A 57,671-nucleotide genomic window follows, 5' to 3' on the forward strand; every position below is an offset into this window, starting at 1 on the left:
GACAAATCGATTTGCTCGACGGCACGCTGAAGTATCTCCTCCGTCTCAGCAGGGCAGGATGAAGCGGCGATGACATGTCCGATACAGTCTCGGTAATCACCTTTCCTGACGATCGGCGTCTTGGGTCCAATATAGAACTTGACCTCAGCGACTCCAGGTAGAGCAGCGGCGCGACTGTTGCCGTCGGTTCCCTCAAAGGTGCCATCGCAATCAGGAACAAGAAACCGCGCAGTCGCAGTCTGCAAATGCCTTCGGCGCAAATTCCATTCGCCGCCGATTACAAGTTTAATGTGCTCTGCCACGAGATCGACACCATAAGCGAGCTGAACCAGTTCAGGACTAGGCGATCCAGGAAGACGCGGGTTGACTTCAATAATGACTGGGCCACGCTTCGTCCACCGAAGTTCAATGTTAGTTGGTCCCCAGCCAAGTCCGAGAGCTCGCAAACAACTCTGGGAAACATCAGCGATACTTTCATGCTCGTCATCAGTCAGCACGGCGGGATAGGTGCACTCACGATAGACGAAATGCGGTGGACCGCCGAAATCAAGAAGGGCGATCCCGATGATCTCGTTGCCCATTATGTCAATGGTATAGTGTGGGCCTTGTGCGAATTCTTCAACGAGTACGCGTGGGGAAGATCGCCATTTGTGCTTCCCGCCCAAAAGATGGGTCGTATGTTCGGCTAACTCATCGAGATTGCGGCACAATCGCACACCGACGCTGCCGCTGCCCAAGGCTGGCTTAAGAACTAGAGGCAGGCCGATCTCAGCGGCAAAGCTCTCGACCTCATTTCCATTCGCTGCTACCCGATAAGCTGGCACTGAAACTCCAGCCTCCGCGAGAACCTCACGTTGAGCAAATTTATCGGAACATCGTTCGATCGACTCGGGGTTCGGGCCCGGCAGATCGAAGTGCCTGCAGAGCTTGCCAATGGTCGCTGGGATTGCCTCGTCGTCGCCCGCAAAGCCGGTAATGCCGGCAATGTCGTGCGTAGCACGCAGCTGGGAACATTCCCGGATCAATACATCGAGATTGTCTGTATCCGCACAGATTGCCTTAAGCCCCGCAAGATAGTTGTACTGAGCCGGATTAGCGACCAGGGAAATTGGGTCAAGACCAAGACGCTGAGCCGCTTGGACGTGCAGCGGACCATTACCCCTATGTCCCCCAACCAGAATAAGCGCTTTTCTTGCCATGGGCTTGTGACTCCGACGTTGTGTGCTGTGCAGGATCACCGTAATTAGGCATCAGCTTTGTATCGTGCCTGACCTAGAACGTTGCGGTGAAAGTACCATCGTCAGGACTCGGCGATCGCAAAGATCCTGTAAACTTAGTTGAACGGTATGTTTCAACCACTTGGCACCAGCCGTGTGGCACACAACCTCATCGATGATGGCGGTCAGCGGAGGACTGCGGACAATTCTTCGGTTTTGTCGTGCTCGCGACACAGGCTTGTGTAGGCAAGTGCTTGTGTTGCACCGGCCAACCAGTTGAAAAACTGTCGGGAATTTTTTCTTCGCGTCGTTCGGCCAATCGGCACGAGTTTTGAAGCCTCATTATAAGACGGCAGCAGGTACCGACCGGCGCGCCGATGACAACCTGCCTCTACACGGAGAACTTTCATGAACACGCTCGAGCAGCAGACGGCACTGGATCAAGCCGCACGAAGGCGCATTAAGGATTCCCACACCCTAGACGGCGACGTCATTCGCTTGGGCCACTTCTATCGCGAATGGGCCATTTCGTACGATCTTGATGTCGGCCGTGACGGGTACTGCGGGCCAAAGATCGTAGCTGAGCTGGCTGGTGCCGTGCAGACGGCCTATTTGGCCACTGAGCGCGCTGACATCGCAATCCTCGACGCCGGCTGCGGAACGGGCCTCCTCGGCGCGGAATTGGAACGCCTCGGGTTCAGATTGATCGACGGGATCGACCTCTCCGAGGAGATGGCCGAGCGGGCCCGGCAAACCCGAGTCTACCGCCAAGTCCGAGGCGGTGTCGATCTTAACAGGCCGCTCTCGGACTACCCCAGCGCGAGCTATGATGTCTCGGTGTGCTGCGGCGCTTTCACGCATGGGCATGTTCGACCGGAGGGATTGCGCGAACTGGCTCGTGTCACGCGCCCGAACGGATTTGTCGTCGCAAGTACCCGAAAGAGTTATGTGGAGGCCGCATCCTTTGAAGATGAGGTGCGACGCCTACAGGATGTGGGCATCCTTGTTCCGACACAGCGCCTAGACAACGCCCGGTACGTCGCGGAAGAAGGCGCGCACTACTGGGTTTTCCAGGTGCTCGAAAAAGCCAGCGCCCCAAGGGAGGCGCCATGACCGCGCTGCCGCAACGTCGCTGGCGAGACTGGCAGCCCTAGGCGACAACAAAGAGTGAAGGCTAGGATTTCCCTAGCAGGAGGTTGGGGTTTAGCGAGTCTCCTCAGAAGAACTCTCGGTAGCCTATGACGCTTCGTCACGCTGCCAGGATTTCTTGGGCGACTGCAAACAGAGGTGTCGTACTCATGTCTAAAGATCTCATGGTCAGACTTGACAACAAGCTGCACGCGAAGCGCGAAAATTTTGACAAACTCCCGGTGGTTGACATTGCGCCGCTTCTCGATGGTAGCAATAAGCAGAGGGTAGCCAAAGAGATACGTTGGGCTCTGTCAAACGCTGGGTTTATGTATGTGAAGAACCACGGTATTCCGCAGTATTCTGTGGAGTCGGTTTTCGATGTGACCCGTCGCTTCTTTGATCTGCCCTTATCGCGTAAGATGATATTGCATATTAGCAACTCCGATGTGGCCCTTCGCGGATACATCGAGCCCTTCGGGGAAAACACCGATCCGTGCAAGACGAAGGACCTAAAAGAGTGCTTTGATCTCGGCCCTGAACGGCCGACCCTGGAAGGTCCGTTTTTTGGGCCCAACCAGTGGCCCTCAAGTCTGCCTGAATTCTCTGAATTGACCTACGGATACCATCAGACAATGGTCGATCTCGGGAAAAAACTATTAAAGGGCATCGCACTCAGTCTGGACCTGTCGGAAAGCTATTTCGAGGACCTCATGCGTAGCCCGATTAGCATTCAGCGCCTGCTCCACTACCCACCGCAGAGTGGCTACGTCAGCGAAGACATCATCGGAATTGGTGCCCACACCGACTACGGCAATCTGACCATCCTGTCGCAGGACGACGTGGGTGGTCTTCAGGTCATGAACCGAGACGGCGAATGGGTAGAGGGCACGCCGATCCGAGGCACATTCATAATCAACATTGGCGACCTCATTCAGCGCCTCACCAACGGCGTATACTTGGCGAACATCCACCGCGTAGTGAATATCTCTGGGCGCGAGCGTTACTCGATCCCCTTCTTCATCGACGCTGATTTCGATGCGATCATCGAACCATTGGCCTCATGTGTCACAGACGGCAACCCACTTCGCTATGGGCCGGTGATTTGCGGCGAACATAAATTCCGGCGTTTCGCAGCAAGTTACGCTCACTTGGCCAAAGCGTGATGAGGGCGGACAGCTACTTGCTCACCTAACACTGCCTGTCGGACCCCCGGAGAGCTACAAATTCATGGCAGCGAATCTTACACGCATAGAACTGAGTCGCAAAAAAGTATTGTGACAGGTGACTTTATTTCTGCTGTTGCTGGTCACCACTTTGCATATAACCGTAGACATGTAGCCCACATTGGAGCGAGGCAGATGTCGTTTAAAGGCGTTATTCCGCCCGTCACAACGCCCTTTCATGCCGATGGATCGATTGACCGTGACGGCTTCTGCGTAACGCTCGAGCACCTCGTCGCGACTGGCGTCCATGGTATCATTGTCGGTGGCACCACGGGCGAGTACTACGCCCAGTCACGAGATGAGCGTGTCGGCCTGCTAAAGCTTGCCAGGAGCATGGTGAAGGGGAAGATGCCCCTGATCGCAGGCGTCGGCGCTATTCGCACTGAAGACTGCATCGAATATGCGCTGGTTGCAAAGGACCTGAAGTGCGACGGGATCCTGATCGGGTCGCCGTACTACGCTGTGCCCACGCAGCTCGAACTGGCCAACCATGCGCTTGCGATCGACAAAGCCGCCAATCTGCCGGTGATGCTTTACAACTATCCGGGGCGCACCGGCACGATGATGGATTTCGAGTTCCTGGACCGCGTCGGTCGCAGTTCTAACTTCTGTGCCATCAAGGAATCCAGCGGCAGTATGAACCAGCTGCACGCCTTGGCTCGTGACTATCCGCATATCGACCTGTTTTGCGGCATGGACGATCAGGCGCTTGAATTCTTCGCCTGGGGCGCCAAGGGTTGGGTCTGCGGAGCTGGCAATTGCCTGCCGGCTGAGCACCTCGCGCTATACGAAGCGTGTGTTATTGAGAGGGACTTCACTAAGGGACGGCAGATCATGTCGGCCCTTCTGCCTCTGATGAGGCTGCTCGAACAGGGCGGCAAGTTCGTCCAGAGCATCAAGTTCGCGTGCGAGTTGGCTGGATTACCGGCTGGACCCGTGCGCCGGCCTATGCGGGCACTCGACGACCAACAGAAGCGGGAACTTGAGTCGACGATCCGCACCCTTAAAGCAGCCATCGCGTCGATCACTGCAAAATCCCAAAAGAGGGCTTCCGAGAATGTCATCGCTATTAACGCGTAATGAGTACCAGAACCTGGCGGACAGCTTGCCACTGCCGACCAGTGCAGTGATTGATGGTAAGGCGCGGGCAGCACAATCTGGGGATACTTTCGAGACCATCAATCCCGCCACAGGCCAGGTCATCGCGAGGATCGCTTCCTGCGGCCAGGCCGACGTCGATTTCGCTGTCGAAAAAGCGCGACTGGCGTTTGAATCAGGCGTCTGGTCGCGTGCGCATCCGAGCGAGCGCAAGCGCGTTCTGCGGCGGCTCGTGAAATTGATGAAGCGAAACGCTCATGAGCTTGCTGTGCTTGAGACGCTCGAAAGCGGCAAGCCGATCTATGACGTCGAAATCATAGACATTCCTGAGGCCCTGCATTGCCTCGAGTGGCACGCGGAAGCCACAGACAAGCTCTACGGCCAGACGTCGCCTTCTGGCGATGATGTCGTGTCGATGATCGTACGCCAGCCTTTGGGCGTGGTCGCTTGCGTTCTGCCTTGGAACTTCCCGATCCTGATGCTGGCCTGGAAGATCGGACCGGCTCTTGCGACCGGCAACTCTGTCATCGTCAAGCCGGCCGAGCAAACCAACATGTCAACATTGCGAATTGCCGAATTGGCGCATGAGGCGGGGATCCCCGCCGGCGTCCTTCAGATCGTCACCGGTCCGGGCGAGATCACCGGCAAGGCACTCGGCATGCATCCCGATATCGATATGGTCGCATTCACGGGATCAACCGACGTCGGCCGGAAGTTTCTGGAATATTCCGGCAGGTCCAATCTCAAGCGCATCGTGCTCGAATGCGGCGGGAAGAACCCTTGCATCGTTCTGGATGACGCCGAGAACCTCGATGTCGTAGCGCAGCATGTCACTCAGGCGGTCTTCTGGAATATGGGCGAGAACTGCTCGTCCAATTCGCGCCTTATCGTGCACGAGAAGATCAAGGACCGTTTGGTGGAAACAGTCCTCCACAAGCTCAAGGAATGGCCTCTGGGCGAGCCATTGGACCCAGGCAATCGGCTCGGCGCCATTGTGTCGAAGGAGCAGTTCGACCGCATTATGGGCTACATCAAGAAGGGGCGGGCGGAAGGCGCCAGGATCGTGACGGGCGGGAACGCCCACAAGCACGGCAAAGGCTATTTCATCGAGCCAACTGTATTCGATGATGTCACGCCCGAAATGGCTATCGCTCGAGAGGAGATTTTCGGGCCGGTGCTTTCGGTCATCAAGGTCACCAACGCTGATGAAGCGGTACGGGTCGCAAACGACACGCAATATGGGCTAGCAGCCTCAATCTTTACCGCCAATCTTGGCAAGGCACATCGTATCGCGCGGGACATCCGCGCTGGAACTGTGACAATCAATTGCTACGGCGAAGGGGACGTCTCGACACCCTTCGGTGGCTTCAAACTTTCGGGCTTCGGTGGACGAGACAAGTCATTGCATGCCCACGACCAATATACCGAACTCAAGACGATCTGGGCCGACATCTCCGATCCTGAGGTCTCGCGTTCGGTAGCCTAGCCGATCGCTAAGATGACCGACCACGCGGCTGTCCGCACGCCTGCGGACACGTCCCTGTCCGGCTGGTACGGTATTCTGCCGCCTCCCAAGGCACCGGAGGTGCTGCGCGGCCGTCACAAGGCAGACTGGCTCATTGTCGGAGCCGGCTTTGCTGGTCTGGCGGCCGCGCGGCGTCTGTCCCAACTGGTGCCGGACGAGCGCATTGCGGTCGTCGACGCCCAGCGCATCGGTTGGGGTGCTGCCGGGCGCAACTCCGGCTTCATGATCGATCTTCCGCACGAACTCGGCAGTGAGCACTACGGCGGAAGCCAGGACCGCGACCGCCGGCGCATCCGCCTGAACCGGGCCGCGATCGAATTCTCTGCTTCATCCGCAGACGAGTACGGTCTGCAGAAGTTCTTTGTTCGGGCCGGCAAATTTCATGGGGCGGCAACCGGCCACGGTCTCTCTGCCCTGAGCGGGTTCGAGGAGCACCTGACGGGATTAGGCGAGCCATTCGAGCGGCTCGACGCGCTGCAGCTGAAGGAAATCACCGGAACCGACTTCTTCGCCGGAGGTACCTTTACGCCGGGAACAGTAATGGCACAGCCGGCCGGCTTCATCCGCGGCCTCGCCCAAGGGTTAGCCCGCGGTATTCATATATTCGAAAATTCGCCGGTCACATCTCTGCAGACCGGCAAAATGCATACCGTGAGGACGGCCGGGGGCGAGATCACCGCGCCGCGGCTGATACTGACGGTCAACGGTCATCTTGAAAGCTTTGGCTTCTTCAGGAAACGCCTGCTGCATGTGTTCACGTACGCCAGCATGACAAGGCCGCTCTCCAGGACCGAACAGGCGCTTCTGGGCGGTGAACCGAACTGGGGCCTGATCCCGGCTGATCCGATGGGATCGACTATCCGGAGGATCGGCAACCGGATCCTCGTCCGCAACACCTTCACCTATAATCCGGATATGTCCACCAGTGAGAAGCAGATCCGTCGGATCGGCGCTGCGCACGACCGATCGTTCCAGGCGCGCTTCCCTATGCTGGGTGAAATACCGATGGAATTTCGCTGGGGAGGCCACTTGTGTCTCTCCCTCAATTCAGCGCCCGCATTCGGCGAAATTGAGGATAGGGTCTTCGTAGCCGGATGCTGCAATGGCCTTGGAACGGTGCAAGCTACCCTCTATGGGATGCTGGCTGCCGATCTTGCCGCCGGCAGCGACGAGCCGATGGTTGCAGACGCCCTGAGCGAGCCAACCCCGGTTCGGCTGTATCCAGAACCGCTGATGTCGATCGGAGTGCCGTTGAAGCTGTGGGCGATGCAGAAGCGGGCCGGCAGAGAGCTCTAGCTTTCTCGTTCTTGCGCCGCCGTTTCCCGGATCCAGCTACGGAGGCTCTGCGCGGCAGGGGACAGTGTGCGATTTTCATACCAGGTGAGATAATAGCTACCAGGGGCGGGCAACTCGAGATCCGTCAGTCTGACGAGTTTCCCTTCTTCGATCTGCGCCTTGACAAGGCGGTGCCAGCCAACAGCCACCCCTTGATCGGCTTGAGCGGCCTGGAGAGCCACGAAGAACTTGCCGAAGCGCCGACCGCGGGTCGGCCCATGCGAGACTCCCGCGCGCCGCAAGACCTCGTCCCAGCCAGCCCAGTCGGGATCCACCCAGTCAACGTGCAGCAAAGGAATGTCGGCCAATGACTCCGCTGTTGCGTCGCGATGCTTGCTTGCAAATCCAGGCCCGCATACCGGGTAGATTGTTTCATCGAAAAGGAGTTCAGCATCTTCATTCGACCACGATCCAAACCCGTAGCGGATACGCAGTTCGACTTCGGCGCGCCGGTATTCTCGAGGATTGTCCGAAATCAGGTGGTCAACGGCAATGACCTGATTTCGCGTCCAGAAGTCCGGCATCCGTGGGATCAACCACATCGACGCGAACGCATCAGAGCAGGCGAGAGTGACGTTCTTCGCCCGGTCGCCGCGCTTCACATTTCGGACGATATCTGCGGCCCGCGAAAAACCGCTGGCCAACGCGCCATAAAGGTCTTCGCCGGCGCCTGTCAGCGCCACGCCGGTTGCCAGCCGAGCGAAGAGCGGAACACCGAGCTCATCCTCGATCGCTTTGATCTGCCGGCTGACAGCCCCAGGAGTGACGTTCAGTTCGGCAGCAGCCAATTTGAATGACAGGTGCCGGGCAGACGCTTCAAAAACAGCCAAAGCAGTCAGGGACGGCAGGTCGTAATAGCGGCGAACCATCTTAAGCTCCAAATACTTCGACAATCGCGCCGCGCGACAAATATATCAAGCCACTCGGTACTTTTGGAAATCAGGTTGCGGCTGATAGTCTGCGTTACGGCCGATTATGGCCGCGATTCCAACCCAGCTGCGCCGCAGCTTAGTAAAACTGCTCGAACCATGCTTCGCGATCTGCGACGCTGCCCGATCAAAGTCCGACACCGCTGTAGCGTAGCACAATCCGTGGCGATGCCGCTGACTGACAACTCAACAATGAGGTGGAACTTTTGCAGGACTGCCCCACTAGTCTTCGGTGTCCTTTCAGAGATTATGAGCGGAACTTTTCTCAAAGGTTGACTTTAGCTGTGACTGGCAATGATAAGAAACTGCGGTGATAACAAGCGCCGCGGGATGCATAGAGCAAGCTATCTCCAGGCAGTTCGTTGAAAGGGCTTTCGTGTGGTTGCGGGCAACCTCGATCAGGCTGGTCTCGGCACGCTTGAGGCAGAACTCAATCTAACCGGACAGAATGTCTGGACCAAAGCCGGTGACCTCAGGAGCAAGGACTATTGCGAGGATTTGATCGAGTACTCCGTTCAGGCGACAGGGCGGCTCGACATGCTCGTCAACAACGCCGGAATCATCACGCGAGGAAATATTCTCACGACGACCGGCGAAGATTGGGAGCGGACGTTCGAGATTAGCGTGTGTTCCATTGTCGATACCTCCCGGAAAGCCATGGGCCACATGAAGAGACATGGCGGCGGCGCCTTTGTGAACGTCGCATGTTACGGGGACCCCATCCCGGGCCTGGGCACGCCGCGTACTGGATCAGCGAAGAAGCCGTGGCGGCGTTTTCAAAATGTCTCGGCCGCGACCAGGCAAGTAACGGGACGCGGGTCAACGCGCTGTGCCCCAGTGAAGTCAACACGCCGACGCTGCGTACCGGCTCTGTCCGGCCAAGCTACGACCCGTACACAGCCGCCGCGGAGATCAACAGCACAGTGCCTTTAGGCCGGATCGCTGAGCCGACGCACGTGGTATTCTTCCTATGTTCCGACGCCGCCCGCTCCGTCGCGGGCACGGCGGTCGAATTGAACGACGCAAAAGCTCACTATTGAGGCACCCATGGCTGACAGGCTAGCAGGCAAGATCGCAATCGTGACAGGCGGCGTACGTGGTATCGGCGCCGGTATTACACAGCGGTTCGTAGAGGAGGGGGCGAGAGTTGCCATTGTGCGTTGCCATTGTGCAGAGAAATTCGCCGCCTGACGGGTTGCTTGACGATCGAACCATCTATGTGAAGGCAGATCTCGCGAATTCCGACGACATTCGATCGGCTGTCGAAACTGTTGTCAATGCCTTGGCGGTCTGGATATCCTGGTCAATAACGCTGGTGTCATGTTCGAGAAGACGGTCGACGAGATGACAGAGGCCGACTGGGATGACATGATGGATATCAATCCCAAGGCTCCATTCCTGCTGACGAAGGCGGCGTTGCCGCACCTCCGCAAGCGGACCGGTGCAAGCGTGGTGAATATCGGGTCGATTGAAGGCCTGGCCTCCAATCCTGGCCATCCTGCATATTCCGCCTCGAAGGCCGGCATTCACGGCTTTACCGCAGCATTCGCGGTCGATCATGGGCATGAGGGCATCCGGTGCAATGCCATTGCACCGGGCTGGATCAATTCTGATCTCAGTGAAATCTACATACATAGCATGGCCGACAGCTCCCGCTTCTACAGAGAACTGCTCGCCATGCATCCGGTTGGCCGTCTTGGCGAGCCAACCGATATCGGAAATCTAGCCGTTTGGCTTGCCTCGGCAGAGAGCGCCTTCGTTCGCTCGGCGGACCGGACCGCGCTCCACGTGTCTGTAGCGGCCTCCCTCATCTCGCCTGCAGCAGTTCGAGAATACAACCGCGTGGGGGCATGGTTCTAATGCCTGTCCCCTTTACTGGAGGTCGTGACCTCTGGATGACATGACCATCGGTATCGATCAGCCGCAGCCAACTCGCTTTGATAGACTTCACGCAAGTCCAGTGGAAGTAGCAGCTCGATGGCCTCTCCCGGTTGGCGCGTTGCCACTTTTTTGGAGTTCACAAAGACGCCGAAGATTCCGAGATAATGAAATAGACTTCATTGTACCGCCAATCCTGCTCAATCAACTTTGCCTCCTTGGAAAATTCCACAATTTGTCCGAGACCCTACTGGCCATAGGCGACTCAGGAATCCCACCGAGCAGACGTTGGCCCTCAGGCTCTTCTTGATAGAGGCGCTGCCCCGCGATCACGTGAAAACCTTTCCTTCACAATCTAAAATAACTCGGCATCTTTTGACCGCCTGAAGAGTTAACTGGCTACCTGAAGCAATCTTTTAGCGGTCGTCCAAATAGTTTGAAGAGCCCAGACCACCGGGGGGGCGGCCATGCAAATGAATGAAGCTAGGACGAGTCGGCCGGCGGCGTTGAAAGTCTTGAATTTACGATTTGCGATGAGAGCCTGCACGGCGACCTGGAGCGCTAGGTCGTTCAAATAGTCGTCGGTCGCGGATTGACCATCCTCCGGAAAATACCGCCTCCTGGCGGCTTCACCGAATTCCTCTGATCGCAGTTTTGCGATGTCGCCGAAATATAGGAGGTTCGCCGATCCATCCACGGTCCGATGAAAGTGATGTAGGAATTTTGGTAGGAATGAAGTCAATGATATGACAGCCGCTACGGCCAATAGAGGAAGAACAACAAGGAATGCTGCTCGGTAGCCCATGGGCGGTTCGTCCGAGGATCGGAGTATAGTGATAATCGATCCCATCCAAACCGAGCAAAAGGTGAGCAGGGCTGCATTCTTCGTTTCTGCAAATTTCACGAGGTCCAGCATCCGCGCATGGCTGGCGGAGAGCAGTTTCTCATAACTGTCTTGCTGATCATTTCTGGCCATCGCAATCCTACGCAGCTTCATTGAGTTGCACGCCTAGAATGTTGGCGAGAGGACAGTTATCCATTGTCCCGCAGCATTTCAGCGTCGAGTTTTTGAAACTGTTGAAGAACGCCCGCTCAGCCTCACGCCAGCCATCTAACGCTAGGACGAAATCGGCGAGGACTTTACCGTGATCTGAGCAGGCGGAAATTGGGCGGTTCTCATGGCCGCATTTGCATCTTTGCCGAAGCGTCATGACGCGACGCTCCTTTCGCACGACTGAAAGCAGCCTCTTACCGTCCAAGTGCAGTCGCACTCGGCGCTCATTGTTTACCCGCTTCTCCACGGTCGAAAAACGGTCTTCCCGAAGAAAAGCTATGTACGCTTGGCCGAGGTTGGACGCATTGAATTCCGCGACCGCTTGAAGTTTCGCAGCCTCTGACCCGTGGGCCCTAGCATCGGCCTTTCCAGGCCATGAGCGTATTACCGCGGCGGCGCCTTGCCTAAGGAGAAAGAGTAGCAACTTCCGCCACCATCCAGCCGCCGCCTCATGACTGTCGATGGTATGAGGCTCGAGCTCCGCCCAAAAAAGACAGAAGCTTCCGTCGAAGTTTATGTGGCGTTCCGGGCAGAACGATGGAAGATGGTCCGGTTTCAATTCGCGAGCTTTAACCGTCTCGCCGACCCTCTTGACATCGATAAGAAATTTAGTCCCTGGGGCACCGGAAGCAAGCGGGGGCTGGACAGCAAAGATTGCGCTGTCGCCATTCTCGCGAATGAAGACGGCATGGTTCAAGTTTGCAGTCTCAGCCAATAGCCAAACGGCCGACATCGGTGTTAGCACTTCTCCCAGTAAGGTCGGAACGGCTCTTCGGCAGCTCTGGCTATTGAAGGACTCACCACCACGTAAGCGGCAGCGTGTATGGCTTTGGCCACCTTGTTTTCATCGGCAACGAGTGCTTCTAGCACCACATCATACGTGAGACCTGACTTTCGCCTCGACGTTCCGAAGAGCGTGCGCACCGATGCCGTGCCTCCGTCATATGCGGTTTGGCCGATTGCCGTCTGCTCGCCAGTGCAGCGCTTCTGTTCGTCCTCTGATCCTAAGACTGCTCGTCCTGTGGAGCAGCGAACACGATTGCCCTGCATGCCAAGTCGAGTGATGGTAGTTGGTCCATACTCAAAACCAATCGCCAATCCCAGACCGTCCGTATCTACGTTATTCGCGCGCAGCCGCTCAAGCGCTAGGTCGAAGCTGCTCCTGAAGGCACCGGCGCAAAGTGTTCCAGTCGATACCGTGTCCTCAGTGTAGGTCTGAAAGGCGGTACCCTCCATCAAATGGCCATGGATGCAGTCACCGATGAACCTGATACGACGTCCCGAGAAGTCGGAAGAAAGAACCCGATCAAGTTCTGAGCGGATGACATGGAGACAGCGAACAACGTCTTCCGGATCATCGTCGATATGGGTGTCCACATAGGCTGTGAAATTGTCGACGTCAGCGTAGACCGAAATCGTCTCCATCCGTCTTGAGTTGCCCGGGGTCAGCAAAGGGATGTCGAGATCTCGCAGGGGTGGCGTGACTCGCGTGAAGACAAAGGAGCCGATTGGATTGTTCTTGTTGTCGGCGTGCCATTCCGACACCAGGGTGTCCTTGCTCAAGCCGAGCTGCGCTGCATCCTGGCACTCGGAGATCTCTGCGTCGGTCAATGGCGTAAGCGGTATGTCCTCAGCATCGAGCTCTTCGAGGCCTATTGCAGATCGTGCCTCGTTGCTGAGATAGATTCCAACGTCATTTCCGTTCGACGCGATCTTTGCGGCCATGTTGGCAGGGCGGCCAAGGAATAGCGGTTCTCGGTTGCCGTTGCGGCCGTTGTTGACGACCAACGCACGGCCGCTGTCTATGCCAATACGAACCTGCGCTGCGGGGATGTTCTCATCATCGTCGCCCGTTTCCTGCAGGACGTCGCTGATCAACCGTGCAATCGCCACCGCTCGGTTCACGCGGTCGCCTTCCGAATCCTCGCCGTAGGGCTTGGCGACGACCGCGTGGAGGCGCTGGTTATGAAAATCGACACGCAGGGCATCCGACGCTGATAAGATTCTGTGTACGGCCCGGTAGTGAAGATTGAGAAAGCGGAGTGTCCTCTTATGGCAGGTCTCTCCTTCCGTCGCGGTGCTTTTAAGCATGTCTCGAAGGTTCAAAATGTCGGCGTAGAGGTGAACAGCATCTATTCGGTAGGCTTTGTTCGTCGGTATGGACGTCAATGACGTATCTCGCTTGTAGTCGGCGACCGTCACCGTTTCAACGTCCTTGATGCGGGCATCAATGGCATTCTTGGCGCGGTCATATTTCCAACTATTCGACAATTTTCGACTCCATTCATCTTTAGGCGCCCGGGGCGCCTCACAAGCTTCGATCAAATTCCTGTCCGTCTAGTTCGCATAGAAGCGTCGAGATTGTGCGCCGGAAGAGATGCCCTCCTTGCGTTCAATTCGCTGTTTGTTCTGACAGAGATTTTCCAAACGCCTTTGCATCTGGGAAAAGCGGTTCTTTACAAAAGCCTCAGTCACCTCTTGGACGGGGGAAACATGTCGAGGCGTACACTCGTCTCATCGAGGCCAGTTTTACTGCAAGAATTGCGTCAAACGGATACTTGGGCCGGCTGAGGAGCAACAGGGCTGTCCCAGATCCCGCATATTTCACCATGCTGCGAATCCAGCCCCAAACGTACGCAACGTTGTCGTCTAGAGTCACAATTTTGAGTCCCACCAACACCAACCAACACTTGCTAGCACGGAACCGCACAAGGTCGTTGGCGCAAAAAAGTAGTCTCACGATTGAATTTTTTTCCTCGATGCACTCGTCGAGTGTGCACCCGTGACCTGCCTTCGGCGGGAACCGGTCTTTCTTGTCGATGCGAGCTATCTGATCGGACGGCCCGACCACGGCCGCGCGTTAGTCAACAGACGCGTGAGACTTTTGCAGTAGGTCAAAACTTCGGGCTACAGCAATAGTTGAGGCCGGCTCACACGGGCCGTACCGTTATTCTGGAGGCCGGCATGACTGCTCAGCTACAACTTTCTCGTAGAGGAGGGCGGGAAGCGCGGCGGACGATCCGCATGGCGCCGAAGGTCGACATGTTGCCGACGCTGAAGCGCGGCCTGCCGGTCGTAGAGCCGATGAATGCCGAGCAGGTTGAGCGCGTTCACGAGGCTTCTCTCGCGATCCTTGAAGAAGTAGGCGTAGTGTTTCGCGATCCGATCGCAATCGAGGACTGGAAGAGAGCCGGAGCGGACGTGCGGGCGGATGACCGCGTTCACCTCGACCGCGGCCTGGTCATGGAACTTGTCAAGACCATCCCCCCCAAAGTCGAATATTTCGCTAGGGATCCGGCGAAGAATGTCGCGCTCGGCGGCAACAAATCTATCTTTGTACCTATGACCGGCGCGCCTTACATGCGCGATCTAGATGACGTCCGGCGTGGCCCGACGATCGCGGACCTTGGGACCTTTCACAAGCTAGCGCACATGATGCCGGCGTTGCATTCATCGGCGCACCACATCGTGGAGCCAATGGACATTGTTGTCGCGCATCGGCACCTGCACATCACCTATTCGTCAATGAGGCATTCCGACAAGATATTTATGGGCATGACTACTTCGCCCAAAAATGCGGAGGATGTGCTTGATATGTGCGAGATCCTGTTCGGCGAAGGCTTCCTCGACAAGCATGCAGTGACCACCGGAAACTGCAATGGCAATTCGCCGCTCGTGTGGGACCAGGTTATGCTGGGCGGCATGCGTGCTTTCTGCCGGCGCAATCAGCCCGTTCTGTGCTCGCCATTCGTTCTCGGCGGCGCTAATACGCCGGCCTCCACCGCGGCGGCGGTGGCTCAGCTCAATGCGGAGGCGCTTTCTGCACTCGCGTATACGCAGGTGGTCCGGAAGGGCTGCCCCGCGATTTATGGGCACTATCTGTCGACCGTGTCGATGCAATCGGGAGCGCCGATGGCGGGGACGCCGGAGATATCGCTCATGAACTTCATGATCGGTCAGATGGCTCGCCGCTATAATGTCCCTTGGCGTACCTCAAACCTGCTCGGCGGCGCCAAGGTCTTCGATGCGCAAGCCGGCTATGAGAGTGCGATGACGATGATGGCCGTGCTGATGTCAGGCGCAAACTACATTTGGCATTCGGCTGGCTGGAATGAAGCCGGTATGCACTGCTCGATCGCGAAGTTCGTCGTCGACGCCGAAGTCTGCTCTATGGGCTATCGCATGACCCAAGGCATCCAGTGGGACGACTTTGACGAAGCCTTGGCTGCGGTCCGCGATGTCGGGCCCGGCGGCCATTACTTTGGACATCCCCATACACAGGCGAACTTCGAGAAGGCCTTCTTTATCCCGAAACTGTTTGACAATAACTCGATCGAGCAGTGGTACGCCGATGGCTCCAAGGACATCAAGCAACGCGCGCTCGATCATGCACGCCGTCTTCTGGACGAATATGAAGAACCTAAGCTCGATGTCGCTAAGGACGAGGAATTGCGCGCGTATATCGATCGTCGCTCACGGGAAATCCCCGCCGTCGATGCCCTGAATGAAGACTTCTGACCCACGTCATGCGCATCGATCAAATCAACGTTTATACCACTCGGCTACCGGTTAAGGGCGGCGTCTACCGTATGGCGAGCGACGAGGTGGAGTCGCTGGACAGCACGCTTCTCGAGATAGTGACCGATCACGGACTCACGGGCTGGGGCGAAACCTGTCCAGTTGGGCCGCTATATCAACCGCATCATGCATTGGGCGCCCGCGCAGCGATAGCCGAAATCGCCCCGGGGCTCGTCGGTTCTGAGATAGCCTCGATCAGGCTTCTAACAAAACGCATGGACGAACGCCTCAACGGGCATGGCTATGCCAAGGCAGCGTTCGACATGGCGTTCCTGGACCTCCTCGGCCAGCAGCTAGGCGTCCCGGTCTCGACTCTCTTGGGCGGAGCGCTGACTGACCGCGTTCCAGCCTACTATTCGCTGATCGTCGGCGCACCGGATGAAACCGCTCGAATTGCCGCCGATAAGCTGAAGGCGGGCTACTTGCGCCTTCAGGTCAAGATCTCGGGGCGCTCTCTCGAAGAGGACGTGGCCACAATTCGCAAAGTTTGGGAGGCAGTCGGTTACAAAGCGCGCATCGCTGTGGATGGCAACAGAGGCCTCACTGTCGCTTCTGCAATCCATCTTGATCGGCTATGTGAGGCAATCCCGTTTGTTTTCGAACAACCTTGCAACACTATGGATGAGGTCGCCACTCTGAAGGGCAGGGTAACGCACCCTATATATCTGGACGAGAACACAGAGGATCAGAATGCCGTACTCAAGGCGATCTCCCAGGGCATCGCTGACGGCTTTGGCTTCAAGGTCACTCGCCTTGGAGGCCTCACAAAGATGACGGCCGTTCGCGACCTTTGTGCCATCCGCTCCTTGCCGCATAGCTGCGACGACGCCTGGGGTGGCGACATCATTGCGGCGGCCTGCGTCCATCTCGCCGCGACCGTAGAGCCGTGCCGCATGGAGGGTGCCTGGATCGCGCAGGAATATATCGACGGACATTTCGACGCGAAGAACCCGGTTGTTATCGAAAAGGGTCACATCGCCGTGCCGCAACTGCCAGGCCTCGGCGTCAAACCGGAAGCCGGCATGTTCGGCAAAGCATTGGTCACATACGGATCCTGATGAACGCGCCTGCCAATATCAGCGTAATAAAGTCGTGGGCCGCGCCGGCGATTTCGGCGGCCGGCCGACCGTTTGATCTAGTGGTTCTGGTGCTGCCCGGGTTCTCGCACTTGGCGCTTCACGCTTACCTCGAACCGTTCCGAATCGCCAATACGGTGTCGCCGCTGCCCCTGTTCCGGTGGGGAATCGCCGGCCTTGACGCCCGGCCTATTGAGGGCGCCAACGGCCTTTCGGTTGCTGTCGATTTCGCAATAGACGAGCTGGTATTAGGCGCGGAAGATCGCAGACCGAACCAGCTCGCTATTATGACGGGCGTGCCGGTCGAACGGCAACTGACACCTGAGCTCAACGGATTCCTGCGAACGATGGCGCGTCGCGGGGTGCCGATATCTGCCGTTGGGACAGCGACATGGCTGCTTGCTCGAACGGGCCTTCTGGCAGGCACACGCTGTACGATACACTGGTCGCGCCTCGCTGCGTTCGCCGAAGTGTTCAACCAGGCTCGTGTAAGCGATTCCTTGTTTGTCAAGGACGGCCAGTATTCAACCTGCGCAGGAGAACTGGCAGCCTTCGACCTGGCCGTGGATCTGATTGGCAGCCATGCCGGCGGGTATATTGCCCAGGAGGTCTGCCGCCACGCGACAGTTGAAGGTCAGCGCTCAGGTTCAAACCGCCAGACCGGCCCAGCGGGCCTGGCCTTTGTCGGCGTGAGCGACAAGCTCCTGATGGCAATGCGGATCATGGAAGAAAACGTGGAGTTCCCGCTCGCAATGGACGAGGTCGCGCAAAAAGCCGGAGTGTCACGGCGCCAGCTGGAACGCTTGTTCGCTTCCCATATTGGACTTCCGCCGGTGCGTCACTATCTCCGGATTCGAACAGAGCATGCAAAGCGCCTGATTGAAGGCACACGGATGCCCATCATTGACGTTGCCATGGCCTGCGGGTTCATGTCTGCTTCGCACTTCGCAAAGTGCTTCAGAATCTTCAATGGAATGTCGCCGCAGCAGTGTCGAGCGAGAGTACCGGCCTGGGTTGGTCCCGGCTTAAGATGATAGACTGGCAATTTGAACTTTACGGAACGGCGGCATCCGTATGATCTTTGAAGTCGATCTGCCCAGCAACACACAGAAGCGGCGCAACTACGTTCCAGATCACAGTGCCAGAGCGGCGAAGATGAGCGCCTGTCATTCTCTTTTTCGTGCGGAGCGACGTTGACGCAGCAACCTCTGGACTGATGATTCCTTTAGATGCCGCTGACCATGATGGCGCAGGATGACTTCTCACCACTGAGTGATGCAGGGGCGCTGTGTCGTTTCACTCCGAGAGGGCTCTCTCATTGCACAATTGCGTTTGGAGAGATGCTCAAGCGTCGCGGAGATAGCCGTCCCAAGGCCCAGCGTAGTTGCCATTGGGATCATCGGAGCGAAGATCCAGACGTTGCGCCATTCTGCAAGGACTGTCAGGCGGCCCATGCAGAGATGCGGGCAGCGGTTAAGCGGGCCGCTTTACCGGGCCTCCAGTCGGCGTGGCGCGCAGCAGACAGATGGAGAAATTGAGTCAGGACAATGACAAAGGATATGCCGCTTGTATTCGAGACATTTCTGGAAAGGCTCTCGGAGAGCGTCGACGAAACAGATCTTCGGGATGCCTTGGCCAGCGCGGCCTCAAGATTTGATCTACTCACGTTTGCCTATCTATCCCTGCCCTCACAACCTTCCGGCGAGCCCAAGTTGATCTCAAATTATCCGCATCCCTGGACAGCGCACTATCTGCGAAACCAGTATCAGAGAGTCGATCCCGTCATCATGCGTGCGCGACTTGCCGAACGTCCATTCCAATGGGAATGCGACCTTCGTGGCGTTGAGACATCGAAGGTTCAGCAAAGGCTGTTCGCTGAAGCGGCAGAGTTCGGCATCTGCTCTGGATTGACGATCCCGATTGTCGATCGCAGAGGCCGTGTTGCTGCGATGACCTTTGCAGCGCGTGAGCCGTCCGCTTTACTGCGCGTCGCCGAGCGGTATGAGCAGGCGCTCCAACTCATGGCAATGTGCTTTCACATTCATATTCGCCGCAAACTCTCTGTCAATCGAACGGTGGACGGCATTTTGCTGACACCACGTGAATATGATTGCCTGCGGTGGGCGGCGCGCGGCACGTCCGCCTTGGATACGGCCTGCATCTTGGGCATCACGGCGCGCACGGTCGCTTTTCATCTGGATAATGCCAGGAATAAGCTCGGCGTGCGCACCAAAAACCAGGCCGTAGCGCTGTTAGCCTCCTCACGATCTTCAATTCTCTAGATTAGTAAACTGCTTCGGCCTTGGTTCCTCTATGCTTTGCACAGGCCGCTTCAGTAGGTGCACTAGCCTCCGATGGCAGGCTCATTCCTGCTGTTTCCTTGCGCAACATTGCGCCAGATGGCATTGCAAGCCCGCCCGCGAATTGACGGCCGCTGGAGTTATTCAGGCGGCCAGAGTTCATCAACGGTCCCCGCGAATAGCTTTATCTTTGGCGATCGGAACAAACGACGTCGATGGCGAACCGTTCTCGATGGCGGCGAGCGGGTAAGGTTCGGTTCCTCTCGCAATGACCATGCCGCATCCCGCGCCCATGGCTATCTTTGCTGCCATTAACTTTGTTACCATGCCACCCGAACTATAGCGGGTGAGAGAATGACCCGCCATGGCCTCTATCTCGGGGGTAATGCACCGCACTTCTGTCACGAGACGAGCCAACGGATTGTCGTGCGGGTCTTCCGTGAATAGGCCATCTACGTTAGAAAGCAAAATTAAAAGGTCGGCATTTACCATCTGCGCGACCCGTGCCGCCAGCCGGTCATTGTCGCCAAAGCAGATCTCGGCCGTTGCGGTCGTGTCGTTCTCGTTGATGATGGGTACGGCCCCGATTTTGAGAAGTTGTTGAAGGGTCGACCATGCATTGTGCCGGCGATTCTGGTTCTCTATGTCTTGGCTGGTCAATAACATTTGCCCCGACGCAAAACCATGGCGCTTTAATCTCTGTTCGTAAGCAAGCATAAGTCGAACCTGACCAATTGCCGCCGCCGTTTGCTTCTCCTCAATTCGGAGAGGTCTGTCTAACCCATCGAATTGACAAGATCCAAGCGCGACAGCACCTGATGTGACGAGAATCACCTGCTGCCCGCGTGAGAAAAATCGGGCGACATCGGCTATTAGCGACTCAAGCCAAGCGCCGCGCAGCTTTCTCGTTTGTGGATCGACAAGCAGTGCAGAGCCAATCTTCACGATGATCCGGCGAGCCGAAAGCAATTGGCCCGCGCTTGTAGTTTTTTGGATTGGGTGTTGCTGCCATGGCAGGGAAGACATTTTTTCAATCTCTTGGTATCCAAACAGCCGGCTGTGCGGCCTTGCAGGATGATCAGCTTTCAACTTCTTTGTATGACCTAACACTTTGCGGGGCCGCCGAAGACTTGCTGGGGAACGTACCACTTGTCAGTGATTTCGGTCGTGAAGAGTCTTTAAATTCGTTGTAACCGGGGGTTCACGATGATTAAAAGGCGCGCATGGTGCCCTTGCTGCCGCGTTAGCTGCCAGTTGCCTTGCCAATCTATGAGTTCATTTGGTCAAATCAGACTGCTGCGGCGATCGAGCGGCGAAACTCGGGGTCTGCACGTTGCGTGCCCAGCCCAAGTCGAATAGCGCCTCGCCGTCGATTGCAATTCGGATATTCAGCGGCCCGAATCTGTTCGGCACTCTGTCCATACCCGACCATGCTACTGCGGGGAGCGAGGCTACGAGGAACTGCGGCGGTTGTCGTCGCATCATCCAGCGAGATCGCCAAGGACGCACAGGCAACTGCCAAACCCTGTTTCGCTGGAAGAGCGCTCTCGCCGCCTCGGCTTCGTCCTGCGGGCGCTCAACGGTTCGCCTGCGGGTGATTGGCGGTAGCCAGTTCGTTGCTCAAGAAGCGAACGCCTTGCCCTTTTCGTCAGCCCGGAACAGTTCCTTGTAGCCGGTCGTAATCATCCAGTTCGCCCGGTCGATATGGCTGTGAATAGCTTTGCGGGCGCGCCCCGGTTCAAGTGCCGGGTCAATACCGAGAATGAGATCGGCCATCTCCTCTACGGTAGCATTGTCGGCGCAGGCGTCGAGGATCCTCAGATAGATTTTGAAATGCTGCCTGTCATAGCTCGTGAGGCTGTCTGACCAAGGGACCTCGTCGAGCAGTGTTGAGCTTTGAGTCCTATCTGTTCCCGTTGTTCGATTCATGTCTGCCGCGAACCTCGCTTCTTGATCGCTGGATCCAAGGCAGAATATCCCAAAATGGGATAATCCGAAACGGGGATTAGTCGCTGAGCCGGTCTTCACCTGACCGGTTCACCTTAATGCCCAAATCTCTTCGATCTTCCCGCCACCAGCGGTTTCTGAGCCAGTTGATCTCACTGCGCAAGGACAAAGGACTGACGCAGGCGCAGGTGGCTGAGAAGCTTGGTCGTCCGCAATCCTTCGTGGCGAAATATGAGGGTGGAGAGCGGCGTCTCGATATCATTGAGTTTCTCGACATAACTGCGGCCCTCGACGCTGATCCGTGTGAGATTCTGTTGAGCCTGCGGACGTAGTGGGCGCCCGCGCCCATCACCGCGCGTGCCCGGGTGCCGGTGGGTAGATCCCCGCTTTTCTTGGCTCAGGGCGTCTCGACCATTCCGCTGCGCCTCCTAGCGCGTCGTTAGACTCTCGCAATTCTCTCTGTTGTGCCTTTCCCAGCAGGTGGCGCCGCATCCTTCTAGGCCCGCCGCGGCGTCCCGCAACCCTTAGCTCTCGCTTCGGGTCCTTCTACTCGTTCCGGTCCTTCGGATGCAGTGCGCCTCAGACCGCGGGCCCGTTCCTGTCGTGACTAGCCGCACCGCTTCCTGGGAGCAGCGATTGGCGAGCGGAGGACAAAACGATGAGACAGAAGCGTACCGCCAGCGAAGAGCAGGCGAGGCGGGCACCATGTCCTCAATTCCCGCTCTGCTTCGAAACGTCGGAATCGTTCCTGTCTCCGTCTTGTTGAGGCCAGTTGCGCGGGAACGGTCCCAAACCGCTGCCCAAGCGGGTGCGCCCATAGGTGGCGCAATGCTATCGGTCGTGGTCACGACCAGTCCGGGGACCCCACGGCCGGGCTACACTTAACCAGTGTCCCGCAAGGTCTCCCTTGCTGCCGCAAGCTGCCCGTTGAGCCACGCTTCGGCATGCTGCGCATCCATAATTATGCCGACCGCCTGCGTCATCACGCTTGTCTGCCTGCGAATCCACGCGCGGAGAAGGCAAGTTGCCCGGGACCACAAGGATTGCGGCGGTTATCGTCACACCCGTCCGGCGAGATCGCTGTTCGACGTGGCGAGGCTGGCATGCTGCGCAACGGCATTTCTGGGGGGCGCCGCGAGCATATGCCCTGGCCCGATCGGCGGTTGAAAGCCGCCTCCGGACTCTCTTGAAGTGTCAACAGTTGCGACGCAAGGGCGACTGCAAAAAACCCTGTTTCGCTCAAAGCGCGCTGCCGTCGCCTCCGCTTGGTCCTGCAGGCGCTTCGACGCTTGGCTTGCGGGTGCCGAAGCACTGGGCTATCCGCGCCGACTGGAAGTCCTCGCGATCATCTTCGAGCGCATTCGCGCTGTGGTGATGCGTCGATGCAGGGTGGTTACGCGACTTCGTTGCTTGAAGCGAAGCGACCGCACCGCCCATTTCGTCAACTGGCGAACAAATCCTTGTAGCCGCTCGTCACCACCCAGTTTGCACGGTCGAGATGACTGCGAAGAACGTTCCGTGCGCGCTCCGGTTCGCGTGCCGGATCAATGCCGAGGATCACATGGGCCATTTCCTCTTCAGTGGCGTTGTCGGCTGAGGCGTCCAGGAGCCTCATATAGGTTGTAAAGTGGTCCTTGTCGTAGGCTGTAATGCGGTCCGACCAGGGGACCTCGTCGGCAAACGGCGTGTTCGATTTGGGCTGTAACATCGCTAATTCTATCTCCGGCCAATGGACCCGCGAAGCCCTCTGCCTGCTAAATGTGGATTACATATTATAGTTGATAAACTCAAGCCGCCTGATCCGCTGGCTTGCGTGCATGGATATGCGCAAGTTGGTCGGACGGAATGTGCAGAGGATCAGGCAAAGGAAGCGTCTGACGCAGGAGCAGCTTGCGGAGATTTCCGGGTTCAGTCAGCAGTACATCAGCGGCTTGGAGAAAGGCCGAAGAAATCCGACAATTATCACGATCTATGAACTGGCATTGGCCCTCGGCGTCAGCCACATGGATCTGGTTCGGCCCGACAAACAGGCCTGATGCACCTGCCCTCCAAGTACCTGGCGGCCTGACGGCGCGCGCCGGGTGCTCGTGAACCCAATCCGCTTTTCTTAGGGCCCCGGCAGCCCCTGCCATTTGGCTCGCCTGGCACGGGCGCACCCTATTGGACAGTCGGCCGCTGCGGTTTTTGTCAGCCTTTCCTGGGGCGTGGGGGTTGGTCGGCATCCCCTTTTAGGCCCGCCGCGGCCTGCCGCAACCTTCGCTCTCGCTTCAGGTCCTTCTCTTCGTTACGGTCCTTCGGATGCGGTCCGCCGCTTTCAGCGGGCCTAATCGCTTTCTGCCGCCCACCCACGGGGACAGGCACGCGAGACTGGTATGGAGCGTTGCGGTTAGCGCGCGAACAGCAAAGGAACTGAAAAAACAGGCAACTGTCGCAGCATGGCTGAACCAGCCATCGTGCCGGCATCTAGGAGCCGCGTGTTCGCCTTGCGCTGACACGAAGCTCAGACATGACGTCCGGGAGACGATGCTGGCAAATGGTCTGGCTGAAGCATTCCACCCATAATACCAAAGCCCGTCCCGATCCAAAGCGCTTCTAAGCACTCCATCTCAGGCGCAAGGCCGGTTGGCCAGTGCACCTTCTTGGTCCGCCAGAAGAGAACCCCGCCCTCTCGACAATCGGCTTCATGAGGTCTCGCCCTGCAGTGTCGACCGTAAAAAAGGGCGCGCGAGGCGCCCTTCATTTAAACCGGCAGTCGGGAAGCAGACTTCACTCTGATATTCAAAAGCGGTAGGTGACACCTGCGCCTATCAGCCAGGGATCGAGCTCCGCCTTCCCCGTCAGCTTCGCGCCGGCCACCGTGACGTCGAAGTCCGGCTTCAGGAAAAGCTTCTTCACGTCGAAGTTGAGGCCCCAGTGCTGGTCCACCATGTAGTCGAATCCGACCTGCAGCGCCGTGCCGAACGTGTTCTTCACCTTGAGAGCATCAGCGCTGCCAGTGTCCTGGTTGTAGAAGATCGTGTAGTTCACGCCGGCGCCGACATAAGGCTTGAACGCGCCGAGATCGGAAAAATGGTACTGCAACGTGAGCGTCGGCGGCAGCAGCCAAACTTTGCCGATGTTGCCCAACCCTCCGATCGTCCCTTGGCCCGCGATGTTGGCATAAGTGGTACCGAGTATGATTTCGGCGGCGATGTTGTCGGTGAAGAAATACGAGATATCGAGTTCCGGCGTCACCGTGTCCGAATACGAAAGACCGGAGCCGGGAAGCGTATCAACGTAGCCCAGATCTTTCGTAACGACGCCCAACGCCCGCAGGCGGATCTGCCAAGGGATTGGCGCTTCGGTGACCGAGGCTCCCGTCTCCGCCAGGACGGTCTCTGCTTGCGCAGGCTCCGCGGCGACGGCCTGCTGTCCCACCATGATCAGGGCCACCGCCGCTGCTGTTGCCCGCGCTACGCCCATTCGCGTTCTCGCCATGAGATTCACTCCTTGATGTTCAGAAAGGATGCACTGCACTATTTCGTCTCCTGCTCGAATGAATTGTTGATGGACCTCAAATGCCCCACTTGCGTTGCAACGCGTTCCGCCGTCTCCGGAAGGTGATCGTTGAAGCCGATTGCGCTGCGGAGAAAATTGGTGCCTAGACTGATGAATGCGGCTTGCTCCCGATTGTCCTCGCCGCAGCCGTGCCCGCCTGCGCTGGCCTCGTAGAAGTAAGCGGGATAGCCAAGAGCCTGCAGTTTTGCGGCCATCTTGCGCGCATGGCCCGGATGGACGCGGTCGTCGCGTTTCGTGGTGGCGATCAGGATAGGCGGATAGGGCTGTCCCGGCGCTGCGGCGTGATAGGCGGAGATTTCCTTCAGGAAAGCCCAATCGTGAACCTTGTCCGGATCGCCATATTCGTCGATCCAGCTCGCGCCCGCCAAGAGCTTGGTGTAGCGACGCATGTCGATAAGCGGTGCTGTGCAGAACAGAGCCCCGAAATGCTCAGGATAGCGGGTCAGCATGTTTGCGATCAGCAGGCCGCCATTTGAGCCACCCTCGGCGGCAATCCGCCTCGGCAGGGTGATGCCCCTTCGCACGAGGTCGGCGGCAACGGCGGCGAAATCGTCATGGGCGAGACGCTTGCCCTCCCTGCGCCCGGCTTCGTGCCAGCGGGTGCCGAACTCGCCGCCGCCGCGGATGTTCGCCTCGACACACGTGCCGCCGCGCTCGAGCCACAGCTTGCCCAGCGGGGAGTTGTAGTAGGGCAGGAGTGATACGCCGAACCCGCCATAAGCGGAAAGGTGAATCGGAGCATCTCCGTTCCCGTTCGCCGGACCAACCTGCGTATAGGGGATCAGCTCATGATCGATAGAGACTGCCTCGTGGCGCGTGACCACCAGTCCGGATGCATCGAAATTCTCCGGGCTGCGCTTCAGGATTGCTGAAGCGCTGAGAGACGGCGCGGCATTGAGATCGAATAGCAAGAGCTGCGGCGGCGTGATCGGATCCTGAGCACAGACCAGGACCTCTCCATTGGCCTCGTGAACTGCCGCATCGAATGACCAGACGTGGACAGTCCCTTCGGCGGGCAGAGTGTCCAGGACTCGGCGCGTCCATTCCTGGTGGCCGGGAGTGAACATCTCGAAACGCGGTACGAGATTGATGAGGTAAGAGATAATGAGCTTCCCGTCATTCCAGAAGAATGACTGCAGGGAGCGCCTTTCCCCTGGTTGAAACAGGGTCTCAAATCGGCGTCCGCCGGCGAGGAAAGAGCAAAGCGAGATGACGATCAGCGCGTCGGCGGGATGGGTGGTGCCTCCCACCGTCCACGGCTTGCGCGGCCTTACCGCCAGCCAGTCGCCGAAGACCCGCCACGACGCGTCACGAGGAAGATCGATCTGCCTCCTCGGCCCGCTCCTGTCGCCGATCCAGCTGATTTCCTCGAAGAAGGCCGGCTTCTCGATGAACCAAAGGCGCTCGCTGCGGCCGGTGCGGTCCGAATGACCAGACACCTTGAGGCTCTCGAACCCGGCCTCGAAGATTACCGGCGTGGTGAGGGGATCCGCGTCACGCTTCCACAGTCGCACGGTGCGCGCATAGCCGGAGCGGGTGGCCATGCCATTACCAAGCGCACTGGAAAGCAGAAGCGTGTCAGGGTCCAGCCAACTAACGTAGCCTTTGGCCTCGGGGAGATTGAAACCGTCGGCGACAAAGCTCAGAGAGATCAGGTCGAATTCGCGATGCACGACCGCGTCGCTGCCGCCGCGCGACAGGCGCAGAACGGCTCTTTCCCGTCTCTCCGGCTCGATGGACGCGCCGTCCCAGATCCAATCCTCTCCGTCGCTAGCCGCGAGAGCATCCAGATCGAGCAGTAGCTCCCATTGGGGATCCGCCTTCATGTAGGCGGCAAGGGTGGTCCGGCGCCACAGTCCGCGTGGATTTCCGGCATCTCGCCAGTAATTGTGGAGGTACTGACCATGGCGCGCGATCAGGGGAAGGTTGTCGCGATTGTCGAAAATGGCTGTCAGAGCCGCGCGGTCGCGCTCGAACTGCGTTCCACCGAAGTGCTTTAGGGTCTTTGCCGACTGGCCGGCGGCCCAGGCAAGTGCCCGCTCGCCCTCTATATTTTCAAGCCAGAGATAGGGATCGTCGTCGGGAGCATCCAGCGTTGGACGGACATCAAATGCGTTCATGTCCGAACGACCTGAGGAATGAAAGTGGAATGGCTTCCGTTTGATCGGGAACGCTCAGTGTTGGTAGCGGCGCCCACATGTTCGAAAAGCGTGATCATTGATGAGTTCTTCCAGTCGGTGCGGCATCGCAGTGCTTTTGCGCATAGGACCGCAACCGACGTGCCAACTGGGAAAATCGTTTCGGAACAATGCGATCGCTCTGGAAGCGTTGTGTCACATGTCCGACATCGTCGAGAATCCGACAACGAGTGCTCCTCCTAATCCCGGGTCAACTCCGGCGCCAGTCGGTGACACCGTGCAGAATTCGAGCAGACGAGCGCCCCCAAGCTCGCGAAGCGCATTGAAATACGTGAGCACTGTCAGATACGGATCGGCGGCATCTTCCCCTTCTTGCGTCGGGCTGGAAGTCAATGCCTGCGCGCCTGCCAGCAGGGTCTGCATGCTCCGAAGAAAGAGGAGTTTAAGCCCGCGACCCTGACTCGCCACACCGACGTAGAGGCGGGCTGGCTCTCGTGCCGATGGCACAGTGCTGGCGAAGAACCTGTCGGTACGGTGGATGCCGGGTGGCGGAAATACGGCCGTCTCCGAACGATCGAACAAGGCTGCGATCTGTTTCTCCGCCCTTCGGACGGTCGCGGTCGAGGCGACGATTTTTGGACGAATGAGTCCATGAAGACCCGGCCGCGACGACAGCAGGTCGATCGCTGTTTCGTAGAGTGCGGCCGCCGTTCCAAGCGGGCCAGAGATCAGGTGCAGTTCGTCCTGGATGACAAGATCCGGCGGATCGAGCCGATGCCCGTTTCCGAAGGGGCGACCTTCGCCTGGCTCAGACGCGCCGAAGAACCCCTTGTCCGGATCATGCCGATCTACGTGTCCAAAGAATGCGCCGCTCTTGCCAATCCATGGAAGGGAGGCAAATTTGTCCACCGTGGCGATGAGAAATGCGGGAAGACGGCGGTAAATTGGCTCGTCCACCACGAGCACCGGCAGGTGTCGATCCCGCGTGAAGTCGCATTCGGCGTTCTCGCATTTGAGCACTAGATTCTGCGGAGCTGTCCTGTTGGGCGTGAAGTGGAAGCTCTCTGGCTTGAAGGGCTCACCACACCAGGGACATGCCTTCAGTGGCACCGGGGTTTCGTCTTAGGTCTGCTCTGGTACCGCTTCAGCCAGGTCGTCGCGGCGTCCTTGCCGGAAGAATTTCGCGGCTGGATTGTTCGGTGAGGCTGCGCCGCCCACCCAGAGTCCAATCTCGATCGGCCATTCGCCAAGCGTCTTCCGGCCATTGTCATCATGGGTCCGCAGGAGTTCGAGCGCGCAGACGAGACCAGCGGCGTGAGCAGGCGTAACGTGTAGCGCATGATGACGCTGATGCCCGCACCCAGCACGCCAGATCCGCGGAGCCGCCTCGGCACAATCGCATAGGCGGCAAGTCCAAGATATGCTTCCGTCTTGCCGCCGCCGGTCGGAAAAAAGCAGGTCGACGATCTCGCGCTCACCACTGTTTCGGTCGGTCACGCCAACGAGATTGAGGAGGACGAAGGCTAGCTGGAACGGCCGCCATGTTGGCGGGTCTACATCGCCCGGCAGCTTCTTCTGCCTCGCGCCGGCGGTTGGCCATCGCCATCGCCGTATTCATCAGGCCGAATGCTTCACGCGCCATCGTATCACGCTTAAGGAGATCTATCCCATCGCGAATCCTGCTGCCGGCGGTGTCAACATTTTCCAGAAGCGCCTGGCCCGTCTTTAGCCGTCTCGGCGCAAGCCCTGTCATCAGTCCTTCCTGACTCCGCCGCCACTCGGCGTAAAGTTCAGGCAGTGAATCCAAGGCTGCACTGACCGCTTCGGCTCCGGAAACGGCAGCCCGAGCGAGAGCCTCCATGCCGAACTCGACGCCATCGCTCCTTGCCGGGACGACACGTTCCACCTCCTGCTGCGGAAGGAAATCGGTCCAAACACGCGTCACGGGAGCGGATCGTTCGTCGCGTCAAGCCGTTCTTGCCAGCCTGCAGATGTGTTGCGACCAACGGCATATTCGCGGACATCGCGATAATGGAGATCGCCCAGCCTAAGGTCGAAATCATCGGACTGGTAGGTGGACAGGTCGCTGCGCGGATAAAATCCATCCGCACATTCGAGCTCGATCCGGGTCTGGAACGCGTAGGCCACGTCCTTGTACGGAGCCTTTGTGCTCCGTCGACGGTTTACCAAGAAGACGGTGATGACGCGCAGACGCTCTTCAGCCCCCTCCGGAGTCTTTTGACGGAGCACACGGTGTCAACGGCGACTTCGATGCCGCCGCCCGGCCTCTGAGTCAGCGCTTTCCGGCAGCAGGATTCCGGACTGGTTCCGAGTGACGTCGAGGACGATCGCGGCTTCGCCGGGAACCCGAACCCAACGGAGGTTCTCGGGCTTTTCTGGCTTTGGCTTGCCCTTTCCCGACAGTTCGGGAATGAGGAGCGCATCGGGCAATGGGGGCTCCGTCTTATAGTTCCCCCATGTTGCGCGCAGCGTGACTTGACTCACCGTTTGCGGAAGAACCACCGTCAACCCTATCGACGACGGAAGAAACCTGTCCCGCGGTGGTTGGTCAGTCGAATCCTTCTCCTCGACCTCCCCCTCGACAGCGGAGTCCAGCATCTCACTGGCGAGAAGGTCGTCGGCGGTTTCTTCGATGGTTTCCTCGCCGTCAGGTATCACAGGCGCAACACCGTCGTAGGCGGGAACGATAAAGCCCCCGGCGTCCCAGCGATTGCTTCTCGGTCAAACTTCGCGTGCGAGATTCTGATCAAGGTCAGGATTCGGGCCGACTAGGTCGCGGCGGAGGATGTCGATCAGCTTGTTTCGTACCTCGAGCGAATTCGTCATGGTGTCGGTCTCTCAAGGTAAAGCTGCGCAGCGTCTGGTCGAGCCATTTTTGGGTATAGGCATCTTTAACAGGACCTTCGGACGATGGCCGATATCGGCGAGGAGCCGCTCCAACGAGACCAGTCTGTCGCGCAAGCCGAGGCGCAGCCCAACGCGAAGACTCGCCTTATCCGGACCGCAAAGGAGCCAAGCGTCGCTGCGCGTGATGGTGTGTCCAGAGCATCTGCTCTCCGGCGTCCAGAAAGCGCATATGGTCGTCACGCAATAGCGCGCTCGCGCGTTCAATGTCGCTGACCGGATGTACGGCTTTAAGTGTCTCTCTCAGAACATTAGCTTCGATCTGCTGTTCGGGCCGCCGCCTCTGGAGCCCTGTCTGGGTTTCGATCTCACACATCTCGACCGTCTCCACCGGGTACCCGCTCGTCAGCGCCTTCCATGCCGACACACGCCAGCACTCGATGATGACGTTGGTATCGACCAGCAACGAACTTCGGTGCCGCGGCATTCACCCGCCTACAACTCGTATGGCGCTTCCACGCTGTGAACTGCAAAGAGGTCCGCAAGATCGTCGATCGAGATGCCGAGCAGGTGCAATACGCGCCTCATCGCCACGCGACCCTCATTGACAGCCTTGCCGATCACCTCGACGAACGTCGGGGAGAACAGCGGAAGCAGCGGCTCTTCGGCGGGCTTGCTACGGCCGTTGTTGCGAAGGCGATCTTCGGCGATACCCCTGCCAATATCCTTGTCGATCCAGTCAAGGCCGACCAGCCGCCAGCGCAATGCGGAAGCCGTGACCCTCAATTCATCTGCGACCGCGTTCAGCCGTACGATGAGTTCGTCGCCTGCCAATTCGGACCAATCGCCAACCTTGCCAAGCACAGTTGAAGGCATGAGGAGAGCCGAGGCGAAATTGTCGGCGAGTTGCTCGACCCGGCTACGTTTCTTGGGCACGACATCTTCGACATGATCCGGCGGCATCGCGTCCCAGGTGAGGATGTGGAAAAGCTCGTGAGCGAGGTCGAAATGGCGGCGACCCGCAACCTCGCGGCGATTGATCAACACGACATCCAGTTCCGGCAGGCGGCAGGCGGCGCCCGACACGCCTTCGATCGGATCAACCATCAGGACCAGCATTCCGAGATCCCGCTCCATGACCTCGGCGAGGCGAGCGGCAGGCACGTTTCCTAGCTTATATTCGCCGGCGAACCGGTCGCCCGCAGCCGATGCATCCTCGTAGCTGGATTCTTTTGAAAGACCGAGCGAGCACCTCAGCAGCGGAGCTTCCCTGCCCACTTGTGGCGCGAGCGTACGGAATGCCGCGATCACGCGGCCCGCGTCTTCTTCGTAACCCAGTAGGGCACGACCGATGACGCCGTTCTGACGCCAGGAGAACTTACCTTCGCCGACGAGCAGAAACGGATCGGTGAAAAAGTCCAGCGGAACGCGAAAGATTTCGACGGCGCGAACGAGTTCCTCGGCCGAAAGTCGCCGCTCGCCCGTCTCGATGGCGGAAATGGTCTGGCGGTCCTTGAAGCCGAACAGACGCGCGGCCTCCTCCTGCGAGAGGTTGCGCTGTCTGCGCAGCGCTTTCAAACGGATGCTGATGGTGGGAGTCGACATGTCGCACCTCCGCAATCGCTATAATCTTGCGAATTTTGAAATGCAAGGATATGTCGCGATTTGGACCAGCAAAGCCCCCGTGAGGATCGTGGCTGGCCGTTGATCGGAAACGAATCGGAGGCACCTTCAGGTAACGCACGATGAATTTCACCATTTCCCTTTCTGATGCAGCTCGTCACACTATTACGCTTGCCACACTGGAAGCCTATGTTCTCGGAGATGGTCGTCCGCGCCGAACAAAGCTGGAAACGCTGGGGTATCTTTGGGGCTTCAGTCGCGAGGACTCGAAAGGAACGACCCATTTCCATGTCGATCTTATGAGTCTCAGCATTTCAGCCGAGCGATCACGGAACAGCGTGAAGCCCAACAATCAGGCTGTCCGCCTGAAGAGCGAACTGATGGATCGATGGGCACCACACTTGACGCTCATCGGTGATTTCCACAGTCATCCCTATGAAAATCTTGCCGAGGTACGGGACAGTAGTGGATTCGAGTTTTCGGATGCTGACGAAGCAGCATTTCTAGACGACGACTTCCTGTGGGAGCGGGCTAACAGCCAGCCAATCATGCTGGCAATGACAATCTGCAAGCTGGCGCGGGTCCATGAAAAGCATGCCGCTGAGACCATACGCTCGAACATTGCGCATTTCGACGTGGGTGAATTTCGGTTCTGGTTGAATGCCGCTGTTGGATTCCTAGACGCCTCCGGGTCCAGACGCTGCACTGGGAATCGGCCTTCAAACGTGGAACTCAGAATTGATTCTCGCTTCTACAATTTCTCGAGAGACAGGCTCGTCGTTGCTACCGTGCATTGATTTCCTCGCCTTCTCCTATGGGACCTTAAGTTTCGTGCGGAAAAAACGATTATCAAGAACTCGCCGACGTAAGTCCGGAAATTGGCACGCTACAGGCAGGCCTTACGGTTGGAATGATAATGACACTAGAGCTCATCTTATGACTTGCGAGTCGGTTTCCGATGTAACTACGCGAAATATCAATTCGTCACAGCTATGTCCCTGTGGTTCATGACGGTGGTTTCGGGGGACTATTCTTTTGCAGAACGCTTCTTCGACGCGACACCGCCGAGTGGAAAAATCTCTGAGCGTGTTTCCGCTCCAGAAGAGACGTTGGTTGGAGCCGACGCAAGCATTCTAGACTTCATCCGAGACGCCGACCAAAGGCCGTGTCGGCTAGTTGTTTCCTGACGCCAGACCGAAGGTCTCGTCAGCATTTCAGACATGCAGAAATTGCCAGTGCGAGCAGCGTCCATGGCGGATGCGATAAGGAGACGCTTCGAAACGCCGGGCCGCTGGCTGGAGAAGCTTAGCGCCGAAAGAAGAAAGAAGATTTCTCAAGTGATCGCCGATGCGAAGAGTGATGATGGATTTGTGGACGAGATCCTATTCACTCAGTTCTGCGACAAATCTGATGTTGTTCGAAAAGGAATAGAGCTCCCCCGGAGCGCGACATCGGCCGCCGACGTGTTCCGGCGAGCTGAGAAACTTAGAAATGCTGTTGCGCATGGAAATGACTGTGCCTGGCTCCTTCCGCCGCGAAAAATATCGCAGTGTTGGTCACAGATATGATGATTTTCAAAAGGGAGATTGATGGATAGAAGGCTTGCTCTGCACAGTTGCCTTTTTGGTGCGTTGGGAGACTGTCGACAGCGCGGCCCTTGCGTGTTGGATAAAGCCGCAAACCGGTTGCAAGAAATTCCGTTCGGATCGACGAAAATGACGGTGGCCGCCATCCCATGCACCTGCATCATGCCATTCAAGGCCGAGGCTCTGGTCGAGGTCACCTCATTGAGGATGACGGCGGCCTGAATTGCCTGGATCAAGCAGCCAACCGTGGTACGCGACACCTCATTTATTGAAATGAGGGTGGGTCCGGTGTTCCGGCATTGAAGTCCTGATATCAATTGTGCGACAGGCTGCCTCATCGAACCGCTGGCGGAGGCAAGCGTGGGCTGCAGTACCAGATCACAGGCATGCCGCCAGCGAGGCCCTCCCATGTGCTTAATGGCCATGCCGCCAAGATCGAATTCGCTACCGGCATGAAACCTTGGTGTGGTGGAGGTGTTGAGAGGCACCTGCGCCAGGCTGGCGAACGGTTAGTAGCGGGCAAAACCCGTAGCTCAGCTCATAGCCCGCCTAAACAAAGGCGGGCATCGTACAAGGCCGCAGTCCTTCGGACTTAGGTCCAAAAGAGCGGCCCAGGTGATTTCGCAAGCCGGGCGGGGTTTGCGCCGTTCGCATCAAGAGCTGTCCGCCCGGCCAGTTCTGTCCCTCACATAAGCTGGCGGTCAGCCGCAAACGGTATACCAGCTGTCGAATCGGCCATTGTTTGGAACCGCACACAGAGCGCCGTAACAAACCTTCTCACCCTTGAAGTAGGCCAGGAACTGCAGCAAATGCGATATTTCGCGCTGTTCATCTTCGTCCCGGATAAGCTCCGGACCGCCCTGCGACTTCAGTGCCAGTTCGATCAACTCGATCGCCCGATCTTTGTTGCCGCTCTCGTGATAGTAGAGGGCTGCCAAACGATAGGGCAGGAGCTTACGTTTGTCGCTTTCCGGGGGATTCAGTGCCAGGATGTGTTCGGACAGCTGTTTTCCCATCGCCAAGCGCTCAGCAGACGGAAAGTGCGAATGGTCATAGTTCGGAAAGAAGAGCTCGTCTAACGCCGCAACCATCCAATTCTCGGAGTTTCTGTTGATCGCGTCGCGAACGAATTGGCGCATGACGGGCAAGCCGACCTGCATGTCCTTCATTTTGTGAAGCAACAGATTCACATGAGAACGGCGGAAACCGAGGTTGTCCGGCATCAAGGCGATGCCTTCTTCGATCGCCGAGAGCGCCGTCCTCCAATTCTTTTTCTCCACCGCCGCCCGATATCTGTCATTGATCGGCTTCTTCAGCGCTTGTTCGCGCGCTATGGGTTCGCCTTCCGCGATCCGCTCCGCATCGGCGGATTTTGCTTTATCGCTGGTGCGCCAGCTGCCGTTAAGCACCTTCGGCAAGACCTCATCGAGTTCCGTCGGTGCACCAATAAAGGCGATGCAGCCGTCTCGGTCGACCACGAAACTGGTGGGAATCCAGAAAGAAAAGCTGGGCTCCATCCAAAGCTTGTCCATTTCGCCTGTCGAGTCGAATGCGATCCGATAGTTCAGATTCGGGAACTTTTCCGTCAACCAAGCGTCCAACGTGCTTCGGGCCTCATCGGCCGTTGGAGCGCGTTCACTAGCCGCGACTCCTACGATCTCAACGCCGCTTTCCCTGTATTTCTCCTGCAGCTGCATCAGATGGGGCATCCCGTCCACACACGAACCGCACCAAGTTGCCCAAAATTCGACGATGTACACTTTGCCAGGCTCGAAGCTGGTGAGGGGCTCGCCACGCAGCCAGGTTTCCGCTTGAATCGAAGGAGCCGGGGACTCGATCTGCAACACCACGTTGTTCTCCAAAGCCGTTGTCAAAGGTTGTGAGATTTTCTGCACGAGCTTATTTCCCTCTCAGAGACGGCACACGGTTCAGGGGAGAGAACATCCTCGTCTGCTCCATTGCATACCGTCCTGCTGCAAGCGTTGCAAGGTCCATGCCAGCGGGCTCGGCGCGCAAGTGCATGAATATGCTTTGAAAAACCTCCGTAGTGCCCGGATGGCGGTTGGATTGAACCTGACAAATTTCTGCCTTTGTCAGGTTTTGAACGCGCATTGCCCGTGTTTCGCGCCGCCAGAAAAGCGTGGCCCATCCGCACGATCCTGAAGCCCAAACCGTCGAACCCGTGCGACACCGCCGCAATCATGTCGCGCCATGCATCGATGCCAAGCGCCTCGGCGTTGAGCTCGCAGCACGCCAGAGACATCATCGACGAGACGTTCAAGCTCTACCCGGGAACGGGAAAACGGCCCGAGGTTTGGCCTTGGTCGGGACGGCCGAACGGCAATATCGCCGAGAGGGAAAGACGCAGAAGAAGATCATCACACCCGGCGAGCCGAAAGTGTCGGCAAGCCATCGCAGAAGGCAGCAAACATGCAGGCCCAGACGTATCGCTGGGCGATCTGAGGGAGTGGCATACGTCGCGCGCCTGGTGCAGAAATTGCTCGCATCATGCCGAAGTAAGGTCGGCCGCGCTAATCCGCCGGTATGGCAAAGGCGCGCTATTCAGCACGGTCGAGGGCACTTGGTTGCCCGGGAATTGAACCGGCTCATCACTGGTCAGTGACAATGCCAGCGAGTTCATCTCGAACGCCATCCTCTCCTGCGCGGATCAGAACCGGTCGAATGGCATTCCATGCGCATGGCAAGCATCGCTATCGCCTGTGGCGCGCCGACTGCAACACCGCGCGGCCGCACTCCCAAATCGCCTGGCAGACATCGGCCGAGTTCGCCACCACCTTCAACCCGCGACGGTCGCTCGCGCTGCGCTATGCGAAAGGTTCCGCGCCAGCGCCCGTCGCTTCACCCGCCCAGCAGCGCACAACCCACGCCGGAAACGAACCCAAAACTGGAGAAACTCGGGGCGACGTCATTTAGATTCCACCCATGCAGAGGTACTTCATTCCGAGGTAGTCTTCGAGCCCGTGGCGGGAACCCTCCCGCCCGATGCCGGACTGCTTCAAGCCGCCAAAGGGCGCCGCTTCCGAAGACATACGCCCGTATTGATGCCAATCATGCCATCCAATGCCTCGGCCACGCGCCAGACACGCCTCAGGTTCGAGGCATGGAAATAGGCGGCGAGCCCGTAATCGTGTCGTTTGCCTCACAGATGACCTGATCCGCATCGTGGAAGCGGATGATCGGCGCCAACGGCCCGAAAGTCTCCTCTTGCGCAACCGCCATGATGCTGGAGATCTCGGTGAAGACTGTGGGTTTGAAAAAGGTGCCATCCTTGCCGATATGTTCGGCCGCGCATCGAATTATCCCACCTTTGGCAACGGCATCTGCGATGTGGGACTCGATCTTGGCCAAAGCATGCATGTCGATGAGTGGTCCGACGTCCACTCCCGGAGCGAAGCCGTCGCCAACCGATAAGTGCCGGACTTTCTCCACGAACTTCTCGACGAACTCATCGTGAACGCTCGATTGGACGTAAAGCCGGTTCGATGAAACGCGCAAGTCTGGCCGGCATTGCGGAACTTCGCCTGGATCGCGCCGTCAACCGCAGCGTCAATATCCGCGTCATCGAAGACGATGAAGGGCGCATTGCCGCCGAGCTCGAGGCTGACCTTCTTGATCTGGTCCGAGCGCTGGCGCATGAGCAGTCGGCCAACCGCGGTGGAGCCTGTAAAGCTGATCTTTCGGACCTTGGCATTGGAGCAGAGTTCGCGGCCCCACGCGACCACCTTCGGTCGCATAGACCAGGTTGACGACGACGTCAGGAAAAGCCGGCTTGCTGCGCGAGGGCAAACATTGCACCTAGCCGTGCCACGCCACGATCAGATCGAGCGCGGCTTCGTTGCGTGCGGGTTCTGTGGTCAGTGGAGGGCGGAGGAAAAAGCGCTCGGCGTGCTCGCCCTCGCGATACCGCTGGTTCGCGCCGGCAAGCGCCCATGTCGCGTCGGCAGCGCCCTGGGCGCTGCCGTATTGTTCTATGAGGCGGTTCGCGATTGCCTCGCGCATCGTCTCGCCGATGGATGCCGCGTGTTCGCTGCGCAGGCGGAAAGCTTCGAGGAAGCGCTGGCGCATCGAGGAGACGTCGATCCGGAATTCTCCCATTCCATCATCGACAACCGCTTGAGCGACTGATGGGTGGTCGGGAGCTGCGTTCTGAATGATTTCCAGCAAGCGCAAGCGCGTGCGCTGTATTCGTCGCCCGCTCAGGAACAGGCGGCCATCCCGGGTCGGGCCGAGAAGCACAGCGCTCGCCGCCGAGAGGTAAGCGTTGGGATACAGGTATTTGGCGATGGCGTGCTTGAGTATCATGGCCTCGATATCCTCCCCGGCATCGAGATAGATGCCGCGCATTAACTGGACGAGCTTGCCCGTTTCAGCCTGATAGTGGCTGCGGGTTTTATCGATGTTTTCACAACGAGGTGAAGGGCCATTTCTAAAGTTCCCTGAGATACGGGAAAGCTAGCATAATCATCATATTCAAGAGTTTCTAACTTTCCCGTATTTGGTATACTCAAAAGTTAGAATACTTTCTCGGAACGACGGCATTCTTCGGGGCGGGAATCGAATCACGGGAGAGAACCTGGTCTGCGAGGGCGCGCAGGCAGTCTCAAGGCGTTCATTCTGCCACACCATAATCGGATCAGCCACACGTAGTTCGGCGAGTCCTTCAGCTATTGTAGAGCGTGGGATTATTCGCTGTCACGGGCCAACGCCCGGCCAAGCGTGGCGGAAATCGACCTGGAGGAACCCAGATTGTCGATAGCATAGGCGCCGATCAGATACTTCTTGCTCGCTTCGAGTTCGGCCGCTGTTGGGCCTGTGTCCACCAGCTCGTTGATTGGTTGTGTTATCAGGTCGAGCGTCTCGGCCGCCCTGTCGGCGCGCGTCGACGTCGTCACGACAAGCATGTTGGAATGCTGGTAGCCTTCCAAGCTGGACGAGACACCGTAGGCAAGGCCGCGCTTTTCGCGCACTTCCTGGAACAGACGTGAGGTAAATCGTGAGCCTCCGACTATATCGTTCATCAGCTGTCCCGCGTAGAATTCCGGGTCGTTGCGTCCAATGGCGGGAAAGGCCAGCTGGAGCGAAGTCTGGTGGAGGGCGTATGCGACCTGCGTCCGCTCGGCGCTTCGGGGTGACATCAGGTACGGGGGCGAGCGCCTGTTTCTGAGGCAAATCGCCGAACAGCTGGTCGAGCCTTGCTCTCAGGGCTTTGGCATCTATGTCGCCTACGACCGCCACATGCAGCCCGTCGCGGGCGAAAGCGGCTTTGTGGAAGGCGCTTAGATCGGAGGGCGTTACGCTGGTCAGGCTCCCTTGGGCGGTCTCGAATACGCCGTAGATTCCGCGCCGCCAGGCCAGCTCGGCGATCGCGTGAGGTTCGCGCTCATTGGCAATGATTTCGGAGAGAAGCTGGGCGCGTATGCGGTCGAAAAGTGCTGGTATAGCCGGCTGCGAGTCCCGCCGCCGAGGATGTCGGCCAGTAGTCGAGCGCCTCGGCCTCGCACCAGGGACCGCCCATCGAATGACTCATGCGAGGCGTCTCAAGGCTGTCCGCGATCCAGCGCCAGATCTCCGCCTCGCCCGAGGCGCGCAGAGCTGGCCGGTTGTGCAGGAGCCGTAGGCAATATTCGCCTTCCTTGTTCGGACGTGTAACGCTTGCGTCTCCCGTCGCATTCTACCTGGCTTTCCGAACGTAGCCGTGATGCGAACTCTTGCTGCATATAAAGTCGAATCAGGGGGATTGAGTCATACGATACGGAGTCTTGACTTTGGCAGTCGCTCTGCGACATTACCTATATAAAGGTCGAAAGATGGTGATATGGATCATGCATAGGTCACGGAGACCCGAATGACGGCAGCGCATAAACGCACCTATTCGCGCTACGCGATGGAAGCGCTTGGCCTTTTCGGTAAGACCATCCGGCTGGGCCGGATGCAGCACCGGTTAACCGCACAGGAGTTAGCCGAGAGAATCGGTGTTTCACGCAGCACCCTGCAGCGCATCGAGAAGGGCGATCCCAAAGTCGAAATCGGACTGATGTTCGAAGCTGCTGCCATTGTCGGTGTGAAGCTGTTCGATGCCGACGGCAATGGCATCACAGCCCTCACAGGCCGCATTGACGATCGCATCGCGCTGCTGCCGAAGCACGTCTACAAGGCCGGCAAGCAGATCGTCGATGAGTTCTAAGGTCCCCAAGTACGACGAAGCCTATGTCTGGGTCTGGCTGCCGGGCGAGACCGCGCCGGTTGTCGCCGGGCGGCTATATGCCCATGACGGACTCGTCAGCTTCAACTATGGCAGGAGCTTTCGTGAACTGGGCAGCGCGATCCCGCTTTATCTCCCGGAACTGCCCCTGAAGGCAGGCGAATTGCCTTTGCTTCCTGGCCTAACCATGCCGGGATGCATCCGCGATGCTGCCCCCGATGCCTGGGGACGACGGGTTATCCTAAACCGCAAATTCGGTGTGAAGGGCGATGAAATCGCGCGGCTCGATATTTCAGAACTGACGTTCCTGCTGGAATCAGGCTCGGACCGCATCGGCGCGCTCGATTTTCAGTTTTCGCCCACGAATTACGAGCCGCGCGCACTGGCCAATGCCACTCTCGAAGAGCTTGTCCAATCGGCGGAGCGGGTAGAGAAAGGTATTCCGCTCACCCCCGAATTAGATCAGGCGCTGCATCACGGCAGCTCGATCGGCGGCGCAAGGCCAAAGGCGCTGATCGAGGATGACGCCGTCAAGCATGTCGCGAAATTTTCCTCGTCTGCCGACCTTTACAGCGTCGTCAAAGGAGAATTCATAGCCATGCGGCTTGCCGCCTTGTGCGGCATCAGAGCGGCATCCGTCTCGCTCGTTCGCGCCGCAGGCAACGACGTGTTGCTCGTCGAGCGATTCGACCGGATCAAGGTCACGGGCGGCTGGCAACGCAAATCCATGGTCTCAGCGCTGACGATGCTCGCGCTCGATGAGATGATGGCGCGTTACGCCAGCTACCAGGATTTGGCGGAGATCATTCGCCACCGATTCACCGCGCCGTCGGAAACTCTGCGCGAGTTATTCAGCCGCATTGTCTTCAACATACTTTGCGGCAACACCGACGATCATGCCCGCAACCATGCGGCATTCTGGGATGGCGCTAAGCTCACCCTCACGCCTGCGTACGATATTTGTCCGCAGGCCCGCAGTGGCCAGGAGGCCAGCCAGGCCATGCTCATCAGCGGCAATAACCGCATGAGCCGGATAGCGTCCTGCCTTGAAGCCGCGCATCACTTCCTGCTCAGCGCGCCGGAAGCTCTTGCGATTGTTGAAGGCCAGCTCCGATGCATTGCGGAGAATTGGCCGCGTGTTAGCGAGGAAGCTACGCTATCCGGCACAGATCGCAATCTGTTCTGGGGCCGACAGTTCCTCAATCCCTACGCTTTTACGGCGCTGGAAGGAAGCGCCGACGTTCTCCGCGCTCTGGCTGACGAACTACGCAACAGTGTTCACGCCTGATCCGGCGCTGGATTTCGGACAAGCTCGGCAAGCGTAAGACGCCCACAATATGGACAACCCTTGCCGTGCCAGGACGAAGATTGAACAAACGGCTCTTCAACAGTGACAACGTGCACTGCGGAGAGATGTGGAGCTGACACCGCAAAAGCCCAAGACGCGCGACTTCCCGCGATACAACTCCACATAACTGAGCGTCTACAAGCGGTGCAGCCAGCCAAACATCCAGCCATCAAAGCGATGATCGTCTGATCTTTTGCCGATGACATCACGTCGGGGAAGACTTGTTCGAGCGCTTGCCGCTTCATATCGATACCGGCCTGGGCGTAGCGCATCGTTAGTTCAGCCCGAGTGGCCTGGCCATCGACTGATGGTGGCGATGTCAACACCCGCCTTGACGAGGTGGATGGCCGTCGTGTCCCGCAAAGGGCGATGATGGATGCTTTTTTCCGCCAGGGTGGTTCCTTCGCCCGCAGCCATGTGTGCGCAGCAAGTATCGAACACCGAACCGGGTGAGCAGTGTGGGGCGGTCGTTGCTTTGCTCGGCGGGACAGGGCGATACCAGACGAAGGTCACAATCGAAGAGTCAGGATCCCTGAACTCGTGCATCCGTATTGAACATCAGCGAAAACAGAGCGTAATCCCGCTGTCCAGAAGGCGTGCGGCGGTCGATACGCGCCAGGACGCTCTTGATTTCCGGGCTCATCGAGATATTCGACAGGTGCCACCCACGCGCTCTCTTGAAGGGAAGTGTCACCACCAGTTGCAGCGTATCCTAATATTCGGGGTGCTCCGAAATCAGGAACCGCGCAAAGGCATGCATCGCCGCCAGCCTTGCATTGCGGGTCGCAACTGCCACGCTCGACCTCAAGTGATGTGAGAAAGCTGCCCATCCTGTCGGTATTGATGTCGGAGACCGCTTCTTTCAAGAATATCTTCCCGCTCTCCCGCGGCATGAGCCCGTGGCATGCTTCGGCCCAATGCTGTGGATTGATGTTTCTTCATGCCACAACCTCGCTGACGAGACCGCCGAAAGGCCCTTCAAAGCGGTCGGTGGCGATCTCTCGCAGCTTTGGAAGGTAGTGCATTGATTTTTCGTGGAATGGGGACCCTGTTTAAAGGGTGATTTTCGTCCAAACGGGACCCTTTAACGATGGGGTCATCAAGATGCCTCCGGCTTGATCGGAGGCATTTGTGTTTTGGATGTTGGTTTTAGAGACGATTGCAAAGATACGTCGGCTGTCGCTGGTCCAGGGGAAGTCGATCAAGGCGATCTGCCGTGAGCTGAAGATCTCGCGCAAGGTGGTGCGCAAGGTCCTGCGTTCTGAGCAGACGGAGTTCCGCTACGAGCGCAAGCACCAGCCCTCCCCGCATGGGAGCCTGGCGTGAGACGCGGGACCGGCTGCTGTCGGCGAATGCGGCCAAGCCGCAGCGGGAGCGGCTGCCGGTCGCTTCGACGGCTTCCATTGCATTCCCCCGTCGGTGTCGAAGACCTGCACGGTGCGCTTCGACAACAACAAATACTCGGTGCTGTCGAGTGCCGTCGGTCGGCCCGTCGAGATCCATGCTTATGTCGATCGGATCGCATCCGCCAGAGGATGGCGTGGTCGTGGGAGAACACGTTCGCTCCTTTGGCCGCAACGAGGTCGTCTACGATCCCTGGCACACGGCGCGCGCCGTTCCTTAGCTGGGTCCTGCGGTCGGCAATGGAGAAGGTGCGGCGCAGCTCAAGGCGGTTGATGACGTCGACCGGCAGATGGTGTTGATCCTCACCTGGGTGCTGACCGACGGATTGAGCGCGGTCGAGGCCGCCTGTCAGGAAGCCATCGAGCACGGTGCATCGTCGGCGCCGGTGATCCTCAACATCCTGGCCCGCAGCCGCGATCCGGCGCCGGGCACGATCCTTTCCATTCCCCAGGCGCTGAAGCTAGCTCACGAGCGGTCGCCGACTGCGCCCGCTATGACAGTCTCAGGAGGACAAACGGCCATGGAACGCACCGAGGTACTGGAACTGATGGGAGCGCTGAAGCTCTACGGAATGCGCAGAGCCTATGACGAGATCATGGGCGCGTCGCCATCAAGCGACGGCACGAGCCCAGGATTGTCGGTGATCTCTTGCAGGCCGAGATATCGGAGAAGCAGGCCCGCTCCATCAAATACCAGTTCGCTGTCGCCAAGTTGCCGCTGGCCAAGGACATCGACGACTTCGACTTCGCCGACACGCCGGTCACCCCCTGATGCGCGATCTCGCCCGGCGGCGCCTTCGTCGCCGATCAGCGCAACATCGTCCTGGTCGGCCGCCTTCACGGGTCACCCAACTCGCGCGGAAGGTCGACCGCATTGCGACGGGCGCGTGTCGACTTCCCAACAATGTCAGACAGGAGGCACAACGCTATCGGAGCGATCGCATTGCCCGAAACGATTTTCCCAGTTGGCACGACAATTGCGGTCCTATGCGCAAAAGCAAACTAGACCTGAGAGCCGCACCGCATGAATGTAGCCTCCCAATATCTGCCGCTTGTGGCGCATCACGAAGCCGGGCACGCGGTGGCCGCCATCGTTTTGCACCGTCAGGTGTTCGACGACGACCGTGAACTCCCTGCTTTCTCAAGTGTTAGTATTTACCCCGACGCCGGTGACGGAGAGTGCGGTGGTGTTGTCGAAGGCGCGGGTTTTTATTCAGCGCAAGGAGTCACCTCGAAGCGAAAGCCGATTTTCGAGGACGATATGGATCGATATTTGAAACGCGATTGTGCGATCCAAGAGATAGTTGCGTGTCTGGCAGGTCCTTTTGCAGAATCCGCATTCGAAGGCTATCTGGACCCGCGCGATATGGCGATGAATGCGTCCGATGGGAATGACGGGAGCAGCGACTACGCGGATGCCAAGCGAATCTATGGTGAGTTGCGGTTCCTGATGCCGCGCCGCCCCGTTGGAGGCGGATCGAAGATCGCACGGCCCGGCTAGTACTCGATCACTGGTCAGCCATCGAAGCATTGGCCGCGCATTTGCTGGTCAAGCATGATCTCCAATTCGATGAGGCTCTGACGATTGTTGCGCCGCATCTTCCGCCCATGCCAGCAGCTACGCCGCCAGAGCGTCATCCGCAGCCTGCTTGATCAGCCATTCGATGTGATTTGACCACATCTGCAACACCTCGCGCCTCTCCTTGACGTTGCTAAAGAGATTGTAGATTTCGCCAATGTCTCAGGGACGACGCCTTGTGTTCACTATGTGCTCGATGACGTGTGGCAATACCTGCCGCCTGCCGAGATTTGTCGCGAGCGTCCTGCGCAGATCGTGAAGGGTCCCGTTCTCCAAAGCCACCCCGTCAACATTGACCTTGCCGTCTCGAGCCTTCTTGCCCTTCGCGTAGCCTGAGAAGTGGCTTTTTTTGTTGACCCTGGCAGGGAAAACAAACGTGTCATTAGTCTTCGGTGCCGACTGGGGGACCGACACCGCCAGTGTGGACAGCGGAATAAGCGTAGGCTCTTCGTTCTTCGTGCGGTCATCCGATAGTTCTCATGTTCCGGCTTCAAGGTTGAGTTCAGACCAATGCATCGCGGCAACTTCCGTACGCCTCTGTCCGGTCAGCATGAGCAGCTTGACGATGGAGCCGAACGAATAGCCGATATCGCCCGGTTCGGGCTCACAGCCCGTCCATATAGCCGCCAGTTCGGCATCGTTCACCACTCGCTTGCGCTTGACGATCGGGGCCGGATACCTAATTTCCCAAACCCTCGCGGGAAACCGCGATGAGCCGTTGCGGCGGTTTGCGATACCAGTTGAAAATGCCCGCATATACCAGAAGGCCGTGTTAGCCCTTTGCGGGTGACCCCCGGCGACGATCTTCTTGGTGATGTTAGCAATGTCCGTGTCGATCACATGGTGGATAGAGCGACTCCCGAGGGCACGCACAAGATACCGGTTCAGGCTGGCCTCGACCAGTGCGGTGTTTTGAGGGTCGTTACTCGGCGGCCTGGAGGTGATCGCCATCGCCGTCCTCGGTATCGTCAGCGCTGATATGCGCCTGATCGGCAAGGAAGGCTGGCAGTTCCGATGGAGCTATGCTGGAATTTGGGCGACGAGGCTGATCAAGCGGCGCTCTGCGGCTTCGTTTCGATGACCTGGATTCCGTCCAGGAACCTGGCACCTGCGATGAGTTTCGGCAACTGATTTTGTCCTTTCAATCGTCGCCACTTCCTGGCCGCGGCCAACAGCTTGAAGACCATCAGCTGGGCGGTTTTCGAGGATAGCGAGCCCTTGGTGCGAACCGTGCGATAGCGAACGGTTGCAAAGACGCTTTCGATGGGATTGGACGTTCGCAGATGATCCCAGTGTTCGGCGGGGAAATCGTAGAGCGCCAGCGACGCATTCTGATCTTTCGTCAGGCAGTCGACCGCCTTGGCATACGCCTCGGCCTCCATCTCGATCGCATGCGCAAGCAATTTGCGCGCGCCGCTGCGAAGTACATCCGTCAGGGTATCATCGATTTCGTCGGGCTGACGAAGGCGAACAATGTGTTGATAGTCTCGTTCATGGCGTATCACTCTCCTTGAGAGGTACTGGCAGGCTTCATCACCCGCCTCGATACGCCGCTCTCCTCAAGCCGCCATCATCCAGTTTCCGCCATGGCTCCCCCTGATTGATCCGCTTCACCTGTGCAACTGCACAGGCTGCCCTAGCGGGGAGATTGGCCTCCAATGGCGAAAACTTGCCGCAGGAGACCCTCCGATGACCGTGCCTATGGCGCCGCCGCTACGACAACTTGCCGACAAGCAGCGTGCGATCCACTGCCGCGCTACTGCGCCTTCAAGGGACGTCTGGATCGCGACGCAGGAGCCGATGACCGTTACGGGATCAATTCCAGGTCGCGCTGGCCGTCGCTGTGCCAGTTCGACGGTCTGGTGGCAATTTGGGCACATCTTCTGTCGCCGACAGTGGCGATGGCTGACGCTTCAACGAAACGGGGTCTTCGACGTCTGCTGCCTTCGCCGATGCTTTGCGAAGTGGCATAATGTTTCGACGCACGCAGGCGCGGGCAGGGGATGTCAGTCATGAATCTCCTGACTGGCGCGGATCAGGCCGATTGGCGGGATGAAAGATCATACGACTACACCGCTGGCCTGACGCTGCGGGAGTGGGCTTGGGAGTTCTTACGCCGCAATCCAGCGTTCCAGCGCGATCTGACCGCTGCGCGCCAGCATTGCAAGACTTGGTCTCTCCAATCCTTTCTCGATATGGTCGCGTCGGCCGGCGACCTGTCACGCTGGGGTGTTCTGTTTCGCGGAGTCTTGTGGCCGCGCTTCGGTCGTATTCTGGTGTCCGCTCTGGTGCGTCCATGTGCTGCCGGTCATTGCGGAACGGTTGCCTGCCTCGTCGCCGACACCGCCGTTCGAACTCTCGGCATTGCCCTGTCGTGCAACCGTCCTGCTGGCGCCCGACAAGAGCCAGCATGTTCTTCTTCGCAATGCGGACCACGCGCTGCAGCTCGCCGTCTCGGGCGCGAATATCCTCCACCCTGTTTGCCTGCATACGCAAGCCATCTGGCCCGCGGTGCTTTTAAAGCATCGACTGAGGGGACTGGAGTGCCTCAATGCTCTCAGTCTAGGGCAACAGTTGCCCCCCCGCTTGTTTGCGCCGGAAAAGCGCGGCGTCCGTTTGTCCTTCGTTCTTCGTGCGCTCGACGGTTCGCTCGCCGGAGCACCTCATCGCGAGCTCGCCGAAGTTCTCATCGGTCAACGGCGCGTCCATGCCGACTGGGCGGATCCTCGCGATCATCTGCGCGACCGCATCCGTCGGGCCGTCTCGCGTGGCCGCGCGCTCATGAATGGTGGCTACAGAGATTTCCTAATTTGAAAAGCGACAGTCCGCGCTGTGCGTCGGTGGATGAACGTTCGCTCGCAGCTGTACCCGTCACCAACAGTTCGCCCGCCGACAGGACTGCATGGCGCCTTGCAAGGTGCGCTCTGGTCTAGCTTGTCGATGCCGCAATGAGATGGGCGAGGGTGCCAAGGCGGTGGTTCATTAGGGCCGGCCTCGACCTGGACGCACATCATTGGTCGGAAAGCGGCGTGCACCGCAATGTCGCCATAGCAGCCAAGATCCTTTGAGTCCGGACCTGCAGTCCTGTTGGACCGGCGGGTGCAACAATATGGAGGGATTTGAGGCCTCACACCGCTCCCTGGTCGACAGCTCGGTCAGACATAGCACCCACCGCTTGATTATGGAAATGGTGTGCCTGGAGTGCAGCGAGTAGCGGCTTGCTGCGCACTGTCCTAAGAACAGCAGTCATGACCCGTCTGGGGGTCTGCAACACGACGATTCAACCGCTTGGGCATTGTCGCATATCCCCACAATGTAGAATGCGCAACAGGGCAAAAGCTGATCCATCGGCGGTTTATCAATGCTTTTTGGCTTGGCACGGCACATGCAACGCAATCGGCAAAAGGCGCACGAACTGAGTGGCCCATCGGCCCTAGGAGCGCTGACTTATGCCCTCCCAAGGCATGTCCGGCCCGGCAGCGAGCTCAGTCTCCTGCCGGGCATCCGTGTTTCAGGTCAACGGCGTTTGGAACTTCCAATTAGGTGGCGGCATTGGCCGCAGGCCGCCCCCCGGTGGGGCGGAGAGACAGTGCAGCAGGTTTCAAATCCCGCCCATGCAAAGATATTTCATTTCCAGATAGTCCTCGAGGCCATGACGGGAACCCTCCCGCCCGATGCCGGATTGTTTGATCCCGCCAAACGGTGCCGCCTCCGAGGACATGCGTCCCGTGTTGATGCCAACCATGCCATATTCCAGAGCCTCTGCCACACGCCAGACCCGCTTCAGGTTTGAGGCATAGAAGTATGCGGCGAGGCCGTAGATCGTGTCATTGGCCTCGCGCACGACCTGATCCGCATCGTTGAAGCGAATGATCGGCGCGAGCGGCCCGAATGTCTCCTCTTGCGCGACTGCCATGACGCTGGAAATCTCGGTGAGGACCGTGGGTTCGAAAAACGTGCCATTCTTGCCGATACGTTGGCCCCCACATCGTATTGTGCCGCCTTTCGCAATGGCATCTGCGATGTGAGACTCGATCTTGGCCAGAGCATGCCTGTCGACGAGCGGTCCGATGTCTACTCCGGCACCGAATCCGTCGCCAACCGACAAGTGCCGGACTTTCTCCACGAACTTCTTGACGAACTCATCGTGAACGCTCGATTGGACGTAAATACGGTTCGCCGAAACGCAGGTCTGGCCGGCATTGCGAAACTTCGCCTGGATCGCACCGTCAACAGCAGCGTCGATGTCGGCATCATCGAAGATGATGAAAGGTGCGTTGCCGCCGAGCTCAAGGCTAACCTTCTTGATCTGGTCAGAGCACTGACGCATCAGCAGCCGCCCGACCTCGGTCGAACCGGTGAAGCTGATCTTGCGGATCTTGGAATTGGTGCAGAGTTCACGGCCGACGCGATCACCTTCGGACGCATAGATCAGGTTGACCACGCCATCGGGAAAGCCGGCCTGATGGGCAAGGGCGAACATTGCGCCAGCCACGAGCGGCGTCTGTTCAGCGGGCTTGAGCACGATCGTGCAGCCCGCAGCCAAGGCCGGCGAGATCTTGCGCGCCACCATGGAGGCCGGGAAATTCCATGGCGTGATCGTGCCAACAACGCCGATGGGCTGCTTGATCACTAGCATTCGGCGGTCTGTCGAGGGTGCCGAGATCGTCTCGCCATAGACGCGATTGGCCTCCTCGGCATACCATTGCAGATACGCCGCCGCATGCGATACCTCTGACACGGCTTCGGCAAGCGGCTTGCCCATTTCCGCGGTCAGAATCGCGGCGAGATCGCCTGCATGGTCGATGATCAGCTGATGCCATCGCCAAAGAACGTCGCTACGCTCTCGGGCAGTCAACGCGGCCCATCCCGACTGCGCAACATAGGCCTTGTCTACCGCAGCACGTGTCTCCTCCACGCCCATATCGGGAAGCTCTGCCAAAACTTCGCCGGTCGACGGATTGACGACCTCGAACGTCTTATTGCCAACCGGTCTGCCGAGTGCCGGCAGGCGGTCGATGGCTCCAAACAGGTGCGGGGATTTCAGACGGCGGATCATCGGCAGGCACAGGGGCAATACCGGATTCCTCCTCAACGCAGCGAACATCCAGGTCGACAGGCCGTCGGTGTGTATTCTGCACCAGCGGGTTCGTCCTAGGGCCTCGGCAAAGCAGTTGGTAGACCAAACATACGACAACAGTTCCGTTAGTTTGAGTGCCCGCGGTTCATCAGTTGATGGATTGAGCAGCCGGATGTTTGCTTCATCCACCCGCTGCCTGCTGGTGACGTGCGAGTGTATTCTGCAAAAGGCGGCATGCATGCTGAGGAGCGCCTTTTCGGCGAGAGGCCCCTGGACCGCCAATGCCGCGCAAGGCCCGCGAAACGACTCCGCGGGTCTGCATGATCTGCTTGGCCCACCGGCCTCCATATTCGCTCTTCCCACGAGAAGCCCCAAGGAAGAAGGAAGGCGAGATGAGTTTCTTTACTCATCCTTGCCGCCCAGCGGCGGGCCGACCACCAAAATGGCGGGCTCGGCCGAAAGCAGCTTCTTGGCCGCCGCCTTGACCTGTTTGAGCGTCACCCGACCGATGCTGCGGGCGCGACGCTGGTTGTAGTCGACGTCGGCATTTTGAATCTGCAAATCCAGGAGCCGGTCTGCAATCGAGCTGGTCGAGCCCAGACGGTCAATGGCATAGGTGCCGATCAGGTGCTTCTTCGCCGCCTTGAGCTCGGCCCCGGTCGGTCCTTGCTGCGCCATCTGCTTTACCACCTCTCGCACGATGCTCAGCGTTTGGGCGGCGCAATCCGAGCGTGTCTCTGTCGTAACCAGAAGCTTGTCAAGGGTCAGTTCAGAGCTGACGTGATAGGCAAGGCCGCGTTTTTGGCGTACCTCCTCGTAAAGGCGGGAAGTCAAGTATGAGCCGCCAAGGATGTCGTTCATCAGCACGGCGGCGTAGAAATTCGGCGCGCTACGCTTCACGCCAGGCCAGGCCAACGTTAGCGAAGTCTGCGGCAGGTCGTAGTTCTCCTCCACCAGTTGACCGAGTTTCGGCGCGACATCGTAGACGGGGACGAGGGTTTGTTGCTCAGGCAAATCACCAAACAGCTGGTCAAGCCTTTCCCTCAACGTGTTCGCGTCAATGTCACCCACCACGGCAATATGGAGCCCGTCGCGAGCAAAAATGGCCTGGTGGAAGGCGAGGAGGTCGGACGGCGTGATGCCGGCGAGGCTCTCTTTTGTGCCTTCTCCCGGCCTTGAACAAGGATGCGCGCCGTAGATCGCGCGCAGCCATTTGCGCTGAGCGATTGCGCCAGGGTCTCGCTCGCTGCCGACGATGCCGGAGACAATCTCGGCGCGGACGCGATCGATCGGCCCCTGGTCGAAGCGCGGCGCGTTCAGCGCGAGCCGAAGCAGGCCGAACGCGGCGTCCTGCTTTTTGGAAAGCATGCACACCGATCCGTAGATGTCGTCGCTTTGCGCGTCCAAACTCATTTCGGCGCCGGCATCGTCGAGCTTCACCTGGAAGGCATCGCTGTCGTAATGGCCAGCGCCTTCGATGAACAGGCCGGCCATCAGTTTGGCCATCCCCTCCTTCCCGACCGGGTCCTGCGTGGTGCCGCCGTTGAAGGCAAAGCCGATGTTGACGATTTCCACTGTGTGGTCCTCCACCAGCCAGGCGATGATGCCCTTTTCGGACTTCACCTCCTGGATGTTCATCGCAGCATGGGGCTGAGCGCCGAGCGTCATCTCTTGATTCTCCGTCTTGGGCAAGAGATAGCCCGTGGTCGAACGGTCGAACGCGAGATAGCGGGCGGCAACTGCTTTGATTTGCGCGGCGGTAACCCTGCGGATGCGAGACGGCCGTTCCTCGACATCTTTCACGGTGCCGCCGGTGGCCAGCGTCGAGCCGTAGATGCAGGCGAGGTCGTCCTGGTCGTCTTCGGCAAAGATCATATCGCGCACAAAGCGCTCCTTGGCCTTGCCCAGTTCCTCGCTGCTGACACCATCCTTGGCAATGCGAGCGACTTCGGCAGCGGCCGCCGCTTCGAGATCGGCCAGCTTGGCATCGCCGCGCGGCGCGCCATAGATGGCGAACCTGGTGTCGTCGAGCATGGTGCCCTGGAAATAGGCGCAGGCGCTGGAAGCGATACCTTGCTGGACAGCGAGCGCCTGGTAAAGCCGGCTGCGGTTACCGCCGCCGAGGATTTCGGACAGCAGGTCGAGCGCTTCGGCCTCGCCCGGCTTGGCGGTATGGTAAGACGGCACCACCCACTGCGTCGAAAAACTGGGCACGCTGACGCGGGCGTCGGAGAGCGTGACGGTGCGCCTGGTGTTCTGCTCGGGCTCAACCGGCCGGATGCGCGGCGGCAGGTCGGGCCCGCGCGCCACCTTGCCATAGGTCTTCTCGGCCAGCACCTTCACCGTTTCCGGCTCGACATCGCCGGCCACGATCAGCACGGAGTTGTTGGGCCAGTAGTATTTTTCATAGAAGGCGGTGGCGTCGACGCGGTTCAGCTGCTCGATCTCCTGCATCCAGCCGATGATCGGGATGCGATAGGGCTGGTTCTGCCACAGCGTCGCGTCGATCTCCTCATGGAGCACGTCCTGCGGGTTGGTGTCGGTGCTTGAGCGGCGCTCCTCGATGACCACGTCGCGCTCGGTCTTGACGACATCGTCGGTGAGGATGAGGTTTCGCATTCGGTCGGCCTCGAAGCTCATCATCAGCTCGAGCGCCGACGGCGCCACTGTCTGATAGAAGGCGGTGTAGTCGGAGGAGGTGAAGGCGTTGTTGGAGCCGCCGATCTCGAACACTGCGCGGTCGAATTCGCCGCCCGCATGGTTGGTCGTCGCCTTGAACATCAGATGCTCGAAGAAATGGGCGATGCCGGATTTGCCCGGCGGCTCGTCGGCGCTGCCGATCTTGTACCACACCATGTGGGTGACGATCGGCGCCCGGTGGTTGGGAATGACGACCACCTCCATGCCGTTGTCGAGCACGAAATCCCTCGCCTTGCCGTCCTCCCATGCGACGGGGATCGGAGCCGGCCCCGCGCCGACCAACTCGGACGCAACGGACGTCCTGCGAAGCCCATGAGTGCGGGGCTTGCTTGGTAGTTCTGGTAGGGAGAGTGGGGTTATGGGCTGCGTTCCTGGCAAAGTGATCTGTTCCTCATTTTGAAGGATCTATGTCTCCCGAACGCCTATTGGGAGAAAGTGGATCGGCACGGCGACGCCGAGCCACATGAGCCGTCAGCGTGTTGCTGGGCCTGACGCGAGCCTCATCTTTGGATGCGTCCGGGAAACTTTCGGCATGGTGAGGCCATGGGAAGTCTGCTCGTTATCCATTGGGTGTTTGCGGATACCTGAGCATGCCCCGTGCCAAGTAAGAAAGCCCCGATTCGCAAGGTTTGATCCAACCTTGATACTTGCGATATCCGACATTGTCGGGCATCCGACAGAAAGCGCCTTTCGCCGGCGCGCCGGCTATGACGCTCGCCTCCTCCGGCGTGACGACGATCCTTTGGCGGGCGCCGCGCACACCGATCTGCCCGCCTATCAGCACCGCGACATCGAAGGACAGCGCGATCGTGACTGGATGGGTCTTACGCAAACATGCAGCAGTGCCACCGCGATCAGGACTTCATCCGCCCCACAAAGACCCGAGCGCGAGGGACGACGTGTAAGGCAACATGTCATCCTCGATAATGATGCCGCGCATAAAGAGGTAAGGTCCCTCGTCGTACCGGCGAGCCCCTTCGCTGGGTCTCGCGAGGGTCTGGTTTGCGAACGTCGACCGACAGCATCACGGCATGGGCGGCCCCATCGGTAGGCAAGCATTGACCGTGCCGCAGCGCAGAGCCCAATTTCCCGGTGCCAGCCGGTACGTTGGAGCTTCAACTGTGGCCAGCCAAGCGGGCCGAGGCCGTGAAACTCCTGATACCCTGGACCGTCCCGATTGCAACGCACGACGCCTTGGTCTCGCGCCAACGTCCATTGACGCTCAGCGAAGCATCATGCGGACGAGCTGGGAAAGCTTGGCCGGGCCGGCGCCTTCCCAGGCGCACGGGACGCGCGACGACCCATGTGGACCTTGGATTTCACTACGCACTTACGCTGCTTTGGCCTTGTCAGCAGCCTGAGCATAAAGCGTGCTCAGCTTTCAGGGCGAGCCTCTTTCATGTTGATAGCATCTGTCGTCATTCAGGATCGCCCCATTTTCGCATGCCGCTTGCAGCTTTCAGACTGTTGTCAGCCAGGGCCGCCATAAAGGGTCTCGTTTAACGCATTCGGGAGGCTTCATCACTCGACCACATTAATTTCGGGCGGTTCGCCGGCGCTCCGAATGGCACTTAACACCAGATCCTCTCCAAACCCGTGATGATCCAAGAGGAAAACGAAAAATCCCTAAATCATAAAAAAGCACCGATACGGTCGGCTCCAGGCTGATGAAATTGCGGTCTCACTGGCCACGCACGATACTTGCGATGGCGATGGCCATTGCAAAGGCCGGTCAAGCACCCAAGACGCTGACAAGCACGCCTCCGACCAAAGCTCGATCGTTGGCAGCCTTTCTAGCCGTATACTTGGGGCATTTTGGGACGGCGATCCGGACGCCGATTAAAACCTGCCGGTCGTCTAAATGGAATGGTTGGTCCGGGTCCTTACTGGACCTGCGCCAACCCGATCGGGCCGGCGCACAGGGGCACCCAGACAATTGGACACGTCGCCTTTTCGCGGCGGCTTGCACTTTCTCGGATGGCCTTTTTTCTCCCCGGGCGAAATCCAGCGAGCGGTGAGGCGGAGCCTTCGATTTTGCCGATCATGTCGTGTCGCTTCGATCGAACTGCTCAGACGATGATAGCGGCATTGATTGCCGCGGCCGAAATGCGTTGTGTGAAGTACGATTTCTACGCCGTATACATACTGCCGTACAGTTCGCCATGTCAGCAGCCTTGCCAGCAATCCGCCCTGTGTCCAACTGTCGTCGAATTCACCGGTGTCATTGAGGAATTCGTATGATCGCCTCGAAACCATCATTGCGACCGCGGGCGGGCGACGCAAGCTCTAGACTGCCACCGATCCGCTGGATAACCATGTTAGCGATATGTAGACCAAGGCCTGAGCCCGCAGCAGGAGTAGCACCACGACTAAATCGCTTTGTAAGCCCTTCGAGGTCGGGGAGGGGCACCACCGGTCCGGCGTTTGCAATAGCGATGGTTCCATCAGTTTGGACGGAAACTGTTGTCGGAACAGTGGGCAGTCCATGTATCAGCGCATTCTCGATCAGGTTACGAAGGAGGATCCCAAACGCATCGACATCCACTTTGCGCATCAAAGTGGGGCAGCCGTCGACGTTAAGATGCAGGCGTCCGGCATATTGCGGCTTTTTCCTCAGGTCGTCGATTTCCAGCCGAACCGATCGGACAAGATCGATCGCGTGATCCGCCATGCCAACCCCCGATTCGGCTTGAGCGAGCTGAAGCACTTTTTCGACAAGGCGGCCAAGGCTCGACAGCGCTTGCTCGATGCCGCGCGCACGCATTTTGGCCGACCCATTGGGAAGCTCGGCCACTAATCTCTGCATCTGAGCGATTGAACCTGCGATCGGCGTGCGCAGTTCATGCGCACTGTTTGCGGCGAACTCGCGTTCGGCCTCGAGAGCCGCCCGCAGACGATCGAGAAGCCGATTGACGGATGCCGCGATTGGAGCCAACTCTGCCGGGAAATCGCCCAAGTCCATTGGTGACAGATTGCCGCCGTCGCGCGATCCGATCTGCTGTCGCAGTACCTCGATTGGCCGCAGCGAGCGCCGGATCACGATCCACCAAACAGCTAAGCTAAAGGGCAGGAGCACGAGTGTCGGAAGGAAGACAAAAAGTGCGCCCTTCGCGATTGTGGTACGGCGGCCATCAAGCGGTTCGGCCAACTGATGATACACGCCGTCTTGGATCTCCTCTGTGTAGACGCGGTAATCAGCGTTTCCCCAAAAGCCGTTACTCAGGGGAGCATCAGGGAAGGGCTGCTGACCCTCTTCCGGTTCAGAAATAAGCACTATCCCGTACTTATTAATAACCTGCTCACGATAGGTAAAGTACTTTTCGTAAGTTGGAAAGTTGTTATTGTATTGATCAACGTGTTTTCCATTCAAGACCTTGATCAGCTCTGGTTGTCTGTACTTTGCGCTCCCCTGGAGCAAGTCATCCGAACTTTCGTTTACATTATTGCAAAAAATGAACGCAGCCATGGTTGGGGCGGCGATCCAAACCAGGAGCGTTGCCCCGCCTAACCACGATAGCAGCTTTCTCGTCATGCTGTTCGAGTTCGTCATGTGACCACGAGCCTGTATCCGGAGCCACGCACGGTTGCTATTCTATCCCCGCCGATCTTCTTGCGGAGCCGGCTGACATAAACCTCCACTGTGTTGCTCTCGAACTCCGAATTGAATGAATAAAGCGCGTGCTCGATCCTCCCCTTTGAAACGACCGAACCGGGCCGGCGTAGAAGGCAGTCGAGCACCGCCCATTCGCGTCCAGACAGGTGGACCTCCTGCCCGTCGCGGAAGAGGCGTCGCTCGGCTGCCTGTATGGAAAGCGTCCCAACCGAAAATTGCGGCTCCGGAAAATGCCCTTGGCGACGTGCCACTGCACGGATGCGTGCCGAGAGTTCCCCCAGATCGAACGGCTTGACCAAATAGTCGTCGGCGCCAGCGTTGAGCCCCTCGATGCGATGCGAAATCCGATCGCGGGCTGTCAGAATGATGACCGGCGTTGTATCAAGCCCCTTGATCAGCTCCCGCAGATAGTCGATGCCATTGCCGTCCGGCAGGTGAACGTCGAGCAAAATAACGTCGTAGCCGGCCACAGCTGCATGACCGCGCGCTCCGGACAGGCCCTCGGCCCAGTCGACCGCGTGGCCACCAGCCACCAAATGATCGTGCACAGCACTTCTAAGGTCGTCGTCGTCTTCAATGAGCAGTATTCGCATCAGGCTGCCGAGCTCCGGTATGAGGGCAAGGCTCCTGCCTTATTGATCGAAGCTGACAGTAGGCTGAACCGGCGCCAGCGAATATCTGGGGGCTTTCAGGCTGCTGTCAGCTACAATTGCAAGAAAGGGGTCGTTAACAAAGCCAAACGAAGAGCCCCTATGAGACCCCTCCTGATCTCGGCACTTTTGCTCAATGTGACCACCGGCGGCTGTACACTGGTTGGCGGGCAATTCGACGTGGCGGTCAACGAATGGCAGCCGCGCCACGCGTCAATGTCCAGGCTTGAAACTGACAGGTGTCTTAAATACGAGGGCACTGTAGCGGGTGCCTCCAGTTATCGAACAGTGCCTAGCAGGTCAGAAGTGCACTTTGACCATAGGGGTCGTCCGTATTTTCGGCGCTCGCGAACAGAGTCGACGGTCAATCGATGCGCCACTGCCAGAGTCTGGAACGGTCAAGTGTTTGTTATCCCCCGTCCGGGCCATATTCTCTGCCGAGGACCAAGAAGGCCCTATTTTCGGTGCCCACGAACAGAGCCAACGGTCAATCGATGCGCCACTGCCAGGGTCTGGAACGGTCAAGTGTTTGTGATCCCCTGTCCCGGCCGTGTTCTCTGCCGAACTCGCCCTTGTAGTCGGCACACCAAAGATCGTTAGGGCGACAGCCGTTTGAAAGTGGTGTCCCCGTCGCCCTGTTGCGCCTGCGCTTGCGGCGCTCGACCATGCCGTGGCGGTCGAGCACGGCATGCACGGTCGAGATCGCGGGCCGGTGCACATCCGGATACAGCCGGGCCAGCCGCTCGCGTATCTTCGGCGCACCCCATGTCGGCTTGTCTTGCTTGAGGCGCACAATCAGCTTCTCGATTTGAAACGGAAGCTGATTGGCGTGGCGATAGGGCCGCCGCGATCGGTCCGTCAGCCCCTCCAGGCCGCTGTCGTTGTAGCGCGTGAGGATCTTGTAGCCGGTCTTGCGCGAGATATCGAACTCCCGGCAAAGCACCGCCATCTTCTCGCCGTCCAGCAGCCGGGCGACGAACTTCAGCCGCTCTTCCATGACGTTACACTCCTTCCAAGGCACCTTGCTCTCCTTGCAAAGGGCCGAAAGTTTAACCCATCTATCCGGAATGAACTGTCACCCATCTCTCGGGAAGGGCAGTCATGGCCAAGGCAACTGGAAGCCGAATTTTCTTTTAGAGTATGAATCAGCGCCGTCTGCCGAAAAGCGCGTCCACGATCTTCCCTTTTGAAACGACCGTGCAGGGCTGGGGCAGACGGTAGTCGAGCACCGCCCACCCGCGTCAAGTCAGGTAGACCTCCTGCCCCTCGCGGAAGAGGCGTCGCTCGGCTGCCTGTATGGAAAGCGTCCCAACCGAAAATTGCGGCTCCGGAAAATGCCCATGGCGACGTGCCACTGCATGGATACGCGCTGAGAGTTCCCCCAGATCGAACGGCTTGACCAAATAGTCGTCGGCTCCAGCGTTGAAGCCCTCGATGCGATGCGAAATCCGATCGCAGGCTGTCAGAATGATGACCGGTGCCGATTCAAGTTCCTTGATCAGCTCCCGCAGATAGTCGATCCCATTGCCGTCCGGCAGGTGAACGTCGAGCAAAATAAGGTCGTAGCCGACCACAGCTGCATAATCGCGCGCTTCGGACAGGTTCTTGGCCCAGTCGACCGCGTGGCCACCAGCCACCAAATGATCGTGCATAGCACTTCCAAGGTCCTTATCGTCTTCAGTGAGCAGTATTCGCATCATGCTGCCGAGCTCCGGTATGAGGGCAAGGCTCCCATCTTATTGGTCGAAGCTGACAATAGGCTGAACCGGCGGCAGCGAATTATTTGGGGAGCTTTCAGGCTGCTGTCAGCTACAACTTGCAAGAAAGGGGTCGTTAACAAAGCCAAACGAAGAGCCCCTATGAAACCCGTCCTGACCTCGGCACTTTTGCTCAATGTGACCCCCGGCGGCTGCATCAGCAAATTGATTTGGGAAACAGGCGCGCCGGTTCTAACGACCGACGCAGGCCGAGGTCTGGAACAGCTGGACCAGCGAACGGCGTCTTCGGTTTTTCA

43 protein-coding genes and 12 pseudogenes (1 of these 55 running past the window's edge) are annotated in these 57,671 nt (G+C 58.5%); 24 read left to right on the plus strand and 31 right to left on the minus strand.

All coding sequences use genetic code 11. From position 1 onward, the window contains the following. Nucleotides 1-1,199, minus strand: the 5' portion of a protein-coding gene (locus RPF88_RS25395; RefSeq protein WP_127399655.1) for an ATP-grasp domain-containing protein. The gene continues 31 nt to the left of window position 1, outside the view; 1,199 of the gene's 1,230 nt are visible here — the first part of the coding sequence; the start codon lies at nucleotides 1,197-1,199; the stop codon falls past the left edge of the window. Between the two features lie 426 nt (nucleotides 1,200-1,625). Here RPF88_RS25395 and RPF88_RS25400 point away from each other — a divergent pair, with 426 nt between their 5' ends. The 5 genes from RPF88_RS25400 (at nucleotide 1,626) to RPF88_RS25420 (ending at nucleotide 7,490) form a co-directional block, all read left to right on the plus strand. Next, complete coding sequence (locus RPF88_RS25400) at nucleotides 1,626-2,330, plus strand: class I SAM-dependent DNA methyltransferase (RefSeq protein ID WP_127399656.1); 705 nt, start codon at nucleotides 1,626-1,628, stop codon at nucleotides 2,328-2,330. A 185-nt stretch (nucleotides 2,331-2,515) separates the two neighbouring features. After that, nucleotides 2,516-3,511: an isopenicillin N synthase family dioxygenase gene (locus RPF88_RS25405; protein ID WP_127399657.1), complete on the plus strand. Its 996-nt coding sequence runs from the start codon at nucleotides 2,516-2,518 to the stop codon at nucleotides 3,509-3,511. A 195-nt stretch (nucleotides 3,512-3,706) separates the two neighbouring features. Next, nucleotides 3,707-4,651, plus strand: a complete 945-nt coding sequence (locus RPF88_RS25410) for a dihydrodipicolinate synthase family protein (RefSeq protein WP_127399658.1) — start codon at nucleotides 3,707-3,709, stop codon at nucleotides 4,649-4,651. Beyond that, nucleotides 4,629-6,155, plus strand: a complete 1,527-nt coding sequence (locus RPF88_RS25415) for an aldehyde dehydrogenase (protein ID WP_337123912.1) — start codon at nucleotides 4,629-4,631, stop codon at nucleotides 6,153-6,155. Before RPF88_RS25410 ends, RPF88_RS25415 begins: the two co-directional genes overlap by 23 nt. Nucleotides 6,156-6,167: 12 nt before the next feature. Next, nucleotides 6,168-7,490, plus strand: a complete 1,323-nt coding sequence (locus RPF88_RS25420; protein ID WP_127399660.1) for an NAD(P)/FAD-dependent oxidoreductase — start codon at nucleotides 6,168-6,170, stop codon at nucleotides 7,488-7,490. Here RPF88_RS25420 and RPF88_RS25425 read toward each other — a convergent pair. After that, complete coding sequence (locus RPF88_RS25425; RefSeq protein ID WP_127399661.1) at nucleotides 7,487-8,398, minus strand: LysR substrate-binding domain-containing protein; 912 nt, start codon at nucleotides 8,396-8,398, stop codon at nucleotides 7,487-7,489. The two genes, RPF88_RS25420 and RPF88_RS25425, sit on opposite strands and share 4 nt — an antisense overlap. Before the next feature lie 438 nt (nucleotides 8,399-8,836). Here RPF88_RS25425 and RPF88_RS33450 point away from each other — a divergent pair. The 3 genes and pseudogenes from RPF88_RS33450 to RPF88_RS25440 form a co-directional block, all read left to right on the plus strand. Further along, nucleotides 8,837-9,115, plus strand: a pseudogene (locus RPF88_RS33450) (SDR family NAD(P)-dependent oxidoreductase); the annotation flags it as partial. Between the two features lie 107 nt (nucleotides 9,116-9,222). Next, complete coding sequence (locus RPF88_RS25435; protein ID WP_281034351.1) at nucleotides 9,223-9,498, plus strand: SDR family oxidoreductase; 276 nt, start codon at nucleotides 9,223-9,225, stop codon at nucleotides 9,496-9,498. A 7-nt stretch (nucleotides 9,499-9,505) separates the two neighbouring features. Further along, nucleotides 9,506-10,318, plus strand: a pseudogene (locus RPF88_RS25440) (SDR family NAD(P)-dependent oxidoreductase). Between the two features lie 409 nt (nucleotides 10,319-10,727). Here RPF88_RS25440 and RPF88_RS25445 read toward each other — a convergent pair. Genes RPF88_RS25445 through RPF88_RS25455 form a run of 3 tightly spaced genes read right to left on the minus strand, consistent with a single transcriptional unit; the run spans nucleotide 10,728 to nucleotide 13,661 of the window. Beyond that, nucleotides 10,728-11,333, minus strand: coding sequence for a Pycsar system effector family protein (locus RPF88_RS25445; RefSeq protein WP_127399663.1), 606 nt, complete (start codon nucleotides 11,331-11,333; stop codon nucleotides 10,728-10,730). Beyond that, on the minus strand, nucleotides 11,320-12,087 hold the full coding sequence (locus RPF88_RS25450; RefSeq protein WP_127399664.1) for an E2 domain-associated cysteine-rich protein: 768 nt from the start codon (nucleotides 12,085-12,087) through the stop codon (nucleotides 11,320-11,322). The genes RPF88_RS25445 and RPF88_RS25450 overlap by 14 nt, the downstream gene beginning before the upstream one ends. Nucleotides 12,088-12,128: 41 nt before the next feature. Next, a complete protein-coding gene (locus RPF88_RS25455) occupies nucleotides 12,129-13,661 on the minus strand; it encodes an adenylate/guanylate cyclase domain-containing protein (RefSeq protein WP_127399665.1) in 1,533 nt (510 codons plus the stop codon). A 693-nt stretch (nucleotides 13,662-14,354) separates the two neighbouring features. Here RPF88_RS25455 and RPF88_RS25460 point away from each other — a divergent pair. From RPF88_RS25460 to RPF88_RS25475, 4 genes are all read left to right on the plus strand, one after another. Continuing rightward, complete coding sequence (locus RPF88_RS25460; RefSeq protein ID WP_127399666.1) at nucleotides 14,355-15,908, plus strand: trimethylamine methyltransferase family protein; 1,554 nt, start codon at nucleotides 14,355-14,357, stop codon at nucleotides 15,906-15,908. A gap of 8 nt (nucleotides 15,909-15,916) precedes the next feature. After that, the gene (locus tag RPF88_RS25465; RefSeq protein WP_127399667.1) at nucleotides 15,917-17,026 is read left to right on the plus strand and encodes a mandelate racemase/muconate lactonizing enzyme family protein; all 1,110 of its coding nucleotides are present in this window, start codon (nucleotides 15,917-15,919) and stop codon (nucleotides 17,024-17,026) included. Beyond that, nucleotides 17,026-18,078 (plus strand): GlxA family transcriptional regulator, encoded by a 1,053-nt coding sequence (locus RPF88_RS25470; protein WP_287083548.1) that lies wholly within the window; start codon nucleotides 17,026-17,028, stop codon nucleotides 18,076-18,078. Before RPF88_RS25465 ends, RPF88_RS25470 begins: the two co-directional genes overlap by 1 nt. Nucleotides 18,079-18,603: 525 nt before the next feature. Further along, entirely contained in the window at nucleotides 18,604-19,326 is a 723-nt protein-coding gene (locus tag RPF88_RS25475) for a LuxR family transcriptional regulator (RefSeq protein ID WP_442921307.1), read from the plus strand. Nucleotides 19,327-19,506: 180 nt separating this feature from the next. Here RPF88_RS25475 and proB read toward each other — a convergent pair whose 3' ends face one another. Continuing rightward, nucleotides 19,507-20,454 carry a glutamate 5-kinase gene (gene proB, locus RPF88_RS25480; RefSeq protein ID WP_245492518.1) on the minus strand — a complete coding sequence of 316 codons (948 nt, stop codon included), beginning with the start codon at nucleotides 20,452-20,454 and terminating at the stop codon, nucleotides 19,507-19,509. A gap of 510 nt (nucleotides 20,455-20,964) precedes the next feature. Further along, nucleotides 20,965-21,273, minus strand: coding sequence for a DNA -binding domain-containing protein (locus RPF88_RS25485; protein ID WP_127399677.1), 309 nt, complete (start codon nucleotides 21,271-21,273; stop codon nucleotides 20,965-20,967). Nucleotides 21,274-21,389: 116 nt separating this feature from the next. Here RPF88_RS25485 and RPF88_RS25490 point away from each other — a divergent pair, with 116 nt between their 5' ends. After that, nucleotides 21,390-21,623, plus strand: coding sequence for a helix-turn-helix domain-containing protein (locus tag RPF88_RS25490; RefSeq protein ID WP_127399671.1), 234 nt, complete (start codon nucleotides 21,390-21,392; stop codon nucleotides 21,621-21,623). A 1,109-nt stretch (nucleotides 21,624-22,732) separates the two neighbouring features. On the opposite strand, the gene RPF88_RS25495 is transcribed toward RPF88_RS25490, so the two are convergent. Next, nucleotides 22,733-22,999 carry a DNA -binding domain-containing protein gene (locus tag RPF88_RS25495; protein WP_029354712.1) on the minus strand — a complete coding sequence of 89 codons (267 nt, stop codon included), beginning with the start codon at nucleotides 22,997-22,999 and terminating at the stop codon, nucleotides 22,733-22,735. A gap of 109 nt (nucleotides 23,000-23,108) precedes the next feature. Between RPF88_RS25495 and RPF88_RS25500 the strand changes: the two genes are divergently transcribed. Further along, nucleotides 23,109-23,327: a helix-turn-helix transcriptional regulator gene (locus tag RPF88_RS25500; RefSeq protein ID WP_029354714.1), complete on the plus strand. Its 219-nt coding sequence runs from the start codon at nucleotides 23,109-23,111 to the stop codon at nucleotides 23,325-23,327. 742 nt (nucleotides 23,328-24,069) lie between these two features. Here the strand turns inward: RPF88_RS25500 and RPF88_RS25505 are convergent. From RPF88_RS25505 to RPF88_RS25540, 8 genes are all read right to left on the minus strand, one after another. Further along, complete coding sequence (locus tag RPF88_RS25505; RefSeq protein ID WP_337123448.1) at nucleotides 24,070-24,768, minus strand: OmpW/AlkL family protein; 699 nt, start codon at nucleotides 24,766-24,768, stop codon at nucleotides 24,070-24,072. A gap of 38 nt (nucleotides 24,769-24,806) precedes the next feature. Next, the gene (locus RPF88_RS25510; protein WP_337123449.1) at nucleotides 24,807-26,969 is read right to left on the minus strand and encodes a prolyl oligopeptidase family serine peptidase; all 2,163 of its coding nucleotides are present in this window, start codon (nucleotides 26,967-26,969) and stop codon (nucleotides 24,807-24,809) included. A 213-nt stretch (nucleotides 26,970-27,182) separates the two neighbouring features. After that, the gene (locus RPF88_RS25515) at nucleotides 27,183-28,097 is read right to left on the minus strand and encodes a hypothetical protein (RefSeq protein WP_337123450.1); all 915 of its coding nucleotides are present in this window, start codon (nucleotides 28,095-28,097) and stop codon (nucleotides 27,183-27,185) included. Nucleotides 28,098-28,461: 364 nt separating this feature from the next. Next, on the minus strand, nucleotides 28,462-28,740 hold the full coding sequence (locus RPF88_RS25520; protein ID WP_337123451.1) for a hypothetical protein: 279 nt from the start codon (nucleotides 28,738-28,740) through the stop codon (nucleotides 28,462-28,464). Between the two features lie 188 nt (nucleotides 28,741-28,928). After that, nucleotides 28,929-29,135, minus strand: coding sequence for a hypothetical protein (locus RPF88_RS25525; protein ID WP_337123452.1), 207 nt, complete (start codon nucleotides 29,133-29,135; stop codon nucleotides 28,929-28,931). A 108-nt stretch (nucleotides 29,136-29,243) separates the two neighbouring features. After that, entirely contained in the window at nucleotides 29,244-29,666 is a 423-nt protein-coding gene (locus RPF88_RS25530) for a hypothetical protein (protein ID WP_126097366.1), read from the minus strand. Between the two features lie 334 nt (nucleotides 29,667-30,000). Continuing rightward, on the minus strand, nucleotides 30,001-30,318 hold the full coding sequence (locus RPF88_RS25535) for a hypothetical protein (protein WP_126097367.1): 318 nt from the start codon (nucleotides 30,316-30,318) through the stop codon (nucleotides 30,001-30,003). A 29-nt stretch (nucleotides 30,319-30,347) separates the two neighbouring features. Beyond that, nucleotides 30,348-31,457, minus strand: a complete 1,110-nt coding sequence (locus tag RPF88_RS25540; RefSeq protein ID WP_126097368.1) for a helix-turn-helix domain-containing protein — start codon at nucleotides 31,455-31,457, stop codon at nucleotides 30,348-30,350. Nucleotides 31,458-31,597: 140 nt separating this feature from the next. Between RPF88_RS25540 and RPF88_RS25545 the strand changes: the two genes are divergently transcribed. Then, nucleotides 31,598-32,272 (plus strand): hypothetical protein, encoded by a 675-nt coding sequence (locus RPF88_RS25545; RefSeq protein WP_126097369.1) that lies wholly within the window; start codon nucleotides 31,598-31,600, stop codon nucleotides 32,270-32,272. 593 nt (nucleotides 32,273-32,865) lie between these two features. Here RPF88_RS25545 and RPF88_RS33455 read toward each other — a convergent pair. Together RPF88_RS33455 and RPF88_RS25555 are read right to left on the minus strand one after the other, a co-directional pair. Further along, a complete protein-coding gene (locus RPF88_RS33455; protein ID WP_363233801.1) occupies nucleotides 32,866-33,234 on the minus strand; it encodes a hypothetical protein in 369 nt (122 codons plus the stop codon). A 528-nt stretch (nucleotides 33,235-33,762) separates the two neighbouring features. Beyond that, complete coding sequence (locus tag RPF88_RS25555; protein WP_245458614.1) at nucleotides 33,763-34,956, minus strand: TlpA disulfide reductase family protein; 1,194 nt, start codon at nucleotides 34,954-34,956, stop codon at nucleotides 33,763-33,765. A gap of 717 nt (nucleotides 34,957-35,673) precedes the next feature. On the opposite strand from RPF88_RS25555, the pseudogene RPF88_RS25560 reads away from it, so the two are divergent. Continuing rightward, nucleotides 35,674-35,995, plus strand: a pseudogene (locus RPF88_RS25560) (hypothetical protein); the annotation flags it as partial. On the opposite strand, the pseudogene RPF88_RS33460 reads toward RPF88_RS25560, so the two are convergent. The 4 genes and pseudogenes from RPF88_RS33460 to RPF88_RS25590 all read right to left on the minus strand — a co-directional run. Then, nucleotides 35,992-36,878: pseudogene (locus RPF88_RS33460) on the minus strand (aldehyde dehydrogenase family protein); the annotation flags it as partial. The pseudogenes RPF88_RS25560 and RPF88_RS33460 overlap by 4 nt on opposite strands. 2 nt (nucleotides 36,879-36,880) lie before the next feature. After that, a pseudogene (locus RPF88_RS25580) lies at nucleotides 36,881-37,506 on the minus strand (type II toxin-antitoxin system HipA family toxin); the annotation flags it as partial. A 258-nt stretch (nucleotides 37,507-37,764) separates the two neighbouring features. Continuing rightward, nucleotides 37,765-38,217, minus strand: a complete 453-nt coding sequence (locus RPF88_RS25585; RefSeq protein ID WP_337123454.1) for a M16 family metallopeptidase — start codon at nucleotides 38,215-38,217, stop codon at nucleotides 37,765-37,767. Between the two features lie 49 nt (nucleotides 38,218-38,266). Further along, a pseudogene (locus tag RPF88_RS25590) lies at nucleotides 38,267-38,602 on the minus strand (hypothetical protein); the annotation flags it as partial. Between the two features lie 325 nt (nucleotides 38,603-38,927). On the opposite strand from RPF88_RS25590, the gene RPF88_RS25595 reads away from it, so the two are divergent. The 6 genes and pseudogenes from RPF88_RS25595 (at nucleotide 38,928) to RPF88_RS25620 (ending at nucleotide 43,536) form a co-directional block, all read left to right on the plus strand. Then, entirely contained in the window at nucleotides 38,928-39,266 is a 339-nt protein-coding gene (locus RPF88_RS25595) for a helix-turn-helix transcriptional regulator (protein WP_167498459.1), read from the plus strand. Further along, complete coding sequence (locus RPF88_RS25600; RefSeq protein ID WP_126063913.1) at nucleotides 39,256-40,572, plus strand: type II toxin-antitoxin system HipA family toxin; 1,317 nt, start codon at nucleotides 39,256-39,258, stop codon at nucleotides 40,570-40,572. Before RPF88_RS25595 ends, RPF88_RS25600 begins: the two co-directional genes overlap by 11 nt. Before the next feature lie 1,200 nt (nucleotides 40,573-41,772). After that, nucleotides 41,773-41,958, plus strand: coding sequence for a hypothetical protein (locus tag RPF88_RS25605; RefSeq protein ID WP_245460175.1), 186 nt, complete (start codon nucleotides 41,773-41,775; stop codon nucleotides 41,956-41,958). Between the two features lie 54 nt (nucleotides 41,959-42,012). Continuing rightward, a pseudogene (locus RPF88_RS25610) lies at nucleotides 42,013-42,624 on the plus strand (Mu transposase domain-containing protein); the annotation flags it as partial. Then, a pseudogene (locus tag RPF88_RS25615) lies at nucleotides 42,557-42,867 on the plus strand (ATP-binding protein); the annotation flags it as partial. The pseudogenes RPF88_RS25610 and RPF88_RS25615, both read left to right, overlap by 68 nt. A 192-nt stretch (nucleotides 42,868-43,059) precedes the next feature. Continuing rightward, nucleotides 43,060-43,536 carry a hypothetical protein gene (locus tag RPF88_RS25620; RefSeq protein ID WP_337123455.1) on the plus strand — a complete coding sequence of 159 codons (477 nt, stop codon included), beginning with the start codon at nucleotides 43,060-43,062 and terminating at the stop codon, nucleotides 43,534-43,536. 555 nt (nucleotides 43,537-44,091) lie between these two features. On the opposite strand, the gene RPF88_RS25625 is transcribed toward RPF88_RS25620, so the two are convergent. Then, nucleotides 44,092-44,565 (minus strand): hypothetical protein, encoded by a 474-nt coding sequence (locus tag RPF88_RS25625; protein WP_337123456.1) that lies wholly within the window; start codon nucleotides 44,563-44,565, stop codon nucleotides 44,092-44,094. A 98-nt stretch (nucleotides 44,566-44,663) separates the two neighbouring features. Continuing rightward, a pseudogene (locus RPF88_RS25630) lies at nucleotides 44,664-45,035 on the minus strand (transposase); the annotation flags it as partial. 591 nt (nucleotides 45,036-45,626) lie between these two features. On the opposite strand from RPF88_RS25630, the pseudogene RPF88_RS33465 reads away from it, so the two are divergent. Both RPF88_RS33465 and RPF88_RS25635 read left to right on the plus strand, forming a co-directional pair. Next, nucleotides 45,627-45,797, plus strand: a pseudogene (locus RPF88_RS33465) (transcriptional regulator domain-containing protein); the annotation flags it as partial. A gap of 115 nt (nucleotides 45,798-45,912) precedes the next feature. Further along, nucleotides 45,913-46,428 carry a DUF2285 domain-containing protein gene (locus tag RPF88_RS25635; RefSeq protein WP_245329899.1) on the plus strand — a complete coding sequence of 172 codons (516 nt, stop codon included), beginning with the start codon at nucleotides 45,913-45,915 and terminating at the stop codon, nucleotides 46,426-46,428. Between the two features lie 787 nt (nucleotides 46,429-47,215). Here RPF88_RS25635 and RPF88_RS25640 read toward each other — a convergent pair. The 7 genes and pseudogenes from RPF88_RS25640 to RPF88_RS25670 form a co-directional block, all read right to left on the minus strand. Then, nucleotides 47,216-48,673: an NAD-dependent succinate-semialdehyde dehydrogenase gene (locus RPF88_RS25640; protein WP_442921308.1), complete on the minus strand. Its 1,458-nt coding sequence runs from the start codon at nucleotides 48,671-48,673 to the stop codon at nucleotides 47,216-47,218. Nucleotides 48,674-49,096: 423 nt separating this feature from the next. Next, on the minus strand, nucleotides 49,097-50,362 hold the full coding sequence (locus tag RPF88_RS25645; protein WP_335930842.1) for a M16 family metallopeptidase: 1,266 nt from the start codon (nucleotides 50,360-50,362) through the stop codon (nucleotides 49,097-49,099). A gap of 9 nt (nucleotides 50,363-50,371) precedes the next feature. Then, nucleotides 50,372-51,676: pseudogene (locus RPF88_RS25650) on the minus strand (M16 family metallopeptidase); the annotation flags it as partial. 1,939 nt (nucleotides 51,677-53,615) lie between these two features. Continuing rightward, nucleotides 53,616-54,926 (minus strand): sensor histidine kinase, encoded by a 1,311-nt coding sequence (locus tag RPF88_RS25655; RefSeq protein WP_287388291.1) that lies wholly within the window; start codon nucleotides 54,924-54,926, stop codon nucleotides 53,616-53,618. Between the two features lie 14 nt (nucleotides 54,927-54,940). Next, entirely contained in the window at nucleotides 54,941-55,600 is a 660-nt protein-coding gene (locus tag RPF88_RS25660) for a response regulator transcription factor (protein ID WP_024505389.1), read from the minus strand. A 619-nt stretch (nucleotides 55,601-56,219) separates the two neighbouring features. Then, a pseudogene (locus RPF88_RS25665) lies at nucleotides 56,220-56,678 on the minus strand (helix-turn-helix domain-containing protein); the annotation flags it as partial. Between the two features lie 220 nt (nucleotides 56,679-56,898). Beyond that, nucleotides 56,899-57,357: a response regulator transcription factor gene (locus RPF88_RS25670; RefSeq protein ID WP_245458615.1), complete on the minus strand. Its 459-nt coding sequence runs from the start codon at nucleotides 57,355-57,357 to the stop codon at nucleotides 56,899-56,901. Between the last annotated feature and the right edge of the window lie 314 nt (nucleotides 57,358-57,671).

The organism is Mesorhizobium sp. ISC11, from assembly GCF_037162595.1.
Classification (GTDB): Bacteria; Pseudomonadota; Alphaproteobacteria; order Rhizobiales; family Rhizobiaceae; genus Mesorhizobium; species Mesorhizobium ciceri.

Coding starts and splice junctions, on each gene's coding strand:
- RPF88_RS25405 (WP_127399657.1), top strand. CDS start 2,516: ATGTCTAAAGATCTCATGGTCAGACTTGACAACAAGCTGCACGCGAAG.
- RPF88_RS25660 (WP_024505389.1), bottom strand. CDS start 55,600: ATGCGAATACTGCTCATTGAAGACGACGACGACCTTAGAAGTGCTGTG.
- RPF88_RS25540 (WP_126097368.1), bottom strand. CDS start 31,457: ATGTCGACTCCCACCATCAGCATCCGTTTGAAAGCGCTGCGCAGACAG.
- RPF88_RS25500 (WP_029354714.1), top strand. CDS start 23,109: ATGGATATGCGCAAGTTGGTCGGACGGAATGTGCAGAGGATCAGGCAA.
- RPF88_RS25625 (WP_337123456.1), bottom strand. CDS start 44,565: ATGGCGATCACCTCCAGGCCGCCGAGTAACGACCCTCAAAACACCGCA.
- RPF88_RS25605 (WP_245460175.1), top strand. CDS start 41,773: ATGTTGGTTTTAGAGACGATTGCAAAGATACGTCGGCTGTCGCTGGTC.
- RPF88_RS25670 (WP_245458615.1), bottom strand. CDS start 57,357: ATGATGCGAATACTGCTCACTGAAGACGATAAGGACCTTGGAAGTGCT.
- RPF88_RS25595 (WP_167498459.1), top strand. CDS start 38,928: ATGACGGCAGCGCATAAACGCACCTATTCGCGCTACGCGATGGAAGCG.
- RPF88_RS25410 (WP_127399658.1), top strand. CDS start 3,707: ATGTCGTTTAAAGGCGTTATTCCGCCCGTCACAACGCCCTTTCATGCC.
- RPF88_RS25485 (WP_127399677.1), bottom strand. CDS start 21,273: ATGAATCGAACAACGGGAACAGATAGGACTCAAAGCTCAACACTGCTC.
- RPF88_RS25545 (WP_126097369.1), top strand. CDS start 31,598: ATGAATTTCACCATTTCCCTTTCTGATGCAGCTCGTCACACTATTACG.
- RPF88_RS25465 (WP_127399667.1), top strand. CDS start 15,917: ATGCGCATCGATCAAATCAACGTTTATACCACTCGGCTACCGGTTAAG.
- RPF88_RS25415 (WP_337123912.1), top strand. CDS start 4,629: ATGTCATCGCTATTAACGCGTAATGAGTACCAGAACCTGGCGGACAGC.
- RPF88_RS25425 (WP_127399661.1), bottom strand. CDS start 8,398: ATGGTTCGCCGCTATTACGACCTGCCGTCCCTGACTGCTTTGGCTGTT.
- RPF88_RS25420 (WP_127399660.1), top strand. CDS start 6,168: ATGACCGACCACGCGGCTGTCCGCACGCCTGCGGACACGTCCCTGTCC.
- RPF88_RS25475 (WP_442921307.1), top strand. CDS start 18,604: ATGCCGCTTGTATTCGAGACATTTCTGGAAAGGCTCTCGGAGAGCGTC.
- RPF88_RS25520 (WP_337123451.1), bottom strand. CDS start 28,740: ATGACAGGGCTTGCGCCGAGACGGCTAAAGACGGGCCAGGCGCTTCTG.
- RPF88_RS25645 (WP_335930842.1), bottom strand. CDS start 50,362: ATGACGCTCGGCGCTCAGCCCCATGCTGCGATGAACATCCAGGAGGTG.
- RPF88_RS25460 (WP_127399666.1), top strand. CDS start 14,355: ATGACTGCTCAGCTACAACTTTCTCGTAGAGGAGGGCGGGAAGCGCGG.
- RPF88_RS25655 (WP_287388291.1), bottom strand. CDS start 54,926: ATGACGAGAAAGCTGCTATCGTGGTTAGGCGGGGCAACGCTCCTGGTT.
- RPF88_RS25495 (WP_029354712.1), bottom strand. CDS start 22,999: ATGTTACAGCCCAAATCGAACACGCCGTTTGCCGACGAGGTCCCCTGG.
- RPF88_RS25505 (WP_337123448.1), bottom strand. CDS start 24,768: ATGGCGAGAACGCGAATGGGCGTAGCGCGGGCAACAGCAGCGGCGGTG.
- RPF88_RS25445 (WP_127399663.1), bottom strand. CDS start 11,333: ATGAAGCTGCGTAGGATTGCGATGGCCAGAAATGATCAGCAAGACAGT.
- RPF88_RS25400 (WP_127399656.1), top strand. CDS start 1,626: ATGAACACGCTCGAGCAGCAGACGGCACTGGATCAAGCCGCACGAAGG.
- RPF88_RS25490 (WP_127399671.1), top strand. CDS start 21,390: ATGCCCAAATCTCTTCGATCTTCCCGCCACCAGCGGTTTCTGAGCCAG.
- RPF88_RS25600 (WP_126063913.1), top strand. CDS start 39,256: ATGAGTTCTAAGGTCCCCAAGTACGACGAAGCCTATGTCTGGGTCTGG.
- RPF88_RS25510 (WP_337123449.1), bottom strand. CDS start 26,969: ATGAACGCATTTGATGTCCGTCCAACGCTGGATGCTCCCGACGACGAT.
- RPF88_RS25470 (WP_287083548.1), top strand. CDS start 17,026: ATGAACGCGCCTGCCAATATCAGCGTAATAAAGTCGTGGGCCGCGCCG.
- RPF88_RS25620 (WP_337123455.1), top strand. CDS start 43,060: ATGAATGTAGCCTCCCAATATCTGCCGCTTGTGGCGCATCACGAAGCC.
- RPF88_RS25640 (WP_442921308.1), bottom strand. CDS start 48,673: ATGATCCGCCGTCTGAAATCCCCGCACCTGTTTGGAGCCATCGACCGC.
- RPF88_RS25585 (WP_337123454.1), bottom strand. CDS start 38,217: ATGTCACCCCGAAGCGCCGAGCGGACGCAGGTCGCATACGCCCTCCAC.